This is a genomic window from Streptomyces sp. NPDC057287 (genome assembly GCF_042667905.1).
In the GTDB taxonomy this organism is placed as follows: domain Bacteria; phylum Actinomycetota; class Actinomycetes; order Streptomycetales; family Streptomycetaceae; genus Streptomyces.
The window spans coordinates 229,696-284,648 of sequence record NZ_JBHUYV010000009.1 but is presented as its reverse complement, the minus strand read 5'-3'; the positions used below and the strand labels follow the sequence as shown (position 1 = coordinate 284,648).

Below are 54,953 nucleotides of genomic sequence, written 5' to 3'. Positions count from 1 at the left end.
GCTGCTGCGCGAGCTGTTCGCCAAGGACCCGGAGCGTGCCGCCCGCCGGCTCGTGCACATCCCCCTCGGCCGGTTCGCCGAGGCGACGGAGATCGCGGCCGCCGTCGCCTTCCTGGCGAGCGACGACTCCTCGTTCGTCAACGCCACCGACTTCCTGGTCGACGGCGGGATCTCCGGGGCGTACGTGACACCGCTCGGCTGACGCTCCCTACAGTGGTGGCATGAGCAACGCGACGCCGCCCGGCTGGTACGCGGACGTGAACGCACCCGGCACCGAGCGGTGGTGGGACGGTGCTGCCTGGACCGGTCACGTCCGGTCGTCGGCCGCCACCGCGCCGTTGACCGTGGCGCGTGCGCAGCGGAGTCCCTCCCCGGCCGGCGGCGGCCGCACCGTCAGGGCCGTGGCCCTGACGGTCGCCGGGCTGGCGGTCGTCGCCGCCGCGGTGACCGGATTCCTGGTGATGGGCGCGGACTACGCCGGGACCCGGGCCGGGACCGCGGCCGGCGACAGCCCTCCGCCGCCCACCGCCACGGACGGTGCGAGCGTGTCCGCCCCGCCGCCCGACGCGGGTCCGCAGGACGACCCGGCGGTGCTGGTCGACCAGCTCAACGGGATCACCCTCACGGTTCCCGACGGCTGGGAGAAGCCGGAACACACCCTCGACGACAGCTCCACGATGCGTACCGCCGGCTCCTACACCTGCCCCGGCGACTCGGGAACCTTCTGCCACCACGGCACCGTTACGGTCCGGACGGCGAGCGGCACCGGTCTCACGGCCATGAAGGCACTGGCCGAGGAGGACATCGGGACGGCAGCCGACCGCGCCTACGGGAAGGACCTCGTCGGCGACTCCATCCACGGGGGCATCAGGTCCCAGAAGGAGCTGGCGTCCGGGCCCGTGACCGTGGCGGGACGCACCGGATACCTGGTGCGCCGTCAGGTCACCACGGGCAAGGGCCCCGGCGGCTACGTCCAGTCGCTGGCCTTCCCCTCCCCGCTCGGCAGCGAGACGCCGGTCATCCTGCGCTTCGCGTTCGACGCGGGCCGCCACGAGCTGCCGCTCTCCCTCATGGACACCATCACCCGGGGCGTCCGCCCGATCGGCGACGCCACCGGTGGCGGTGTGGGCAGCACCGTGGCCCCCTGACGCGGCCCGCCCCGATCCACAGCGGGCCCCGCACACCGCCCGCCGGAACGTGCCGCACGGCCCCGGCCCTGCCGTGGCGCCTACAGGAAGGTGCGGCCCTCGCCCCGGTACGTCGGGACGGTCGCCGTGATCCGCTCGCCCTCGATCAGCCGCAGCTCGTCGAAGCGCTCGCAGAGCTCACCGGCCTTGGCGTGCCGGAACCACACCTTGTCACCGATCAGCAGATCGTCCGCGGGGGCGCCCAGCAGCGGGGTCTGGACCTCGCCCGGTCCCTCCTGGGGGTCGTAGCGCAGCCCCTCGGGCAGATACGGCACCGGCAGCCGGTCCGGGCCCGCCGCGCCGGACGCCGGGTAGCCGCCGCCCAGCACCGTCACCACGCCCACGCCCGGCCGCCGCACCACGGGCTGGGCGAACAGGGCCGCCGGACGGCCCGTGAACGAGGTGTAGTTGTCGAACAGCCTCGGCACGAAGAGCCCGGACCCCGCCGCGATCTCCGTCACGGCGGACTCGGCGGCGGTGTGCTGCACGCTGCCCGTTCCGCCCCCGTTCACGAACTCCAGGCCGGGCGCCACCGCTCGGACCGCCCGCACGACCTCCGCGCGCCGGGCCGCCAGCTCCCTGCGGGCCGCCGCCTGCATCAGCCGGACCGCACGCGACCGCAGCGGCCGGCCGGCCACCGAGTCGCCCACACCGGCGACATGACCCTCGTAGGCCATGAGCCCCACCAGCCGGAAGCCGGGCCTGCGGTCCACCGAGCGGGCCATCTCCGCCAGCTGGGCGGGGGTGCGGAGGGGGGAGCGCAGCGCGCCGATCCTGACCCGGCCCCCGAGCAGCCGCAGCGAGGTGTCCAGCTCCAGGCAGACCCGGATCTCCTCCGTACCGCCGGCGCGCGCGGCGTCGATCAGCTCCAGCTGGGCGGGGTCGTCCACCATCACCGTCACGGCGGCGGCGAGCTTGGGATCGGCCGCCACCTCCGCGTACGCGGACCGGTCGGCCGACGGATAGGCCAGGAGCACGTCGTCGAATCCCGCACGGGCCAGCCACAGGGACTCCGCGAGCGTGAACGACATGAGCCCGGCGAAGCCCGGACGCGCGAGCACCCGCTCCAGCAGGGCGCGGCAGCGCACGGACTTGCTCGCCACCCGGATCGGCTTCCCGCCCGCCCGGCGCACCAGGTCGTCGGCGTTGGCGTCGAAGGCATCCAGGTCGACGACGGCCACCGGGGCGTCGAGATGGGCGGTGGCCCGGTTGTAACGGCTCCGGTCAGCGGCGCGGACAGTCATGTCGGCAGCTTGCCAGACGGCCGTACCACTGGGTAGGGGATGTTCGGTGCAGATCGTCCCGCACCCTCCGTCCCGTTCCCACCGGGTGCCCCCCACCCCGTAGAGTGACGGTCACACGATCGACCGGCGGGGCCCGTGTGCAGCGGCGGTCCGTCGGCCGTACGGGGACGTGGACCAGGGGGACGGATGAGTACCGAAGCGCAGCGCGCTCCCGTGCCACCCCGCCCGGCCACCCCGCCGTCCGTGCCGGGTGGTGCCCCGGCCCCGCACATTCCGCCTCCCGCGCCCCCCGCCCGGCCGGCGCCTCCCGTGACCGGCACCGCGCCCGCGCCGCAGGCCCCGGGCGCGCAGCCGGCGCCTCCCGCGCCCCGCGCCGAGCCGGTGCCCGAGACGACCACGCGGCTCCGCCCCGTACCGCCGGCGCCGCCCGCCCACCCCGGCCCGCCGCCCCCGCCCGCGGCCACCCGGCGCAGGCCCGTCGGCGCCGTGGACCTCACTCCGCGCCCGGGTGCCACCCCGGCTCCGCCCGGCGCCTACTACGCGTACGCCGAGACGCCCGCGGAGACCACCACCCGGCTGCGCCCCGTCAAGGCCCGCAAACCCGCCAGGACCGCGGCGGCCGCCGTCTGCGCGGTGCTCGGCCTCGGGCTCATCGGCGGGGCGGTCACCGGCAGTTGGCTCATCGGTGACTCCGCGGCCGATCCGGGCGACGACAGCGCGTACACCGTGACCCGCTCCGTCTGGCACAGCGTGCCCGTCGACACCCTCTTCCCGCGGACCCTCAAGGGCGAGGGCGCGGGCCCGGGAGCCACCGACCGGGCCTGGACCCGGGTCGCCGTCGCGAGCGACAGCGGCTGCGCGGCGGGCCTGGACCCCCTGCTGCTCAAGACGCTCCGCCCGGTCGGCTGCGAACGTCTGGTGCGCGCCACGTACACCGACGCCACCCGCAGCAGCGTCACCACCGTCGGCATGGTCTTCACCGAGGCGGACGCCGGGGCGATGGGCGCGCTCAGCACCCGGTTCACCACCCAGAACCTCGCCGGACGCTCCGACCTGATGCCCCGCACCTACCCGGCCGACGACACCGTGGCCGCCGGATTCGGCGCCCGGCAGCGCGCCAGCTGGACGGTCCACGTCCTGACCGAGGTGCCCGTGGTCGTGTTCGCCGTCTCCGGCTTCGCGGACGGCCGTGCCGTGACCGAGCCGCAGCCGGCCGCCGAGGCCATGGCGTCCGGAGCCACCACGACCGTCGCGCAGGCCGGGCTCGGCCATGAGGCGAAGGGTGTCGCGGACCGGGTGGAGCGCACCCTGCGCAGGACCGTCACCGATCTCGCGGAGAAGCCGGAATGACCCGCCCCCGCCGGCTCCGGGCGCTCGCCGCCGTGGCCACGGCCACCGCCTTCGCCCTGCTGCCCGCCGTCCCCGCCCGGGCGGACGCCATCCGTGACCAGCAGTGGGGCCTGGAGGCCCTTCACACCGGCGCGGCCTGGCAGACCACGAAGGGCAAGGGAATCACGGTCGCGGTGCTGGACACCGGGGTCGACGCCGAGCACCCCGACCTCGCCGGCCAGGTGCTCCCGGGCAAGGACCTCATCGGATTCGGTGCCGGACGCGGCGACAGCTCGTGGGCGCTGCACGGCACGGCGATGGCCGGGATCATCGCGGGCCGGGGCAGCGGACCCGGCCGGGGAGACGGCGTGCTCGGCGTCGCCCCGGAAGCCAGGATCCTTCCCGTCCGCGTGATCCTCGAGTCGGGCGACCCGGCGCGCAAGAAGGCCCGCGCCGCGCGCGGCACCGCGCTCGCCGACGGCATCCGCTGGGCGGCGGACCAGGGCGCCGACGTCATCAACCTCTCCCTCGGCGACGACAGCGAGTCGGCGCACCCGGAACCCGGCGAGGACGCCGCCGTGCAGTACGCCCTCGGCAAGGGCGTCGCCGTTGTCGCCTCCGCGGGCAACGGCGGGGAGAAGGGCGACCGGGTCTCCTACCCCGCCGCCTACCCCGGCGTGATCGCCGCCGCGGCGGTCGACAAGTACGGCACGCACGCCGCGTTCTCCACCCGCCGCTGGTACGCCACCGTCAGCGCGCCCGGCGTGGACATCGTCGTGGCCAACCCCGACGGGCACTACTACATCGAGTGGGGGACGTCCGCCGCGTCGGCGTTCGTCTCCGGGGCCGTGGCCCTGGTGCGTGCGGCGCACCCGGGCCTCTCGCCCGCGCAGATCAAGACCCTCCTCGCGGACACCGCTCGCAACGCCCCTTCGGGCGGCCGCGACGACGCCAGGGGCTACGGCCTGGTCGACCCCGCCGCCGCGATCGCGGCCGGGGCGAAGCTGCGCCCCGACGACCTGGCCGCGCGGGCCGCCGCGGCCGGCCACCACGAGGAGTACTTCGGCTCCGGCCCCACCCCGCAGGCGGACGACGGCGACCCCGCGGGCTGGCTGGCCCCGTCGGCGGGCGGTCTCGGCGCCGTACTCCTCGCCCTGGCCGTGGTGCTGTGGCGCGGAAGGAGCACCGCCGGCCGGAACGCGCGCGGCAGGAATCCCGCAGCGCCCGCGTACAGCCCGTTCCCCGGCGGCCCCCTCCGCTGAGCGGAGCGGTCCCTCGCAGGGCGGGACGGCTCTCCACGCAGCGGTACCGGCTGTCCGCCCGGCGGTGCCGGCTTTCCGTCCAGCGGGACCGGTCCCTCGCCGGGCGGGGCCCGGCTCTTCACGCAGCGGGCCGTCCTCAGTCCTGACCGGTCACCGCGCCCGTCACGCCGGCCGCCGCCCTGGCGACGGACTCCACGAGGGCGATCCCCGCCTCCTTGGTCGCGTGTCCGCGCGACAGCACCGCCACCAGCAGGGTGTGCCCGGCGCTCTCCACCGAGCCGATGCTGTTGATGTCCCACAGGCCCGTCGTGGTCCGGGGCATCCAGCCGTTCTTCAGCACCGCGCCGGTGCCCGCCGCCGACACCCCCCACCGCTGGTCGGCCTCGACCTGCCCCATCAGTTTCGTCAGATAGGCGCGGGAGCCGGCCGACAGCTCCGAATCAGTACCGGACACCGCCTCCAGCAGCCGCACCTGGTCGGCGGCCGTGGTCTGGGTCAGCCCCCACGCGTGGGCGGCCTTCGTGCCGGTCAGCCCCAGCCGCTCGTTGGCCGCGTCCAGCCCTTCCTCGCCGCCGACCGCCTTGAGCAGTTCGGTGGCCGAGGTGTTGTCGCTGCGCCGGATCATGGCTTCCGCGTACGCCTGCTCGGCGCCGTTCAGCTCCCGGTCCTCGTCCTGCGCGAGCAGCAGCAGCGCGGCCAGGATGTCCACCTTGACGATGCTGGCGGTGTCGTACGTCCCGTCGCCGTACGCGGCGCCCGCCCCGCTCTCCGTGTCCAGCACGGCCACCGACACATCGGCCCCGTCGGCCAGGGACGCCAGCGCGTCGGCCAGCTCCGCGTCGAGATCCACCTCGGGCTCCTCGCTCCGGCCCGTCGCGGCGGGCGGGCTCGGAGCGGACGATACGGCGGCCACGGCCGCGTGCGCGTCATCCGGCGACCGAACCACCAGATACGCACCTCCCGCGGCGGAACCGGCCAGCAGCACGGCGGCGGCGGTCACGAGGGCGGACAGCGCGGGCCTGCGCGTTCTGTGACGGGGCATGGGCCGGACGCTAGGCAGCCCACCTGGCAGCAGGCTGTGTCCGACCTGTCGCCCAGGTGAGAGGGACGACCCACTACGCTCGTCGTGTGGCGCTCAAGAACATCCCGGACTCCGGCTTCTCCGACGACGACGGCACTGCCTCGCCCGAACTGACGGCGGCCCTCGCGGCCTGGGCCGCCGACCGGACGGCGGTCGGCCCGGTCCTCGCGGCTCTCCGCGAAGCCCGGCTGCTCGTGCCGGTCGTCGCCGTCCTGGGCGAGGTGGAGGAGGGCGGCGAGGAGGGGCGCGAAGCTCCTGAGAAGGGTGGTGGCGGGCGACGGGGGGACGGGCTGCGCCGCGAGAAGACGAGCGACATGGCGGTCCCGACCCTCCAGGCCGGCGACCGGCGCGCGCTGCCCGCCTTCACCTCCACCGCCTCGCTGGCCCGCTGGGACCCCGAGGCGCGCCCGGTAGCCGTACCCCTGCACCAGGCCCTGCAGGCCGCCGCGCACGAGAAGGCGGACACGGTGGTGCTGGACCTGGCGGGGCCCGTCGCCTTCGAGCTGGCCGGCCCCGCCCTGCTGGCCCTGGCCGAGAACCGCGCGAGCGCGGATCCGCTCGAAGACCCGGCCGTCGTCGCCGCGGTGCGGGAGGCGGTGGCCGCCGAACCCGCCGTGCTGCGGGCCCACCTCGGCCCCGGCCGGGCCGACGGAACCCTCGCCCTCGTCCTCGCCCCGGACGCGGTGGTCGCGGAGACCGCCCGCCGGGTCGCCGACGCCCTCTCGGCCAGCGAGGTGCTGCGCGCCCGGCTCGTGCGCGGCATCGACCTGGCGCTCCTGCCGGCCGGTGCCGAGGCCCCGGGCGACCCGCTGTTCAGCCGCTGACGCACAGGAGCCCGCCGCCTGCGGACAGGCGGCGGGCTCCGAGAGCTGTGGGGTGATCAGCCGTAGACGGGGCCGGTGTACTTCTCGCCCGGGCCCTTGCCGGGCTCGTCCGGGACGAGCGAGGCCTCGCGGAAGGCCAGCTGGAGCGACTTCAGGCCGTCGCGCAGCGGCGAGGCGTGGAAGGTGCTGATCTCGGTGGCGCTCGCGTCGAGCAGCCCGGCCAGTGCCTGGACCAGCTTGCGGGCCTCGTCCAGGTCCTTGTGCTGCTCGCCCTCCTCGGTCAGGCCGAGCTTCACGGCGGCGGCGCTCATCAGGTTGACGGCCACGGTCACGATCACCTCGACCGCGGGAACCTCCGCGATGTCGCGGGCCATGTCGTCGAAGCCGGGGTTCTCGGTGCTGGGAGTGGTCGCGTCGCTCATGCCCCACACGATAAGGCCACGTCGGCGCGGTCCATCCTGCGGGAGCCGCCCGGACAGCGGGTTAGCCGTGGCCCCGGGGAGCTGCTAACCTTGTGTAACGACCGGCCGGACACCTATGTGACCGGCCCACAAGTGGAGGCTCCGATCTCCCACCTGACCGTCCTCAGGGACGGCGGGTCACCGGTCAGGTGGCAACCATCGTTCCGTACGGACGATGGGGCCGCCCGATAGCGCCCCGCGGTTGCACGCGGCGGTGTTCCGGTAGTTCCTGGAGCCCCGCCTGTGTCCCGTCCGGGGCATTTCTGCTTTCCCGGCTCGGTTGGTCTCAAAGAAGACGTTACGCGGCTGTCCGCCAGGCGGTCGCGTGGTGCTACCGAGGAGGATCCATCAGCGCCGAGCCCCGCATCAACGACCGGATTCGCGTTCCCGAGGTGCGACTTGTCGGTCCCAGCGGCGAGCAGGTCGGGATTGTTCCGCTTGCCAAGGCCCTGGAGCTCGCACAGGAGTACGACCTCGACCTGGTCGAGGTGGCGGCGACAGCCCGTCCCCCCGTGTGCAAGCTCATGGACTACGGGAAGTTCAAGTACGAGTCGGCCATGAAGGCCCGTGAGGCGCGCAAGAACCAGGCGCACACGGTCATCAAGGAAATGAAGCTCCGGCCGAAGATCGACCCGCACGACTACGACACCAAGAAGGGTCACGTCGTCCGGTTCCTCAAGCAGGGGGACAAGGTCAAGATCACGATCATGTTCCGTGGTCGTGAGCAGTCCCGCCCCGAGCTGGGCTTCCGACTGCTCCAGCGTCTGGCTTCGGACGTCGAGGACCTTGGGTTCATCGAGTCGAACCCGAAGCAGGACGGCCGGAACATGATCATGGTTCTGGGCCCGCACAAGAAGAAGACCGAAGCCATGGCCGAAGCCCGTGAGGCCCAGGCCGCCCGCAAGGCGGAGCGTCAGGGATTCGCCCCCGACGCCGAGTCCGAAGGTGACACCGCTGAGGCCCCGGCCGCGGCGGACACCGCTGAGGCTCCGGCCGCAGCGGCCGAGGCTCCGGCCGAGACACCTTCCGAGGCGTGACCTCCGGGGGCAGCCACCCAGGCGCCCCCGGGTCCCTCGGAAACCACCCAAAGATCTGACGCCCCTGCAGTCCGGTGCCCGCACCGAGAGGGGCGCCACTGACGAGGAGATAACGGCGCTATGCCGAAGAACAAGACGCACAGCGGTGCCAGCAAGCGCTTCAAGATCACCGGCTCCGGCAAGGTGCTGCGCGAGAAGGCGGGCAAGCGCCACCTGCTCGAGCACAAGTCGTCCAAGAAGACCCGCTCGCTGACCGGCACGGTCGTCGTGGCTCCGGCCGACGTCAAGAAGGTCAAGAAGCTTCTCGGCAAGTGAGGCGCCGTCTCCGGTGAACCCGGAGACGCCCTCGATCCGACCGGGACCAATTCGTTTCCGGGTCGGGTGAGTCTGATACTGCGACCACCCGCCCCCGCTGCAAGGAGTCAAAAGTGGCACGCGTCAAGCGGGCAGTAAACGCCCACAAGAAGCGCCGGGCGATCCTCGAGGCCGCCAGCGGTTACCGCGGTCAGCGTTCGCGCCTGTACCGCAAGGCCAAGGAGCAGGTCACCCACTCCCTGGTCTACAACTACAACGACCGCAAGAAGCGCAAGGGCGACTTCCGTCAGCTCTGGATCCAGCGCATCAACGCGGCTGCCCGCCAGAACGGCATGACGTACAACCGCCTCATCCAGGGTCTGAAGGCCGCCAACATCGAGGTGGACCGCAAGATCCTGGCCGAGCTCGCGGTCAACGACGCCAACGCGTTCGCCGCCCTCGTCGAGGTCGCCCAGAAGGCCCTCCCGAGCGACGTCAACGCCCCGAAGGCCGCCTGATCCAGGCAGGACTTCAGCGTCCCAGCATTCCGAGCCGGACCCGCAGGCGTGTGCCGTCTGCGGGTCCGGTGCGTTGCACGACGTGTCGCGTACGTAGTCAGCCGTACGCAGAGAAACGTACGCAGAGAAGCTGACTCACGCAGAGAGGCTCGCCGCCGACCATGGGCACCCCCGAACTGATCTCCGCCCGATCGCCGCGTATCGCCGCCGCACGCCGGCTGGCCAGGCGCAACTTCCGCGGCAAGGAGCGCAGGTTCATCGCCGAGGGGCCGCAGGCCGTGCGGGAGGCCGCCGCGCACCGCGGCGGCGACGGCGAGCCCACCCTGACCGAGCTCTTCGCCACCGTCGAGGCCGCCGACCGGTACGCCGACATCATCGACGCCGCCCGTGCCGCAGGGGCCCGCGTGCACCTCGCGGACGGCGAGGTGCTCGCCGAGGTCTCGCAGACCGTCACCCCCCAGGGGCTGATCGGCGTCTGCCGGTTCCTGGACTCGCCCTTCGAGGACATCCTCGCGGCGAAGCCCACCCTGGTCGCCGTGCTCGCCCACGTCCGCGACCCCGGCAACGCGGGGACGGTGCTGCGCTGCGCGGACGCCGCCGGCGCGGACGCGGTCGTGCTCACCGACGCCTCGGTGGACCTCTACAACCCCAAGTCGGTCCGGGCCTCCGTCGGCTCGCTCTTCCACCTGCCGGTGGCCGTCGGCGTGCCCGTCGAGCAGGCGGTGCGAGGGCTGCGGGACGCCGGTGTGCGCATCCTGGCGGCCGACGGCGCGGGCGAGGACGACCTCGACGACGAGCTCGACGCGGGCACCATGGGCGGTCCCACCGCATGGGTGTTCGGCAACGAGGCGTGGGGCCTGCCCGAGGAGACGCGCGCCCTGGCCGACGCAGTGGTCCGGGTCCCGATCCACGGGAGGGCCGAGAGCCTCAATCTCGCCACCGCCGCCGCCGTGTGCCTCTACGCCTCCGCGCGGGCCCAGCGCACGCGGCACCCCCGCTGATCCCCACCGATCGATACGGGCCACACCCGGCCGCTGCCCACCCGGAGGGTGTCGCCCGGCTGCTGACGCCTAGTAGGGTGGCGAACTCGGGGGCCCACTGCACCGGTTCGAGAGGTGGGGTACGGGAAGATGGCTGTCGGCATGAGCAGGCCGCGAGCGACACACACGGCCGCCGTGCGCGCCCTCTCCGACGGGGCCGGCACGAGCCCGGCCGTCGGGGACCCCGCGACGGGTATCGACCCGGACGACCTGCCCGACGGACTCGTCGTCGCCGACGAGAACGGCACGGTCGTCTGCTTCAACAGGGCCGCCTCCAGGATCACCGCCACACCCGTGGCCGACGCCCTCGGCCACCCCCTGGACCAGGCGCTGCCCCTCGAGGACCTCAAGGGGCGACGCTGGTGGGACCTGACCGACCCCTACGGCGGGCTCGCCACCCGGGTCGGCCAGCCCGAGCGGAATCTGCTGCTCCCCGGCGGCCGTGAGGTCCTGGTCTCCGCCCGTTACGTACGGGAGGCCCCGACCGGGCCGGTCCGGCGGCTCGTCGTCTCGTTGCGCGGTACGGAGGCACGCCGGCGCACCGAGCTCAGCCACGCGGAGCTGATCGCCACCGTCGCCCACGAGCTCCGCTCCCCCCTGACCTCGGTCAAGGGCTTCACCGCCACGCTCCTGGCCAAGTGGGAGCGGTTCACCGACGACCAGAAGCGGCTGATGCTCGAGACCGTCGACGCCGACGCCAACCGCGTCACCCGGCTCATCGCCGAGCTGCTCGACATCTCCCGCATCGACTCCGGCCGGCTCGAGCTGCGCCGCCAGCCCGTGGACATCTCCGCCGCCGTCGAACGCCACATCCAGGCACTGACCGCGAACGGCCAGGCACCCGACCGCTTCCTCGTGCACACCCGGCAGCCGCTGCCCGCGCTCTGGGCCGATCCGGACAAGGTCGACCAGGTCCTCGGCAACCTCCTCGAAAACGCGGTGCGCCACGGCGAGGGAACCGTCACTATTGAGATCGCCCCTGCGCCCGCACCGGCCAAGAACGACGAGAGTGGAACGGCAGTCACCGTGAGCGACGAAGGTCCCGGCATCCCCGAGGAGTCGATGGGCCGCGTCTTCACCCGCTTCTGGCGGGGGAGCAAGCGCGGCGGGACCGGCCTGGGCCTCTACATCGTCAAGGGCATCGTCGAGGCGCACGGCGGCACCATCACGGTCGACCGCGCACCCGGCGGCGGCGCCGAGTTCCGATTTATCCTGCCCGTGAGCGCGCCGGCCTATCTGGTCTGAGCGGCCCACGGGCTCCTTCGCCCTCCGGCGGCCCGTAGACTCGACTTTTGGCACCTTTGCGTCCTCAGTCGTCCAGCCAGGGTCGCCACCAGCCAATCGGAAGCACGGGAAGAGATGTCGGCACCGAACAAGTCGTACGACCCAGTCGAGGTCGAGGCACTGAAACCGGAAGAGATCGAGCGCATGCGGGACGAGGCGTTCGCCGCCTTCGCCGCCGCCGGCGACCTCGACGCGCTCGCCCAGGCGAAGACCGCGCACACCGGTGGTACCTCGCCCCTGTCGCTCGCCAACCGGGAGATCGGCGCGCTGCCGCCGCAGGCCAAGGCCGAGGCGGGCAAGCGCGTGGGCCAGGCCCGTGGCGCCGTCTCCAAGGCGCTGGCCGCCCGCCAGACCGAGCTGGAGGCCGAGCGCGACGCCCGGGTGCTGGTCGAGGAGGCCGTGGACGTCACGCTGCCCTACGACCGTGTCCCGGCCGGTGCGCGCCACCCCCTGACGACGATCATGGAGCGCGTCTCCGACGTCTTCGTCGCCATGGGCTACGAGATCGCCGAGGGCCCCGAGGTCGAGGCGGAGTGGTTCAACTTCGACGCCCTGAACTTCGTGCCCGACCACCCGGCGCGGCAGATGCAGGACACCTTCTTCGTCCAGGGCGCCGACGGTGCCAGGAGCGACGAGTCCGGAGTGGTGCTGCGCACGCACACCTCGCCCGTCCAGGCGCGTTCCCTGCTCAGCCGCAAGCCCCCCGTCTACGTGGTCTGCCCCGGCCGGGTCTACCGCACCGACGAGCTCGACGCCACGCACACCCCGGTCTTCCACCAGATCGAGCTGCTCGCCGTCGACGAGGGCCTCACCATGGCCGACCTCAAGGGCACCCTCGACCACATGGTCCAGGCGCTCTTCGGCCAGGACATGAAGACCCGGCTGCGGCCGAACTTCTTCCCGTTCACCGAGCCGTCCGCCGAGATGGACATGGTCTGCTACGTCTGCCGCGGCGAGTCCGTCGGCAACCCGGACCGCCCCTGCCGCACCTGCGGCAGCGAGGGATGGATCGAGCTGGGCGGCTGCGGCATGGTCAACCCCAAGGTGCTCGTCGCCTGCGGCGTGGACCCCGAGAAGTACAGCGGATTCGCCTTCGGATTCGGTATCGAGCGCATGCTGATGTTCCGCCACAACGTCGAGGACATGCGGGACATGGTCGAGGGCGACGTCCGGTTCACCCGGCCGTTCGGGATGGAGATCTGATGCGCGTCCCGCTTTCCTGGCTGCGTGAGTACGTCGACCTGCCGGCGACGGAGACCGGCCGCGACGTGCAGGCCGAGCTCGTCTCCGTCGGCCTGGAGGTCGAGACCGTCGAGCAGACCGGTGCGGGCCTCAAGGGCCCCCTGGTCGTCGGACAGGTCCTGACCATCGAGGAACTGGAGGGCTTCAAGAAGCCCATCCGCTTCTGCACCGTCGACGTCGGCACGGCCAACGGCACCGGTGAGCCGCAGGAGATCGTCTGCGGCGCCCGTAACTTCTCCGTCGGCGACAAGGTCGTCGTGGTCCTCCCGGGCGCGGTGCTGCCCGGCGACTTCGCGATCGCCGCGCGCAAGACGTACGGCAAGACCTCGCACGGCATGATCTGCTCCACCGACGAGCTCGGCATGGGCGACGACGGCACGCACGGCATCATCGTGCTGCCGCCCGAGTACGAGCCCGGCACCGACGCGATCGAGCTCCTGGAGCTCGTCGACGAGGTCCTCGACATCGCCGTCACGCCGGACCGCGGCTACTGCCTCTCGATGCGCGGGGTGGCCCGCGAGACCGCCATCGCGTACGGGCTGCCGCTGCGCGACCCGGCGCTCCTGGACGTGCCGCCGCCCAACGCCCACGGCTACCCGGTGAAGGTGTCCGACCCCATCGGGTGCAGCAACTTCACCGCGCGTACGGTCACCGGCCTGCGGCCCGAGGCGCGCTCCCCGATCTGGATGCAGCGCAGGCTGCAGAAGGCCGGGATGCGTACCGTCTCGCTCGCCGTCGACATCACCAACTACGTGATGCTCGAGCTCGGCCAGCCGCTGCACGCCTACGACCGGACCCGTGTCGAGGGCCCGATCGGGGTGCGCCGCGCCCAGCAGGGCGAGAAGCTCACCACGCTCGACGGTGCCGAGCGCGTGCTGGACGCCCAGGACCTGGTCATCACCGACGACCGCGGGCCGATCGGCCTCGCGGGTGTCATGGGCGGCGCCAACACCGAGATCGCCGACGTGGCCGAGGAGACGGCCACCACCGAGGTCGTCATCGAGGCCGCCCACTTCGACGCGATCGCCATCGCCCGCACCGCGCGCCGCCACAAGCTGAGCTCCGAGGCGTCCAAGCGCTTCGAGCGCGGCGTCGACCCGCAGGCCGCCGCCGCTGCCGCGCAGCGCACGGTCGACCTGCTGGTCCTCCTCGCGGGCGGCACCGCCGAGGCGGGCGTCACGGAGATCACCGCCCCGTCGGCACCCCGCACCATCGCGATGCCGGCGAACCACCCCGACCGGGTGGCCGGCGTCGCCTACGGCCGCGAGACCGTCGTGCGCCGCCTCCAGCAGGTCGGCTGCGACGTCTACGGGCAGGACGAGCTGATCGTCACCGTGCCGTCCTGGCGCCCCGACCTCACCGCGCCGAACGACCTGGCCGAAGAGGTCATCCGGCTGGAGGGATACGAGAACCTCCCGTCCACCCTGCCGACCCCGCCCTCCGGGCGTGGACTCACCGACCGCCAGCGGCTGCACCGCCGTGTCGGCCGGGCGCTCGCCGGCGCCGGTTACGTCGAGGCGCTCAGCTACCCGTTCATCGGTGACGCCGTCCTCGACCAGCTCGGCCTGGAGAAGGACGACGCCCGCCGCCGTACGGTCACCCTCGTCAACCCGATCTCCGACGAGGAGCCGGCGCTGCGCACCACGCTGCTGCCGGGCCTGCTCGGCGCACTGCGGCGCAACGACGGCCGTGGCAGCCACGACCTGGCGCTCTTCGAGACGGGCCTCGTCTTCCGGCCCACGGGCGAGGAGACCAAGGCCGTACGGCTGCCCGTCGACCGCCGTCCCACCGACGAGGAGATCGCCGGACTTGACGCGGCGCTCCCGCGGCAGCCGCGCCGCGCCGCCGTCGTCCTCGCGGGCGCCCGCGAGCAGGCCGGCTGGTGGGGCACGGCACGCACCGCCACCTGGGCGGACGCCGTCGAGGCGGCACGCGTGATCGCCGGTGAGGCGGGCGTCGAGCTGACGGTCCGCGCCGACCGGCACGCACCGTGGCACCCCGGCCGCTGCGCCGCGCTGTACGTCACGGTCGCCGGGGAGGAGACGCTCTTCGGCCACGCCGGCGAACTGCACCCGCGGGTCGTCAAGGAGCTCCACCTGCCCGAGCGGACCTGCGCCATGGAGGTCGAGCTCGACGTCCTGGAGCGGGCCGTCGACGGTGCGCTCCAGGCGCCCCGGATCTCCACCTTCCCGGTGGCGACCCAGGACGTCGCGCTCGTCGTGGCCTCCGACGTGCCCGCCGACGCGGTGGAGAAGGCGCTCCGCGAGGGCGCCGGAGGACTCCTGGAATCGCTGCGGCTGTTCGACGTCTTCACCGGCGAGCAGATCGGTGAGGGCAACAAGTCCCTGGCGTACGCGCTGCGGTTCCGCGCTCCGGACCGCACGCTGACCGTGGAGGAGGCCTCCGCGGCCCGCGACACCGCGGTCGCCCTGGCCGCCGAGCGCACCGGCGCGGTGCTGCGCGGCGCGTAAGCACCCGGCACATGAGAAGGGGCGTATCCGGCCACCGGATACGCCCCTTCTGTTCTCGCAGGACGGCGTGGGGACCGCACACGGACCCGGCTGTCATCGGGGCAGTGGGCCGTGCGATCCGGCGCCGACCGTCCTGCCACGGAGTGTCGGGCAGGCCGGCAGGGCGGACGGCGCGGGTGCGGGTCGTCGAACTGTACGAGGGGGAGCCGACGACCCGGCCGCCTCTTGCGAGGCACTCATTCAACCGAGCGGTGCCCCGGCGCGGCAGAGCGCACAGCAGGACGGTTCGGGCATTCCGTTCACACCCCGTGTGAATCGTGCTCCACTAGGCTCATCGCGACACGCACATGGGGGGGCAATGGAGCCCAACGTCCTGCTCGATTCCCTGATCGACGAGGCGGGTGTGTCCCGTGCGGGGCTCGCCGGCCACGTCAACCAGGCAGGCCGCGCCCGCGGGCTGTGCCTGCGTTACGAACACACGGCGGTCTCCCGCTGGCTCAAGGGCCAGCGCCCGCGGGGGCAGGTGCCCGACCTGATCTGCGAGGTCCTCGCGATCCGGCTGGGCCGGCCCGTCACGCTCGACGACGTCGGCATGGGGATCGCAGGACTCCACACGACGGCCCCCGGCGCCGGTCTCTCCGGGTTCGTCGAGCACGCGACGGCCCTGTGGCGCTCCGACGAACAGCAGCGTCCGCACCTCGCCACCGCGGCGGCCGTCACGGGCACGACAGCGGTGATGCCGGTCTGGGAGTGGGAGAACCCTCCCGAGGACGCGGATGTCTCCCGCCCCGGACCGTCCCGCGTGAGCATGGCGGACATAGCGATGCTCCGCGCCGCCCGCGCCCACTACGAGCAGATGTACCGGAAGGCGGGCGGCATCGCGACCAGATCCCGCATCGTCGGCTTCCTCAACGCCGAGACCGCGCCGCTGCTGCGAGGCGGGTACAGCGACGCCACGGGCCGTCAGCTCCACCGTGCGACCGCCGGCCTGGTGGCGGTCGCCGGCATCTGCGCCTACGACTCCGACGCCCACGGGCTCGCCCAGCGCTACTTCCACCAGGCCCTGCGCCTGGCCAAGGCCAGCGGGGACCGGGGGCTCGGCGGCTACGTGATCGCGCTGCTCGTGAACCAGTCGCTGTACCTGGCCGAATTCCGCCGGTCCGTCGCCTTCGCCGAGGCGGCCCTGAGGGCCGCGGGCCCGCACATCACACCGGCGCTGGCCACCGATCTGCACGCGATGCAGGCCAAGGCCTACGCCCAGCTCGGCGACGACCGCAGCGCCCTGGAGTGCATCCGCCGTGCGGAGACCGAGGCCGGACGCATCCGCAGCGGCAGTGAGCCGGACGAGACGGGATACGTCCAGCCCGGCCTCGTCAACGTCCAGGTGGCGGAGGCGCTGCTGAGCCTCGGGGACCTCGCCGGTGCCCGGGAGCACGCCACGGCGGCGGTACGCTCCCCGGCGCACGACCGGGGCACCGTGCACCGGCTCGCGCTGCTCACCCATCTCGAGCTGCTCCAGGGCGAGGCCGACAGGGCGGCCCGCACGGCGTCGGAGATGGCGGAACGCGCCCGGGGCATGGAGTCCCAGCGGCTCCGGGACAGGCTGCGCTCCGTGCGGGAACATCTGGCCGCGAGCGGCTGCGCCGACGCCGAAGCGGCGGCGGGCCTGATCGACGGAGCGCTCCGCGTGCCCCTGTGAGCCTCGTCCCGGAGCCCTGCACGCGTTCCCCTGCGGGGCGGACCCTGCTGCGATGTTGCCATCAACCAGTCGGAAGGTGGCAAAACTGTGCAGTGGACGAACTTAAGCGAACAGACCGTGTACGAGAATCGCTGGTTCCGGGTCAATCTGGCGGACGTCGTACTCCCTGACGGCCGGCACCTGGACCACTTCCTCATACGGCTCCGGGCCGTCGCCGCGGCGACCGTCGTCAACGAGGCCAACGAGGTCCTGCTCCTCTGGCGGCACCGCTTCATCACCGACAGCTGGGGCTGGGAGCTGGCCGCGGGCGTGGTCGAGGACGGTGAGGACATCGCCGCGGCCGCGGCACGGGAGATGGAGGAGGAGACCGGCTGGCGCCCCGGTGAGCTGCGCCCCCTGATGACCGTCGAACCGGCCAACGGCCTCGTCGACGCCCGGCACCACCTCTTCTGGTCCCGCGAGGCGACGTACACCGGACACCCGGCGGACGACTTCGAGTCCTCGCGGCGCGAGTGGGTGCCGCTCAAACTCGTGCCGGACATGGTCGCGCGCGGCGAGATCCCCGCGGCCAACATGGCGGCGGGGCTGCTGATGCTCCATCACATGCAACTGGGCTGACGTCACATGCCGGTGCGGCGGACCCCACCGGAGATTCAGGGGGTCCGCCGCACCGGCAGGACGGCTCAGTCGTACGGGTAGAAGCCCGACCCCGTCTTGCGGCCGAGCCGGCCCGCGTCCACCATGCGCTGGAGCAGCGGGGGAGCAGCGGGGGAGCAGCGGGGGAGCAGCGGGGGAGCGGCGTACAGGGGCTCCTTGTACTCACGTACAACTGGTCGGCGTTGCGATAGCCCTGTGACCTGTGCTTTCGTTGGTTGTTCGGTCGCTGCACGGTGCCGCCCGCGCCGGCGGCCGGGAGAGCCACCTCCCGGCCGCGTGTGATCACGGCAGCGGACTGGTGCTCGCTCAGATGGACGTCGGCGAGAAGACCAACGAGATCACCCGTTTCCAGACCCTCCTGGGCACCCTGCCCGACATGGTGGGAACGGCCGTGACCAGCGACGCGCTACATACCCAGCACGACCATGCCGCCAATCTCCTGGACCGGCGAGCCCACTACATCGTGATCGTGAAGGGTAAGCAGAAGAAGCTCCGCAAGCAGCTCAAGTCCCTTCCCTGAAACAGATTCCGCTCCAGGAGCGGACCCGCAGCACCGGCCATGGCCGCCACGAGATCCGCCGGCTCAAGGTCTATACCGTCGAGGCTCTGCACCACGTGAGGGACGTGACCTTTGCGGAAAATGCCTCCCAGCTGCGGGCGGGCAACGTGCCTCGGGCCATGGCGGCCTACCGGAACCTCGCTATCGGCGCCCTCCGTCCGGCCGGCATCAGCAACATCGCCTCCGGACTCCGCCGGACAGCCCGCTACCAGAACCGCCCCTCGCCCTTCTCGGTCTTAGCTGATCAGAAGGGACAAGATCGAACTACGCCGAAGCCTTGGACTCAGGAGAGCCCGCGTTGCTCCACGAGCCAATGGTCGAATTCGATCGAAGCACGGACCCAGTTGGCTAGGGATGACGCGAAGTGCTCACGGCTCACTCCGGTGCCGATCAGCATCTGGGTTTCTCCGACGAGGCGGACGAAGCCGTCGTCGGAATTGTGGCTGTACACCTTCGGCCACAGCGAGCGGCGGTTCCAATCGGCGATTGTCTCGAGAAGCTGGGGTCTTTCGGCGAGGTTGTACGGGCGGTCGTAGAACGTGCGCACAGAGAAGACCTGCTGGTCATCTTCGCCGCGGAACATGTAGTAGGTGCGGAAATCCTGCCATGGCGTTGTGAGGTCACCCTCGTCATCGACGGCGTAATGCATCTCCATCTCACCGAGGAACTGCTTGACCAGGTCCTGGGTGGGGACGATGGAGCCGGCCGGTGTTGCGGTCTGTGGTGCGGGCTGCTCTGCGAACTGCGGAGGAGGGGCCGGAACCGGAGTCGGGATGATGCTCCCCTTGCTCCTCGCTTGCTGGATCACGGGGCGCCGGATGCCGGGGGCAGTCAGAGTTGTTGCAGGCAGAGGCCTGTCCGGAGACGGCGGGGGTGGGGTGTGAGGGATGGCGGTAGGCGGGTGTGGCATGGCGGTGGAAGGTTGCGCGATGGCGGTGGCAGTGTGCGGCATGGCGGCGGAGGTGTGCTCCCGGACGAGTCGGGCAACCGGGGCGGGCATCCAGCCGGGCTCGGTGAGCAGCAGTGTGGAGGTGCCCGCATCTCCGCCTTCGCTGCCGGAGGCGGTTGTCAGCCTGTCGAGCAGAGCGGCCACGGTGGGGCGTTGCTCGGGCTGCTTGGCCAGGCAAGCGGCCACCACAGAGCGCAGTTCGGGCGGGAGGAGATCCAAGTTGGGCTGTTCGTAGACCGCGCGGAAATGGAGCGCGTGTGACGCGCCGGTGCCAAATGGGCCGACTCCGGTGGCGGTGTAGGCCAGTAGCGCGCCGAAGGCGAAGACGTCGCTGGCCGGTCCGACAGGGCTGTCGGTGAGCTGCTCGGGAGACATGAAGCCGGGGGTGCCGATCGCCATGCCGGTTCCGGTCAGGGCACTGGCTTCACCGGCCACCGAAATGCCGAAGTCGATTACTCTCGGTCCGTCGACGGCGAGGAGTACGTTGGAGGGTTTGAGGTCGCGGTGGACGACTCCGGCCGTGTGGATCGCCTCCAGGGCCTCCGCCAATCCGGCACCCAGGGCGAGTACCGATGGTGTCGGCCAGGGGCCGTGCCCTGTGACCGCCTCGCCCAGGGAGACGCCTGGCACGTAGACTGTGGCCAGCCAGGCTGGGGAGCCGCCCGGGTTGGCGTCGACCACGCCGGCGGTGAAGGCTCCGTTGACCCGGGCGGCCGCGGCCGCCTCGCGGGCGAAGCGGCGCCGGAACTCGCCGTCTCGGGCCAGATCCGGGCGCACCACTTTCACCGCTACCGGACGCCCGCCGGGCGATCGCGCCAAGTACACCCGCCCCATGCCGCCTGCACCCAGCCGGGACAGGATTTTGTAGCGTCCTACCTGCCGCGGGTCCTCCGGCTCCAAAGCCTCTAACATTCCCATGCCACGCCCCTGCTCCGCAGCCCGGCGAGGGCCGCTCGTTGAGATGCCCGCATCATTCCCGACAATGCCTTGCTTGGCTCAACTACGAGCGAAGAAAGGGGATATCGGCGTGCAGCGGGCCGCGATTCGGTGGGGGACCCATCCAACAGCAACTGCCGATTCGGCGCACCCGTGCGCTTACGGCGCATGCCCCGGCGGCGGCCCAGCAGACCCTCGCTCCGGCACAGGCATCCTGTGCCAGAGCGGGCTCGCATCGAGGATGACTGGCACTTCTTTGTCGAGCCCACTGCTACGGCGGCGAGGACGCCGCGGCGTCCGGCATCGCCGACCAGTACTCCAGTCGGCCTTCGGTATATGTCCTGGTCAACGGCTTGATTGAGGGGATTTTGGCGCCGTGGTGCCGAGTGCGGGGCGGGTTCGCCCGGCCTGTCCTGCGAACGGATGACCACGCCGTGTGTAGTGACAGCGGCGGGCCCTGGGCCTGCTGTCGGCGGCGCCAACTGGACCAGTTCATCACGTGGTTGCTCTGTCGAGTAGGACATGGGCGGGTAGTTGCCAGTAGACGGCGGATCTCGGCGGGGGTGAGGTCCACGAGGTCGGGTGTGTCGTGTTCGGATCTCCCTCTTGGCGCTTTTGGGCGGCGGTAAGGCGAGGAATGCGTGGGCGAGCACGGCGAGGGTGATGAGCCGGTGCCAGCCGACTTAGCGGCGGACTTCGTACCGGGCGAGGCCGCATTCGTTCTTCGCGCTCTGCGGCTGTCCGTGACGCCGCCACCGTATGACCCGCCCGGGTGTAAAGCGGCGGACACCGCCTGCGGTGTCCCTGTACCCCGCAACCATCCCCCCCACGGGAGCACCCATGAGCACCCCGAACACGACGCACGACCACACCGGCTGTCCGGCCTTCCCTGCACCGCGTGACTCGCGCTGCCCCCCGACCCGCCCTCGCAGTACACCGCCTGACGCCAGACCGAGAACCTGGAGCGGGCCCTGTGGCACGGCGAGCAGATCTGCGACCGGCACCGGACACCCTCATCGAACGGCTCACCACCGCCTGAGCATCACAGGGAGCCCGGGCCACGTGGCACAGTCCGGAGGCGCCACATCAAGAGGCGACCGGCCGCGTTCCGCCTGCGGCCGACAGCTCGATGGGCACGGGTTCCGGAGTTGAGCAGCCGTCAGAATCGATCTTGGTCCTGGGAGCGCGGGCGCCTGAATCGGTACGTCATCACGGGGTCCTGTCAGCGCATCAAGCCGGTCGTGAGAGAGGTCAGTCCCGATACCGCGGCCCTGGCCGCACCTGGCCGACCCACGTGCCCCGCGGGCCCGGCGGCGTGAGCGCCGGGCCCGCGGACGGGCGGTCAGTCGTACGGGTAGAAGCCCGACCCCGTCTTGCGGCCGAGCCGGCCCGCGTCCACCATGCGCTGGAGCAGCGGGGGAGCGGCGTACAGGGGCTCCTTGTACTCCGCGTACATCGAGTCGGCGACCGAGGCCACGGTGTCCAGGCCGATCAGGTCGGCGAGCTTCAACGGGCCCATCGGGTGGGCGCAGCCCATCTCCATGCCGTTGTCGATGTCCTCGCGGCTGGCGATGCCCGACTCGAACATCCGGATCGCCGAGAGAAGGTACGGGATCAGCAGCGCGTTGACGACGAAGCCCGAACGGTCCTGGGCGCGGATCGCGTGCTTGTCGAGCACGTCCTGCACGACGGCCTCGGCACGCTTTATCGTCTCGTCGGACGTCGTCAGCGCCGGGATCAGCTCGACGAGCCGCTGCACCGGTGCCGGGTTGAAGAAGTGGATGCCGATGACCTGGTCCGGCCGGGAGGTGGCCACGGCCAGCTTCACCAGCGGGATGGAGGAGGTGTTCGAGGCGAGGATGGCGTCCGGCCGGGTCACCACCTGGTCGAGCACCTGGAAGATCTCGGTCTTGACCTGCTCGTTCTCCACGACGGCCTCGATCACCAGGTCGCGGTCCGCGAACTCGCCGAGGTCGGTGGTGAAGCTCAGGCGGGCAAGGGTCTCGTCGCGCTCCTCCACGGTGATCTTGCCGCGTTCGGCGGCCTTGGAGAGGGAGTTGTGGAGCCGGGTACGCCCTATCTCCAGCGCCTCGCCGGTGGTCTCTGCCACCTTGACCTCGAGGCCGCTGCGGGCACACACCTCCGCGATGCCTGCGCCCATCTGGCCACAGCCGACCACTCCGACGCGTGCAATGTCGGCCATAGAGTCCGTCACCTCGTGCCTTTCGCTGATCTTCGTGCGGCAGTTCCCGTTCGGTTCCGGTGCCCGCCTCGACCCCATGACGTTAACCCGCGTTCAGGCTCCGGTGAGCCGCGGGTCGAACGGTCCGGCGGCGGGCATGATCTGCGTCACGCACCGCTGACATGGCATACGGGAACAAGCGATAAGAAAGGTACACAGATGCGTCGTATGGGCCGGAGGTCCTTGGTTCTGGGCGCGGCGAGCACGGTGGCCGCGCTGATGACTGCGGGTGACGCCGTCGCGGCGCGCCGGCCGGGCCCAGCCCGGCACCGGCACCGCAGGGCGGACCAGGGCGAGCTGCGCGGGGTGTGGATCGCCACCGTCGCCAACCTGGACTGGCCCTCGGCGCCGGGGCTGAGCGCCGCTGCCCAGCAGGCGGAGCTGATCGCGCATCTGGACCGTGCGGTCGACCTCCGGCTGAACGCCGTGGTCCTCCAGGTCCGGCCGAGCGCCGACGCCCTGTGGCCCTCGTCGTACGAGCCGTGGGCCCAGTGCCTCACCGGTGTCCAGGGCAAGGACCCCGGCTGGGACCCGCTGGGCACAGCCGTGCGGGAGGCGCACGCCCGCGGCCTGGAGCTGCACGCGTGGTTCAACCCCTACCGGGTCGCGAACCACACGGATCCCTCACGTCTCATCGCCTCGCACCCCGCCCGGCTGCACCCGGAGTGGGTCCTGCCGTACGGCGGGAAGCTCTACTACAACCCCGGGCTCCCCGAGGTCAGGGAGTTCGTCCAGGACGCGATGCTGGACGCGGTGAGCCGTTACGCCGTCGACGCGGTGCACTGGGACGACTACTTCTACCCCTACCCGGTGGCCGGCCAGGTCTTCGACGACGACGCCGCGTACGAGCTGTACGGGGACGACTTCGCGGACAAGGCGTCCTGGCGCCGGGACAACACCGACCGGCTGGTGAGCGAGACGGCCGCACGGATCAAGGAGGTCAGGAGCGGCGTCCGCTTCGGGATCAGTCCCTTCGCGGTGTGGCGCAACGCCTCGACCGATCCGCTGGGATCGGACACCGCGGCCGGCGTGCAGACCTACGACGACCTGCACGCCGACACCCGGAAGTGGGTGAAGGAGGGCTGGATCGACTACATCTGCCCGCAGATCTACTGGAACATCGGCTTCTCGGCCGCCGACTACGCGAAGCTGCTGCCGTGGTGGGCCGAGACGGTCCGGGGTACGGGGGTCGGGCTGTACATCGGGGAGGCGCTCTACAAGGCGGGCGACCCGGCGCAGCCCGCCGCCTGGCAGGACCCGGCCGAACTCTCCCGGCACCTCGACCTCGCGGCCGGTCATCCGGAGGTGGGCGGCCACGTCTACTTCTCCGCGAAGCAGGTGAAGGCCGACCCCATCGGTGCGATGGCCAGGGTGGTGGCCGACCACTACCAGGTCCGGGCCCGCGCCCCCCGCTGACCCCGGAGCCGCCGGGGCACGTGCCCTTCATCTCGGGGGCGCGTGCGCCGGGAGCCGCTCGTGCCCCCGGCGCACGCTCGCTCTACCCCTTCAGGTCCTCGGGGGTGGTGTGCTGGACGACGCTGTCGGGGCCCGGGGACCTGATCGACTCGTGCCCGTCCTCGAAGCGCAGCCGGTACGGGGGACTGCCCCCGTCGCCGAGCACCTCGATGATCTCTGCGACCCGGTCGTGCTGTCCCACGGTCCTGCCGTGCGTCAGCAGCCGGTCGCCCGTGTGTGCCTCCATCGGGAGTGACCTCCTCACGGGTGGCGGTCCATGTCGACAAGTCTATGACCGGACCGGCTGCGCGGCTTCCGCCCGGCACCCACCCCGGCTGCCCTCTTTCCGGCTCCCCGCGCGCTGGGTGACGGCGATGCACACCAGGACGGCCACCGCCGCCACCGGGGCGGCGGCGGACACCTCCTCGCCCAGGGCGAGGAACGACCAGACAAGGGTGAGCAGCGGCTGAGCCAGCTGGAGCTGGCTGGCCCGCGGCACTCCGATCTCCGCCATGCCCCGGTACCAGACGTACAGCCCGAGGAAGGTCGACACGACGGCGACCCAGACCAGGCCGACGACGCCGTGGGCCGTGAGGTGCACGGGTTCGGACGGCAGTGCCACCGCCGCGCCCGCCACCGAGACCGGCAGGCAGAGGACGAGGGCCCAGCCGATCACCTGCCAGCCCGGCATCACCCCGGCCAGCCTGCCCCCTTCGGTGTAGCCCGCGGCGCAGACCAGGAGCGCCCCGAACAGGTACAGATCGCCGCCGGACAGTGTCCCGCCGCTCTGCTGGACCGTGAAGGCGATCACCACGGCCGCCCCGGCCAACGCGGCGGCCCAGAAGGCGCGCGGAGGCCGCGAACCGGTGCGCAGGGCCGAGAGGAGCGCGGTCGTCAGGGGCAGCAGCCCCACCACGACGGCCGCGTGCGAGCTGGTGGAGGTCTGCAGGGCCAGCGAGGTCAGCAGGGGGAACCCCACCACCACGCCGCCCGCCACGACCGCGAGTCCGGCCCAGTGGCGGCGCTCGGGCACCGGGACGCGGGCCGCCAGCAGGGCGCATCCGGCGACCAGGGCGGCGAGCACGCTGCGCAGCGCGACCAGGGACCAGGGGCCGAAGCTCTCCAGCCCCCACACCGTGGAGGGGAAGGTCAGCGAGAAGGCCAGGACGCCGAGACCGGCGAGGAGGACCCCGCTCCCGGGACCGCGGCGCGCGGTGGGGAGGCCGACCTCGACCGCTATCGCCCGTGGTGCAGTAGCGCTATTCTTTGCTGTCATGCATGAGCGTAGCAGCGTGGCCGAACTGGTGCTCTCCTTGAAGGATGAGCTCAACCGCTACTCGCCGGGTGGGAAGCTGCCGTCGAGCCGTGCACTCGTCGAGCGCTTCAGGGTCAGCCCGGTGACCGTCTCCCGGGCCGTGGCGCAGCTCGCCGCGGAGGGCCTGGTCGTCACCCGGCCCGGCTCCGGAGCCTTCCTGGCCGAGCCACGCACCGCCGCTCCCGCCCCGGGCGACACCTCCTGGCAGGAGGTATCGCTCAGTGGCGGGGGCGGGCCCGAGGTCGTGCCGCGCACCGTCGACGCGTCGGGAGTCCTCGTCACCCTCGCCGCACCGCCGCCGGGAGTGATCGAATTCAACGGCGGCTACCTCCACCCCGGTCTCCAGCCCGAGCGGGCCCTGGCCGCCGCGCTGGCCCGGGCCGGACGCCGGCCGGGGGCGTGGGGCAGGCCGCCCACCGACGGCCTGGCCGAGCTGCGCTCCTGGTTCGCCCGGGAGATCGGCCCCTCCCTCACCGCGGCCGACGTCCTGATCACCGCCGGAGGGCAGAGCGCTCTGGCCACCGCGCTGCGGGCGCTCGCCCCGCCCGGCGCCCCCGTCCTCGTCGAATCGCCCACCTATCCCGGCATGCTGGCCGCCGCCCGCGCCACCGGCCTGCGGCCCGTACCCGTCCCGGTGGACACCGACGGGGTGCGGCCCGACCTGCTGGAAGCGGCGTTCCGGGCAACCGGGGCCAGGGTCTTCGTCTGCCAGCCGCTCTTCCAGAACCCGACGGGCGTGATCCTCGCCCCCGAACGGCGCGAGCGGATCGTGCGGGCCGCGAGGGATGCGGGCGCCTTCGTCGTCGAGGACGACTTCGCCCGCCATCTCGTCCACGCGGACACCGGCACCCTGCCCGAGCCCCTGGCCGCGCACGACCCCGACGGTGTCGTCGTCCACGTGCGCTCCCTCACCAAGATCACGTCGCCCAGTCTCCGCGTCGGCGCGCTGGCCGCCCGTGGCCCCGTCCTCGAACGGCTGCGCGCCATCCAGGTCGTCGACAGCTTCTTCGTGCCCCGCCCGATCCAGGAGGCGGCGCTCGAACTCGTCGGCTCGCCGTCCTGGGAGCGCCATCTCCGGGCCGTGGCCGCCGAACTCGCCGCCCGCCGCACAGCGATGACCGCGGCGGTGCGCGGCGGGCTGCCCGAACTCACCCTGCCGCACGTGCCGTCGGGCGGCGGGAGCATCTGGCTCCGGCTGCCCGGCCCGGTGGCCGGCGAGCCCGCCCTGGTCTCCGCCGCCCTGCGGGCCGGCGTCGCCGTGGCGCCCGGCCGGCCGTACCACTGCGCCGAGCCCCCCGCCGGGCACGTCAGGCTCAGCTTCGCGGCCCTCTCGGGCCCCGCGGAGATCGCCGAGGGGGTGCGCAGGCTGCGAAAAGCGCTCGACGAGCTGCGGGTGCCGGGCGATAGCCTCCCCGGATGAACGCCAACGACAGCGCCGGACGGGCCTACGAGATCTCCGACGACCCCACCCGGCTCGACCCGGCCCGCGTCCACCACTGGCTGTCCACGGACGCCTACTGGGCGCTCGGCCGCACCCGGGAACAGCAGGACCGGGCGATAGCGGGTTCGCTCAACTTCGGCGCCTACGACCTCGCTTCGGGCGAGCAGCAGGCCTATGCCCGCGTGGTGACCGACAGCGCCTCCTTCGCGTGGATCTGCGACGTGTACGTCGACCGCGCTGCGCGCGGCCACGGTCTCGGAACCCGGCTCGTCACCACCGTCCGCGACGGGCTGTCCCCGCTGGGAGTGCGACGGTTCCTGCTCGCCACCAAGGACGCCCACGGGGTATACGCGAAGCTCGGCTTCACCCCGCTCGCCGAGCCGGACATGTGGATGGCCCTCCAGGTGGGCTGAGGCAGGGCCGCGTGCGGCCGGGGCGCCCTCTTGACCGGCGCGACGCCGGGCCCCACGATCGCGCCCATGAGTGTTCGGGTGTCCCTGGTCGCCGCAGCGCGCAGCTCCGCCCTCCTCGCCGAGCGTTTCGACGACGACCGGCCGCTCGACCACGCCGGCTGGCGTGAGGTCCAGCTCGCCGCCCACACCCTGGTGCGGCTCGGCGCCGCCGAGCTGCGCTACTGCTCGCCCACCCCGCGCAGCCGTGCCACGGGCGACGCCCTCGGCTTCGCGCCACTCGTCCAGCTCGCGCTGCGCGACTGCGACATGGGCCGCTGGAGAGGGCTGACCCTGGCTGAGGTCGCCGCCCACGAACCGGCCGCCGTGGGCGCCTGGCTCGCCGATCCCCGCTCCGCCCCGCACGGCGGTGAATCCCTGCTCGACTTCATATCGCGGGTGGGTAGCTGGCTCGACACCCGCCCGGTCCAGGAGGGCGCCCTCGTCGCCGTCGCCGAACCGGCCGTCGTCCGCGCGGCTCTCGTGTACGCCCTCAAGGCCCCGCCGTCGACGTACTGGAACGTCGACGTCCGGCCGCTCTCCGCCGTGACGATCACCGGACTCCCGGGCCGCTGGAGCGTGAGCTTCGAAGCGCTCCCGCGCTGACCGGATCACCCGGTCGGAGGAACAGGCCGCACAGCGCCTTCCTGTCAGTCCGACCAGTCGGTATGGTGCGTGGCACCGAGACGAGGAGAGATCCGTGCCGCAGATCCATGGCCACTGTGACGACCGGTTCGCCGCGGTGCGCGAGGCGTTCGAGGCGAACTTCGCCGAGCGCGACGAGCTGGGCGCGGCCGTGACCGTCCTGCTCGACGGTGCCCCCGTGGTCGACCTCTGGGGCGGCTGGGCCGACGGGGGCCGGACCCGCCCCTGGGAGCGGGACACCGTGGTCAACGTCTGGTCGACCACGAAGGGCCCCACCGCGCTCTGCGCCCATGTCCTCGTCGACCGCGGCCTCCTGGACCTGGACGCCCCGGTGGCGGCGTACTGGCCCGAATTCGCCGCCGCGGGCAAGGAATCCGTGCGCGTGCGCCACCTGCTCTCGCACCGCTCCGGCGTCGCCGGCCTGCGCGATCCGCACACCCTGGCCGAGCTCTACGACTGGGAGCTGACCACGGCCCGCCTCGCGGCCACCGAGCCCTGGTGGGAGCCGGGCACCCGCTCCGGGTACCACGCGATCTCGTACGGCTTCCTCGTCGGCGAGGTGGTCCGCAGGATCACCGGTCTGCTGCCGGGGGAGTTCCTGCGGCAGGAGATCACCGGACCGCTCTCCATCGACTTCACCGTGGGCCTCCCGGAGGAGGACGCCGGACGGGTCGCCGAGCTGGTCCAGCCGAAGAGCGTCTCCCGTGAACAGGCCGCCCTGTTCGCGGCGATGGAACCGGTGGCCATCGCCTCGCTGCTCAACCCCGGTACGGGCACCGCCGCCGCGAACACCCCCGGGTGGCGGGCCGCCGAGATCCCGGCGGCCAACGGCCACGGCACCGCCCGCGCGGTCGCCTCCCTCTACGGAATCCTCGCCGGACGCGGCGCCCTCGACGGCCGGCGGATCCTGTCCGAGGAGGCGGCCGAGCGAGTCCGGGAGGGGCAGGGCAGCTGCCGGGACCTGGTGCTGGGGGCGGGCTTCGCCCACGAGACCGAACTCGGCCTCGGCCTCTGGCTGAGCGGCCCGAACGGCTCGTACGGCCCCAACCCGCGCGCCGTCGGCCACGACGGGGCAGGCGGCTCCTGCGGTCTCGCCGATCCCGAGGCCGGGATCGCTCTCGGTTACGTCATGAACCGCATGGGCCCGAACATCGCCGACGACCCGCGCAAGATGGCACTGGTCGACGCCGTGTACGGCGCCCTGCCCACGGCTCAGTAACCGGCGGGGCGCACCAGCCCCGACTCGTACGCGAACACCGCCGCCTGGGTGCGGTCGCGCAGGCCGAGCTTCACCAGGATCCGGCTCACATGCGTCTTCACGGTCTGCTCCGCCACCACCAGGCGCACAGCGATCTCCGCGTTCGACAGGCCCTGCGCGATCAGCGACAGCACCTCCGTCTCCCGTTCCGTCAGGTCGGCGACGCGCTCCCTGCTCGGCGCGCGCGGCCCGGCGCTCACCCGGGAGAACTCGGCGATCAGCCGCTTGGTGATGTTCGGTGCGAGCAGCGCGTCCCCCGCCGCCACCACCCTTACCGCCTGCGCCAGTTCGGCGGCCGACGCGTCCTTCAGCAGGAAGCCCGAGGCGCCCGAGCGCAGTGCCTCGTACACGTACTCGTCGAGGTCGAAGGTGGTCAGGACGAGGACCCTGACGGCCGACCCCGGCACCTCGGTCAGGCGGCGCGTGGCGTCGATGCCGCCGAGGCGCGGCATCCGTATGTCCATCAGGACGACGTCGGGGGCCAGTTCCGCGGCCTTCTCGAGCGCGTCCAGCCCGTCCACGGCCTGACCGACGACCTCGATGCCCGGCTCGGCGTTCAGCAGCACCGTGAAGCCCTGGCGGACCATCATCTGGTCGTCGGCTATCAGCACGCGGATGGTCATGAGGGGTCCTCCAGGGGGAGTGTCGCCACTACTTCGTAACCCCCGCCGGGGGTGGGGCCGTCGGTGAGCTCGCCGCCCAGCATGGCGGTGCGTTCGCGCATCCCGAGCAGTCCGTGCCCCACACCCTCCACTGGTGCGACCGGCGCGCCCGTCGCGGTGTTGGTGACCCGGACCGTGACGGCGGTGGAGTGGTAGCCGACCTCGACCCGGGCACGCGCGCCCGGGGCGTGGCGCAGCACATTGCTCAGGGCCTCCTGCACGATCCGGTAGGCCGACAGCTCCACCCCGGGCGGCAGCGGCCGGCGCCTGCCCGTCGTCTCCGTCGTGACGTCGAGACCCGTGCCCCGTACCTTGCCGATCAGCTCGTCCAGCCGGTCCAGGGTGGGCTGCGGCGCGTGCCGCAGGCCGTCCGCCGCCGCGTCCTCCGCGCGCAGCACACCGAGCACCCGGCGCAGCTCGGCGAGTGCCTCCACGGCGCTCTCGCGTATGCCCGCGAGGTTCTCCTTGAGCTCGTCCGACGGATTCTCGACCAGGTGCGGGGCCACCTGCGCCTGGATGGAGATCACCGACATGTGGTGGGCGACCACGTCGTGCAGCTCGCGCGCGATCCGGTTGCGCTCCTCCAGCAGGGTGCGGCGGGACCGTTCCTCCGCCGTCAGGCCCGACTGCACGACGAGCTGTGTGCGGGCCACCCGCAGGGCGCGCAGCGCCATGCCGATCGCCACAGCCGTGAGGAGGACCGGTGCGGCGATGCCGAGTGAGTAGTGGTGGGGCCTGGCGGTGAAGCCGGCCGTCAGGCCCGCCAGCAGGCTCAGCGCGAGCGCGAGACCCGCCCGGCGTGGACGCACGCGGAGCGTCAGCAGGAACAGGGCCGTTGACTGCAACGCGATCTCGGCGCCGGTCCACGGGAACAGCTCACCGGGCGCCATCACGGACGCCGCGATCCGCACACTGACGACCATCAGGGCCAGCGAGGCCCACCATGCGTACAGCGGCTGCCACATCCCGATGAGCAGTGCCATCGCCTGGCTCACGACCAGGAGCACCGCGTACTCGGGCACGGCGGCGCCGTGCGGGACCAGGTCGGCGACGTGCCAGACGGCGACGGTCGCCACCCCGAGTGTCAGCAGCATCCCGAACGCGGGCCGCCAGACCGGCGATCCGGGCGCACCCGTGGGCGGCACCGGATCGACCGGAGCGGTCCACAGGTCCTCGCGCAGCACGCGGGGCAGCGCCCGCGCCGCCACCACGATCCGGCCCCAGGCCCCCGCCCCCGTCATACCGCTCAGCTTAGACACGGCGCGACTCCGGTGTCCGGGTGGGGGAGCCCGCCCGTACGACGGTCGAACTGCCGCCGCCCCGCTGCTCGTACGCCCCGAACGCGGACCGGCACACCAGCAGCACGAGGGCGAACACCGGCAGCCACGCGAGCCGGGCGAGCACCCAGCCGGGGCCGTCGGGAACCGTGTGGAGGCCGGGCACCGGGCCGCTCAGGAACAGGACGGCCGACGTGACGACGATCATCGCGGTCTGGTGCCACAGGAACACCGTCATCGCGGAGAGGTTCAGCAGGGCGACCGCCGCCCACGCGGCGGGCCGCGCGAGGGCCCGCCGCAGCGGTCCGAGCAGCAGCAGGGCCGCGCCGCACTGGGCGAGGCCGAAGGTGACGGCGGCGAGCGACGGCGGGTCGAGGTTGGAGAGCGCCCCGCCCGGCACCCCGACCATGGAGGCGGGATACCCGGCGAACAGCACCAGCCCCGCCGTCGCCCCCGCACCCCCGAGCAGCAGGACCCACCCGGTCCTGCGGTCGCTCAGCCCGCCCCGTGCCCAGGCCGCCCCCAGGCAGTAGGGGACCAGCCAGCCCGCCACCACGTTCATCCAGCCGAGCGCGGCCGGGCCGTCGAGCCCCAGCCTGAACAGGTCGACGTACAGGACGACGGCGAGCGGCCACAGCGGGTGCAGCCGCGCCACCAGCGGGGTCGCCGCCGTCAGAGCGGCGAACACCAGCAGGAACCACAGGGGCGACCACACCAGCTTGCCCAGGGCGCGTACCGTCCCCTCTTCCACCCCCGAGACCAGCATCACGGCGCCCGCCACGGCCCAGACGGCGGTGACCACGGCGACCGGCCGGAACAGCCGGCCCATCCGGGCCCCCAGCCAGTGCCCGTAGGACTCACCCCTCGCACGCGCCGAGAGGTACCCCTTCGCGCCCACCTGGCCACCCACCAGGAAGAAGACGGAGAGCGTCTGGAACACCCAGGAGACCGGCGTGAGTCCGGGCATGTGCCGGAGCGGACTCGCGCCGTGCACCGTGCCGCTGTCGGCGACCAGCGCGGTCACCAGCCAGTGGCCGCACACCACGCCCAGGATGGCGAGGGCGCGCAGGGCGTCGACCGCGCGGTCGCGGTCCGGGGGAGTGGCCGCGTCGATCCGCCGGACGAGGGGGCGCATGTCCACGCGCCGCACGAGGTCACGCACGACCGGCCCCTGCCGTCCCCGCGACGATCGCGGCGATGCCGCGCAGCGCGACGCTCCCCGGTCTCAGGTAGTCGCTGTGCCCGGCGTCGCCCGCGTCGAAGACCTCCGCGCCGAACTCCGGCGACACCGGGTCCGTCCCGAACCCCACGGCGCCGGACGGCAGCGGGAGAGAGACGTGCGGGACCCCGCCGATCCAGTCGTCGCCGCCCAGCCCCGCCCACACCGTGGCCCGGGTGCGCAGGGCGGCGGAGTCGTCAACGCCGGTGCCGGGGCTGCCGTACAGCACGATGTCCGCCACATCGAGCCCGGAAGCGGCCCGGGCGCAGACCACGGAACCGTAGGAGTGGCAGAGGAGGGAGACCCGGGCGGTGGGCCCGGCACTGCGCACCTCCCGTACGAAGGCCCGCAGGCGGGGAGCGGCCTCATCCGCCCGCCCCACCGTCAGGGAAGAGGGGCTCAGCATGGCGGGTGTCCGGTAGCCGAGCCACGTGATGACGGCGGACCCGGGGCCCAGCTCGTCCAGGAGCGCGTCGGCGTCACGCCGTGAACGCCAGTAATGATCGAGGTCGACGCCGGCTCCCGGCACCAGCACGGCGATCCGTCCGGCCCGCGAAAGGTCCCCGTGGACCTCCGCGACGCGGCCGCCGTCGCGCCCGTCGAACATCAGGAAGGTGCGCCCCGGAGCCGCCATGGCCGTGAGGGCGGCGGCCCGTCGCCGGTCGCCGTGGCGGGCGGCCATGTCCCGCGCCGCCCGGATCTCCTGCCGGCCTGCCGCGTACCTGGCGTCCAGCACCGGGGGCGCCGTGTCCAGCGGGGCGAGGGGGGCGGGGGCGGGTGCGGGAACCGCGGCGGGGCGCGCCGCTCCCGAGACCGGCAGCGCCACGGACGCGGTGACGAGGGCGGCGAGGAGGGCACGCCGCGCGCGGCTGCTCGATGGGCGGGACGCCATGGGAAGTCCTTCCGTACCGGATGGTCTCGTTGAATCCGGTACCGAAGGTATGGACCGACCCGTGTGGTCGGCGTCCCGCCCAGGAGTGCACCTGGCGCGTAGCTCGGAAGTACTACGGGTAGGGGGCGCCCCGCCCGCTACGGCTTGCGGCGGGGCTTCCCGCGCTTGGTGCCGCCCTTGGCGCTCCTGGTCCCTCCGGAGCCGCCCGCGCCGCCGCGGGTCGTCCTGCCCGCAGCCGGCTTGCGGGCGGCGCCGCCCTTCTTGGCGGCGCGCTCCGCCTTGGGCTGCGGCGGTGTCGGGGGGCGTCCCCTGGTGCTGTTGACGGTCCGGCCCCGGACGATCCCGATGAACTCCTCCACCAGGTCGGTCGTCTTCTCCTCCGGCCACGACAGGGCGATCCGCGACTCGGGGACACCGGTCAGCGGGCGGTAGGTGAGGTCCTTGCGGTGGTACAGACGCGCCAGGGACTGCGGAACGACGAGCAGCCCGACCCCTGCGGCCACCAGCTCCACGGCGTCCTCGGTCGTGGCGGGCCGCTCGAACGCGGGCCGGCCCGGGGGCCGCTCCCAGCCGAGGGTGTCGTCGAGGGGGTGCAGCACGATCTCCTCGGCGAGATCCTCCGCCGACATCTCCTCGACGGCCGTCCCCTCATGATCCTTGGGGATGACGACCACGGTCGTCTCGGTGTAGAGGGGGATCGCGCTCAGGTCCGTACGGTCGACGGGCAGCCGCACGAAGCCGGCGTCGGCGCCGCCGTCCCGCAGCAGACCGGCGGCATCGGCGGCGGGCACGCCGACGAGAGTCAGAGGGGTGCCGGGCAGCCGCTCGTTCCAGATCCGCACCCACTTGGTCGGGGTCACGCCCGGGACGTAGGCGAGCCGGAACGCGAGGGGTACTTCCGAGCCTGTCACCCCGCCAGGTTACCGGCCGTGGTCGGAGGCGCCGCACATGCTCGATACCCTGGACACCATGACGTCGCACCAGACCACCCAGACAATGAAGCCCGCCACCGCGGCGAAGAAGCTGGGTGTGTACCTCGAAGCCACCCCCGCCGAGTTCCAGGAGGGGGTCGTCTCGCGCGCCGAGCTGAACGCGCTGCAGTCCGACCCGCCCCAGTGGCTGCAGGACCTGCGCCGCAACGGCCCGCACCCCCGGCCGGTGGTCGCCTCGAAGCTGGGCGTCTCCATCGCCGGTCTCGCGCGAGGCGGTGTCACGGAGCCCCTCACCACCGAGCAGATCGACGCCCTGAAGCAGGACGGCCCCGAGTGGCTGGAGAAGGAGCGCGCCACCCAGGCCGAGGTCCGCAAGGAGACGGTCCGCATCAAGGAGCGCGACGCCGCCCGGGCCGAGCAGGCCGAGCGCGACTGACGTGACCGGGGCCGGCCCGCGGAGGCCCTGCGTGAACGCGCGGCGGCCGTGCGTGAAGCGGAACCGGACGCGGTGAAGCGTCGGGAACGGCCCTGCGCGCGGCGCCCGTGACGGCCGCCTACTCCCCTGTGTAGAAGGCCACCGTGGCAACCGTCGTCGCGGTCACGGTCTCCGGATCCGCACCGGAGGCGGCGAACGCGCGGCCCCATTCCTCGCCCGAGCGTGCCACGAAGGCCTTCGCCTCGGGTGAGGTCTGCCACTCCACGGCGTCCTCTGGGCTCAGCCCGCCGCCCGTCAGGTGCCACCCGAGCCCCAGCAGGGCCAGGTCCCAGCCGATCCCGACGGCGCCCGGCCCGTACTGGCTCCGGAACTCCTCCGGAACCACGGACACGTGCTCCAGTTCGAGCACCGTCCGGTCGTCGCCGTCCGGCGCGAGACGCACCTCGACCTCACTGAAGCCGGGATCGGGGCCGAGCAGCCAGGAGACCCGCAGCCGCTCCGGGGCCACGCACTCGATGATCTCGCCGCTGGCGTTCCCCTCCAGCTGGTACCTCCCGCCGGTCCGGAGATCCCCGGTGACCGGGAGGAACCACCGGGCGATCCGTTCCGGTGAGGTCACCGCGCCCCAGACATCGGCGGCACCGGCGTCGAAGGTCCGCCGCAGCAGGACGCTGCCGGCCTCGTCCCGGCCCACCCGGCGCGTGCCGACCTCCCGGTGCACCCGGCTGATCTCGTCGACGATCTCACTCATGGCCGCTCACTCCGTTCCGCTCGCCCCCACCGGTGCCCCCGTCGGCCATGTAACCGAAGTTCCGCCCCGTCCGCCTCACCACACGCGGGCCGTCCCCCACCCCGCCCGACCGTTCGCAGGACCGGCGGAGAGAATGCGTCCATGCACCTTCCCGCGGGCGTCGTGGACGTCACCGCACTGATCGAGGTCGTGAGGATCTCGGCCCTCCCGGTCGGGCAGGGCGCGCCGTATCCCGGAGCGGTGGTCGCCCACTGGGCCGGGAGCGAGGCCACCGACGCCCTCGCCTCGATCGAGAGCCTGCCCGGCAGCGAGCAGCACCGCTGCGGCTTCTCACCGGGCTGGGGCCTCCGGGCGTACGACGACTCGCTCGGCCTCGCGCTGTTCGAGGCGGCGTTCTGCTTCCGCTGCCATGAGATCCGCATGCACGGTCCTGCCGTGCCACCCGCGTCGGCCACACAGTTCTTCGACGCGGACGCGCCACAGGCCCAGGCACTCCTGCGGCTCTTCCGCGCCTCGGCCGCGCGCGGGTGACGCCACCGCGCCCCGGCGAGTGCGGCCACTGCGGGTCTCCGGGCGGGGTCAGCCGCCCACCCCGGCTTCCCACTTGCGCCGCCGCAGCACGTGGTCACTGAACAGGTGGCGGCTCCGGTCGAGCAGTTCCCCCACGTCCACGTCGCCGTACCGCTCGCCCGGCGACGGATGCCAGCCCTGGACGGACTGCCCTGCCCAGGTGCGCAGCTTCACATCCGGGTCTTCCAGCAAGGTCACCGCCGCCCGCAGTGCCACGACTCCGTCGCGCGCGACGAGCAGCCGGAACGCAGCGAGCCGGACGTGCCGCGGCTGCTCCGGGCCGATGCGCTCCATCAGCCAGTCGGCGGGCAGTTCCTTCGCCGAAGGCAACAGGGCGACGGCAGTCTCGCGCACGACACCGGCGGCGGAATCGTCGAGAAGAGGCCGCAGGGCCTCGGCGTCGGTGCAATCGAGTGCCCGCAGCCCGGCTACCGCCCGAGCGCGTACCCCGGCCACCGGGTGCGCGAGCAACGGCCTCAGCAGTCCGGCGTCCGCGCGGTCCCCGCACTCGGCCAACCCGATGACCGCACCGGGCGGAACCCCGAAGTCGTACGGCGTCGCACACCGCTCCCGGTACCAGGCCACCGGGTCTCCTCCGTGCCGGCGTACGACGTACCGGGCGCAGGCGCGCACCAGCGCGGACCGGTCGCCGAGGAAAGATTCCGCCTGCTCCGGCCGCCCCGCCCGCCGAAGCGCGGTCACGCCGGCCGAACGGGTACGCGGGTTGCGCGCGGTCAGCAGGGGCTGCATCACATCCTCGTACGCCCCCTCGTCGTGCAGGGCCGCGAGCGCCGCTGTGGCACACAGGTCCTGGATCAGGCTGTCCTCGTCCTGAACGGCCGCGCGGGCCAGCTCGGCGGGGCGAAGCAGCCGGCTGTCGACGGCCAGCCGGTAGGTGAACCGCCGCACCACGCGGTCGGGGGAGGAGAGGAGGGCCGCGAGTCGCTCGCGGGACGCCCGCAGCAGTGCCTCCCTGAGCACCTCGACGCCGAACGCCCCTCTGCTCCGGCGACCGACACGCAGGATCAACGGTGCCAGGGCGACGGCGGCATCCACGTCCAGGACCTCCGACAGCAACTCCCGGGCGCACTCGCGCACCTGGCCGGCCCAATCGGTGCAGCGGATCACGATCAACGGCAGCAGCGCCGGGTGCCGGGCCGACCTGCGCACCGCCTCGTGGCGGATCCGTCCGTCGTGGTGGCAGAGGGCAAAGGCGAGCCGGGATTCGCCGAGCCGCGTCAGGTCGCGGGCCGACTGCTGCCACTCCGGCACGAACCGCGAGCGGTACCGCGCCGCCCCGCGCACCGCCGCGTCCAGAGAGAGCCAGTCCTCCGGGTCGGTGGCATCGAGCGTGCTGGAGAGCGGCGCGCCCTCCGCGAGCCGCACCGCCGCAACTGTCCCGTCCACGCCGCCCACACCCGTCTCCGACCTTCTCCGGCAATACCCGAGTGATCGTAGGCCGCGGGGTGCGCGCGAGGCGCGCGATATACGGGCTCCTGAGCCGCCGGGGGCTACTGGCCGGCACGGTCGAGCAAAGCGGCCTTCTCCGCGAGGAGTTGGCGTACGGCCACCCCGCCGAGCGGCCGGTCCCGCACGTCGGGCCGTGAGGTGATCGCGGGGGTCGGGGCGGATGCCTGCTCGGAGTACCATCCCTGCGACGATTCCGGCCGACGCTCCGCAACGTGGCCTTCCGCGCACGCGCTTCGGGATCACGGCGCCCGTGCTCACCGCTTCGACTCCGTGGCGGAGATGCTGACGAGGGTCTCCGATGGAAGCCATCCGGTCTGTGAGGCCGCCGAAGGGCGACTCGTCCGGTCGTGAAACAGGAGATCCCGCGTCGGCCCCCACCGGATGACCGCCGCCCCACCGGAGGCCGCGCACTCTTTGCATAACACTGCATGGTTGCGTATAGTCATGCCATCGATGAGGAGGAATTTCCGATGGTGGTACGTGCGGCAGTGGCAGGGGCGAGCGGTTACGCCGGCGGGGAACTGCTCCGTCTGCTTCTCACCCATCCCCAGATCGAGATCGGGGCACTCACCGCCCACTCCAACGCCGGAGAGCGGCTCGGCGCGCTGCAGCCGCACCTGAGGCCGCTGGCCGACCGTGTGCTCCAGCCGACCACCGCCGAGGTGCTCGGCGGGCACGACGTCGTCTTCCTCGCCCTCCCGCACGGGCAGTCCGCCGCCGTGGCCGAACAGCTCGGCGACGAGGTGCTCGTCGTCGACATGGGCGCCGACTTCAGGCTCGCGGACCCAGCAGACTGGGAGCGGTTCTACGGCTCGCCGCACGCCGGGACCTGGCCCTACGGCCTGCCCGAGCTGCCCGGAGCCCGCGCCGCGCTGGAGGGGACCAAGCGCATCGCCGTCCCCGGCTGCTACCCGACGGCCGTCTCCCTCGCACTCTTCCCGGCGTACGCGGCCGGCCTCGCCGAACCCGAGGCCGTCGTCGTCGCCGCGTCCGGCACCTCCGGGGCGGGCAAGGCGGCCAAGCCGCACCTGCTCGGCTCCGAGGTCATGGGCAACATGACTCCGTACGGCGTCGGCGGGGTCCACCGGCACACCCCCGAGATGATCCAGAACCTCGGGGCGGCGGCCGGTGAGCCCGTCTCGGTGTCCTTCACGCCGACCCTCGCGCCCATGCCCCGCGGCATCCTCGCCACGTGCAGCGCGAAGGCGAAGCCCGGGGTGAGCGCCGAGTCGCTCCGTGCCGTCTACGAGAAGGCCTTCGCCGACGAGCCGTTCGTCGACCTGCTCCCCGAGGGGCAGTGGCCCGCCACCGCGGCCGTGTACGGATCGAACGCCGTGCAGATCCAGGTCGCCCACGACGAGGCGGCCGGCCGGATCATCGTGATCAGCGCCATCGACAACCTCGCCAAGGGCACCGCCGGAGGCGCCCTGCAGAGCACGAACATCGCCCTCGGGCTCCCCGAGGACACAGGTCTTTCCACGATCGGAGTCGCACCGTGAGCGTCACGGCAGCACAGGGATTCACGGCGGCGGGTATCGCCGCCGGGATCAAGGAGAGCGGCAGCCCCGACCTGGCCCTCGTGGTCAACAACGGGCCCCGCCGCGCCGCCGCGGGCGTCTTCACCTCCAACCGCGTCAAGGCCGCACCCGTCCTCTGGTCGGAACAGGTGCTCAGGGGCGGCGAGGTGACCGCGGTCGTCCTCAACTCCGGCGGCGCCAACGCCTGTACGGGCCCCCAGGGCTTCCAGGACACCCACGCCACCGCCGAGAAGGCCGCCGAGGTCCTCCCCGGGCACAGCGCGGGAGAGATCGCGGTCGCCTCGACAGGGCTGATCGGTCTGCTCCTCCCCATGGACAAGCTCCTGCCCGGCCTGGAGAAGGCCGCCGGGGCGCTGAGCGAACACGGCGGCGAGAAGGCCGCCATCGCGATCAAGACCACCGACACCGTCCACAAGACGAGCGTGGCCGGCCAGGACGGCTGGACCGTCGGCGGCATGGCCAAGGGCGCGGGCATGCTCGCCCCCGGCCTCGCCACCATGCTGGTCGTCCTCACCACCGACGCCGACGTCGAGGCACCCGCGCTCGATGGCGCGCTGCGCGCCGCCACCCGCGCCACCTTCGACCGGGTCGACTCCGACGGCTGCATGTCGACCAACGACACCGTGCTGCTCCTCGCCTCCGGGGCGAGCGGGATCACCCCCGCGCAGGCCGAGTTCGACCAGGCCGTGCAGAGCGTCTGCGCCGATCTCGCCCGCCAGCTGATCGGCGACGCCGAGGGCGCCTCGAAGGACATCCGGATCGAGGTGATCAACGCGGCGACCGAGGACGACGCCGTCGAGGTCGGCCGGAGCATCGCCCGCAACAACCTCCTCAAGTGCGCCATCCACGGCGAGGACCCCAACTGGGGCCGCGTCCTCTCCGCGATCGGCACCACGAAGGCCGCCTTCGAGCCCGACCGGCTGAACGTCGCCATCAACGACGTCTGGGTGTGCAAGAACGGCTGCGTCGGCGAGGACCGCGACCTGGTCGACATGCGCTACCGGGAGGTCAGGATCACCGCGGACCTCTCCGCGGGGGACGAGTCGGCCGTCATCTGGGCCAACGACCTGACCGCCGAGTACGTCCACGAGAACAGCGCGTACAGCTCATGAGCGCCGCGAGGAAGCACACCGCGCTGCCCAAGGCGCAGATCCTCATCGAGGCGCTGCCCTGGCTCACCCGGCACAACGGCAGGACCGTCGTCATCAAGTTCGGCGGCAACGCCATGATCGACGAAGGGCTGAAGGCCGCCTTCGCCCAGGACGTCGTCTTCCTGCGGCACGCCGGCCTCAAGCCCGTCGTCGTGCACGGCGGAGGCCCGCAGATCAGCGCCCAGCTCGACAAGCAGGGCCTGGTCAGCGAGTTCAAGGCCGGACTGCGCGTCACCACGCCCGAGGCCATGGACGTCGTACGCATGGTGCTCGCCGGACAGGTCCAGCGCGAGCTCGTCGGGCTGCTCAACGAGCACGGCCCGCTCGCCGTCGGCATGACCGGCGAGGACGCCCACACCATCACCGCGGTCCAGCACCGGCCCGTGATCGACGGTGAGGCCGTCGACATCGGCCGGGTCGGCGAGATCACCGCCATAGACACCGGGGCGATCCAGGCGCTGCTGGACGACGGCCGGATCCCGGTCATCTCCTCGATCGCCCGCTCCGCCGAGGACAACCACGTCTACAACGTCAACGCCGACACCGCCGCCGCCGCGCTCGCCGCGGCGCTGGGCGCCGAGACGCTGATGGTCCTCACCGACGTCGAGGGCCTCTACGAGGACTGGCCGAACAGCGACGACGTCATCAGCCGCCTCACCGCCACCGAGCTGGAGAAGCTGCTGCCCGACCTGTCCAGCGGCATGGTGCCCAAGATGCAGGGCTGCCTCCACGCCGTGCGCAACGGGGTCGAGACCGCCCGTGTCATCGACGGCCGGGTCCAGCACTCGATCCTGCTGGAGATCTTCACCGACGAGGGAATCGGCACCATGGTCGTGCCGGACGCGATCTCCGGCCCGACGGCCGGAGCGAAGGGGGAGTCATGAGCAACGAGGAGTACGCGCAGCGCTGGCAGGGTGCGCTGATGGACAACTACGGCACCCCGCAGCTGCCTCTGGTGCGCGGCGCGGGCGCCCGGGTGTGGGACGCGGAGGGTACCGAGTACCTCGACTTCGTCGGCGGTATCGCGGTCAACGCGCTCGGCCACGCCCACCCCGCCGTGGTCGAGGCGGTCTCCGCACAGATCGCCTCCCTCGGCCATGTCTCCAACCTCTACACCGCCGAGCCCCCCATCGCGCTCGCCGAGCGGCTGCTCCAGCTCTTCGGGCGCACCGGCAGGGTCTTCTTCTGCAACTCCGGGGCCGAGGCCAACGAGGCGGCCTTCAAGATCGGCCGCCTGACCGGGCGCACGCACATGGTCGCCACCGACGGCGGCTTCCACGGCCGGACCATGGGCAGCCTCGCCCTGACCGGCCAGCAGGCCAAGCGCACCCCGTTCCTGCCGCTGCCCGGCGACGTCACGCACGTGCCGTACGGCGATGTCGAGGCGCTCCGGGCCGCGGTGACGACCGACACGGCACTGCTGATCATCGAGCCCGTGCAGGGCGAGATCGGCGTCGTCGTCCCGCCCAAGGGCTATCTGGAGGCGGCCAGGGAGATCACCCGGGCCACCGGCACGCTGCTCGTCCTGGACGAGGTGCAGACCGGGATCGGCCGCTGCGGCCAGTGGTTCGAGCACCAGGCCCACCAAGGCGTCGAGCCCGATGTGGTCACGCTCGCCAAGGGGCTCGGCGGCGGACTGCCGATCGGCGCCACCGTCGCGTTCGGCGAGGCCGCCGACCTGCTGAAGCCCGGTCAGCACGGCACGACGTTCGGCGGCAACCCCGTCGCCTGCGCCGCCGGTCTCGCCGTGCTGGACACGCTCGCCGCCGACGGCACCCTGGACACCGTGAAGCGGCTCGGCGAGCGGATCCGGGACGGCGTCGAGGGCCTCGGGCACCCGTTGGTCTCCCACGTCCGCGGCTCCGGACTGCTGCTGGGTATCGTGCTCACCGGGCCCCTCGCACCGAAGGTGCAGCAGGCGGCTCAGGGAGCAGGGCTCCTGGTGAACGCGCCCGCCCCCGACGTCGTACGGCTGATGCCACCGCTGATCATCGGTGACGCCGAGGTGGACGCGTTCCTGCGGATTCTGCCGGGGGCTCTCGACGCGGCTTACGGGGACGGACGATCCGGGGAGTGATGATCCGGAGAATGAGGCGACGACGATGACCGAGGCGCAGGAAACCGACCACGGCGGGCCGTCGGTGCCACAGACCCGCACGGCACGCCACCGCAGGATCGTGGACATCCTGAACCGCCAGCCGGTGCGTTCGCAGAGCCAGTTGGCGAGACTCCTGTCCGACGACGGGCTGAGCGTCACCCAGGCGACGCTCTCCCGCGACCTGGACGAGCTCGGTGCGGTGAAGATCCGCAACACCGGGGGCGAGCTGATCTACGCGGTGCCGAGCGAGGGCGGTTTCCGCACCCCGCAGGCGCCGCTCGGCGGGTCGGCCAAGGAGGAGCGGATGCGCAGGCTCTCCGCGGAGCTGCTCATCTCCGCGGAGGCTTCGGCCAACCTCGTGGTGCTGCGTACGCCGCCGGGCGCGGCGCAGTTCCTCGCCTCGGCGATCGACCAGGCCGAACTCCGGGCGATCCTCGGCACGATCGCGGGTGACGACACGCTGATGCTGATCAGCCGTGACCCCAACGGCGGTCAGGCCCTGGCCGACCACCTGCTGCGGCTGGCCCAGAACGACCGCGCGCCTCAGTAACGGGTGATCGCGGTCGGGCCGGACGCCGTCCCGACCGCGATGTGCGGACGGCGGTCCGGATCGGCCCAGACCAGGATCCGGTCCATGGCGGCCGCCGGCACGGACACACAGCCGGCGGTCGCGCCCCTCCCGTCGACGTGGAGGAAGATCCCGGCTCCTCTGCCCCGCACCGGCCGGTCGTAGTTGAAGCCGATGACGAGCGCCCGGGCGTACTGGGCCGCGTAGCCGACGAGGTGCTCGGACTCCTCCGCGCGGCAGTCGGCGGGCCTCGGTTCCACCCAGCGGTTGTAGGCCGTGGACGCGTTGTCCTGGCACCACCACGAGTCCTCGCCGATCGGCCGGTACGGGTAACGGGTCCCGGGCGGGGCGGCCCCGGTTCCGAAGGCGTAGGGCAGGCCGTACAGCCCGGTGGGCGTGGTGTTCGTGCCCTGGGTCCGGGAGGAACCCTCGGCCAGACCGTTCGCCCCGAAGCGGGCGGGCGCCGAACCCGCCGCCACCCAGCCGTCCCCCGACCGGTCCCACCAGGTGAGCGTGCCCGTGGTGGAGTCCGTGCCGGAGGCCTCGGCGGTGATCAGCTGTGTACCGCCGCCGGTGTCGGCCAGCCGCTCCGGAAGAGGCGGCGGCCCCGCCGGCCGCGCGGCGAGTGAACCGGCCAGAGCCAGCAGGACCGAGGCGGTCACCAGGAGTCTGCGCATGCTCCGGACCGTACGGGGCGCGGCGGACCGCCCCCACCGCTCCTGCTCCGTACGGCCCAGCGCCTCACCCCGCCGGGGGCGAGGGCATCGCGGGCAGCGGCAGCGGGAGCCCCGGCAGCCCGTCGATGCTGGTCGCGATGTCGGACTTCTTCTCGAAGTACCTGCTCAGGCTCTCGTCGTCCTCGCGACGGAACCGGTCGGCGTGCAGGGAGCGGTCCTCGTCGTAGGACATGAACGGCACCGCGTAACCGCAGGAATCCCGGATCAGTTCAGCCGTCACGACGATGATCGCGCGCAGCCCGTGGGGGGTCGGGTCGATGCCGGGGAAATGGCCGAGCAGCCCGGGGAAGCGCGGATCGTCACGGAAGACGGGCTCGCCGCGGCCGTGCACGCGGACGATGTTCGGCGGGCCCTGGAACGCGCACCACATGAGGGTGATGCGGCCGTTCTCCCGGAGATGGGCGATGGTCTCCGCGGTGCTGCCGGCGAAGTCGAGGTAGGCCACGGTCCGTCCGTCGACGACGGCGAACGACCCGCTCATGCCCTTGGGCGAGAGGTTGACCGTGCCGTCGCCGTCCAGGGGTGCGGTAGCGGTGAAGAAGAGCGGCTGCTCCTCGATGAACGTCCGGAGTCTGCCTTCGATGCGTTCGTGTGTCTTTCCCATGAGGCCATTGTCGGGCGGACCGGCTCGCCGGGCGGGGGCATTTCACAGGTCGGACGGCCTTCGCGCGGCCGTCCGGACGACCGCGGCAGGCACATGTGACGCGTGTGCCGATCGCCGGCCGCGAGGGCGCCACCGCCTCGGAGACAGCCATGTGCACCGTCCTGACCAGCAACTTTGACAAAGCATGCAGACCATCGCATAGTTATGCCATTCGTGATCGCGCCGTGAGGCGGACGCACACCCCTTGCACTCCCGAGGAGCACGCAGTGAGCAACGGCACCGGAAACAGCGACGTACGCCTCTGGGGCGGCCGTTTCGCCGACGGTCCGGCCGAGGCGCTGGCCAGGCTGTCCGCGTCCGTCCACTTCGACTGGCGGCTCGCGCCGTACGACATCGCGGGCTCCCGCGCCCACGCACGCGTGCTCAACAAGGCAGGGCTGCTCACCGCCGACGAGCTGGCCCGGATGATCGAGGGGCTGGACGCGCTCGAAGCCGCGGTGGCCGACGGTTCGTTCACCGGGACCATCGCCGACGAGGACGTCCACACCGCCCTGGAGCGGGGCCTCCTGGAGCGCCTCGGCCCCGACCTCGGCGGCAAGCTGAGGGCCGGCCGGTCGCGCAACGACCAGGTCGCCACGCTCTTCCGGATGTACCTGCGCGACCACGCCCGCGTCATCGGCGGTCTGATCGCCGAACTCCAGGACGCACTGGTGGGGCTGGCGGAGGCGCACCCGGACGTGGCCATGCCCGGCCGTACGCACCTCCAGCACGCCCAGCCCGTCCTCTTCGCCCACCACGTCCTGGCCCATGTGCAGCCCCTGTCCCGGGACGCCGAGCGGCTGCGGCAGTGGGACGAGCGGACCGCCGTGTCGCCGTACGGCTCCGGCGCACTGGCGGGGTCGTCCCTCGGGCTCGACCCGGAGGCGGTCGCTGCCGACCTCGGCTTCGAGCGCGGGTCCGTCGCCAACTCCATCGACGGCACCGCGTCCCGCGACTTCGTCGCGGAGTTCGCCTTCATCACCGCGATGATCGGCGTCAACCTCTCCCGCATCGCCGAGGAGATCATCATCTGGAACACGAAGGAGTTCTCCTTCGTCACGCTCCACGACGCCTTCTCCACCGGTTCCTCGATCATGCCGCAGAAGAAGAACCCGGACATCGCAGAGCTGGCCCGCGGCAAGTCCGGCCGCCTCGTCGGGAACCTCACCGGGCTGATGGCGACCCTCAAGGCCCTCCCCCTCGCGTACAACCGCGACCTCCAGGAGGACAAGGAGCCGGTCTTCGACTCCTGCGACCAGCTGGAGGTCCTGCTGCCCGCGTTCACCGGGATGATGGCCACGCTCACCGTCAACCGGGAGCGCATGGAGGAGCTGGCCCCGGCGGGCTTCTCGCTCGCCACGGACATCGCCGAGTGGCTGGTCAAGCAGGGCGTCCCCTTCCGGGTGGCGCACGAGGTCGCGGGCGAGTGCGTGAAGGTCTGCGAGCAGCAGGGCATCGAGCTCGACGAGCTGACGGACGAGCAGTTCGCGAAGATCTCCGAGCACCTCACCCCGGAGGTGCGCACGGTGCTCGACGTGCCCGGCGCGCTCGCCTCCCGCGACGGCCGCGGCGGGACCGCCCCCTCCGCCGTCGCCGTCCAGCTGGCCGAGGTGAAGGCCGACCTGGTGACGCAGCACGCCTGGGCGACCGCGCGCGGATGATTCGCAGGCATCGCGGGCTACGTTGACGGGAAGGCGTTCGGAACGACCGACCCAGAGGAGCCCGCGATGCCCTTCGCCCGCCTGAACCGAGCGACCACCCCGACCTCCCACATCGGGCTCGGCCTGGCCGCCGTCGGCAGGCCCGGCTACATCACTCCGCACCGTGACCGCGATCTTCCCGGCGATCGCGGTGCGGACGCCCTGCGCGCCCGCACCCACGAACTCCTGGACGCGGCCTACGCCCAGGGAGTGCGCTACTTCGACGCGGCCCGCTCCTACGGCCGCGCCGAGGAGTTCCTCGCGGAGTGGCTGACGGCCCGCCCCGAGGTGACGGACGTGGTCGTCGGCAGCAAGTGGGGCTACACCTACACCGCCGACTGGCGCGTCGACGCCGAGACGCACGAGGTGAAGGACCACGGCCTCGGCACCTTCGAGCGCCAGCACGCGGAGACGGCCGGACTGCTCGGCGCCCGGCTCGATCTCTACCAGATCCACTCGGTGACCGCGGACAGCCCGGCGCTGACCGACAAGGCCCTGCACGCGCGTCTCGCCGAGCTCGCCGCCGGGGGCACCACGGTCGGCTTCTCCACGAGCGGTCCGGCCCAGGCCGACGCAGTCCGGGCGGCCCTGGCCGTGACCGTGGACGGCGAGCCCCTCTTCCGTACGGTCCAGGCCACCTACAACGCCCTGGAGACCTCCGCCGGACCGGCGCTCGCCGAGGCGCACGACGCGGGACTCACCGTCATCGTCAAGGAGGCTTTGGCCAACGGCCGGCTCGCCGGCACCGAAGCGCCCGCCGTGGTCCGGGAGATCGGTGCCGAGGCCGGGCTGGACGCCGACGCCGTGGCCCTGGCGCTCGGCCTGCACCAGCCGTGGGCCGGAGTCGTCCTGTCCGGCGCGGCCACCGTCACCCAGCTGGCGGCCAACCTGCACGCGCCGCTGCTCGACCTGGACCCGGACCGGCTGGACCGGCTGGCCGCCCTGGTGGAGGAGCCCGAGGCGTACTGGCGCCACCGGGCCTCACTGCCCTGGAGCTGAACCGGATCCCACCCAGTCGGCGAGCGCGTCGAAGTCCGTCCTCACCAGCCCCACCCGGGGGTCGATCTGCCGCAGCAGCGCCCGCCCGGGGTGGTGCGCGGCGACCCACGCCGTGTCCAGGTCCGTGACCTCGTCGTCGATCCAGGCGAACGGCCTCCCGTCCGCGTACGCGACGACGTGGTGCGTCTTCCAGTACGTCCCGTCACCGGTGACGCCGTGCATGTCCGGCCAGTCGATGTAGGGCAGCGGCGGCAGGCCCAGATGCGGGGCGATCCACTCGTTCGCCTCGTTCTTCCAGGTGGTGGCCCAGACGAGTTCGTACCGGTCGGTGAGGGTCAGCAGCTCGTCGCCGTGGTCCGGGTTCAGCAGCACGGGCAGGGGCGGCCCCGAATCCCACCCGGTCGGTCGCATCCGGTGCCGCTCGTATCCCTGGGGGGTCCTGCGGCGGGACAGAGCCGCGTAGGGGTTGAGCGGACCGTCGATGTCGATCAGCAGCAGCGGCTTCATGGCGTCATGGTGCCCGTACCGGGCCGGAGAGTCGACGCCATTACGTAACGAGGCAGTGAGACATGCATGTCTCAAATGGTTTACCCTCGTCTCATGACTCTTGATCGTGAGCAGGTGCTGCGGAGCGCCGCCGCTCTGCTGACCCGCAAATCGACGGCGACCATGGACGAGGTCGCCAGGGCCGCGGGGATCGGCCGCGCCACCCTGCACCGGCACTTCGCCGGGCGGGACGCCCTCGTGGGTGCGCTGGAGAACCTCGGGATCCAGGAGTTCGAAGCCGCCCTCGACGCCGCCGGGCTCGACGAGGGGAGCGCGGAGGACGGCCTGCGGCGGCTCGTCGCGGCCGTCGAGCCGAGTGCGGGACTGCTGTCCTTCCTCGTCACGGAGAACCAGCTCTTCGAGGGCGACGACGTCAACGAGGGCTGGAGCCGCCTCGACGCGCGGGTCTCCGCCTTCTTCCGGCGCGGCCAGGAGCGCGGCGAATTCCGGATCGACCTCACCCCGGCCTGGCTGACCGAGGCACTGTACGGCCTGATCGGGAGCTGCGCGTGGTCCGTGCAGACGGGCCGCGTCGCCGCGCAGGACTTCCCCTACATGATCGTCGAGTTGCTCCTGGGCGGAGCACGCCGGAGCGTGGAGAAATGAGCAGCACCAATCAGCGGGCGGGCGTCACGGGCGACCCGCACCACCCGGGCCGGTGGGTCGCCCTCGCCGTCCTCGTCCTCGCCGTGCTGCTGGTCGCCGTCGACGCGACCGTCCTCGGACTGGCGACCCCGTTCCTCAGCGAGGACCTCGAACCGACCGGCACCCAGCTGCTCTGGATCGGAGACGTCTACTCCTTCGTGATCGCCGGGCTGCTCGTCTCCATGGGCAGCCTCGGTGACCGCATCGGCCGGAAGAAGCTGCTGCTGACCGGCGCGACCGCCTTCGGGGCGGTGTCCGTGCTCAACGCCTACGCCTCCAGCCCCGAGATGATGATCGTGGCCAGGGCGCTGCTCGGTGTCGCGGGCGCCACCCTGATGCCCTCCACACTCGCCCTGATCCGCAACCTCTTCCACGACCCGCGCGAGCGCAGTCTCGCCGTCGGCATCTGGGGCGCCATGGCGTCGGCGGGCGCCGCCGTCGGCCCCGTCGTGGGCGGGCTGCTGCTGGAGCACTTCTGGTGGGGCTCGGTCTTCCTGATCAACCTGCCCGTGATGGCGGTCCTCGTCGCCGTCGGCATCAAGATGATCCCCGAGTCCAAGAACCCGGCGCCTGGCCCGTGGGACCTGCTCAGCGTGGGGCTCTCCCTGGTCGGCATGATCGGCGTCGTGTACGCCATCAAAGAGGCTGCCGCACACGGTGTGAGCTGGGAGAACGTCGCGGCTGCCGTGGGCGGGGTGCTGGCGCTCACCTGGTTCGTGCGCCGTCAGCTGAAGCTCCCCGCGCCACTGCTGGACATGCGGCTCTTCCACCACCGGGGTTTCTCCGGGGCGGTCCTCGCCGACCTTCTGACGATCCTCGGCCTGTCCGGGATCGTCTTCTTCCTCTCCCAGTTCCTCCAGCTGGTCCAGGGACGGGGCCCGCTGGAGGCCGGGCTCGCCGAACTGCCCGCGGCGGTCGGCGCGGTGACCGCGGGTCTCCTGGCGGGGAGGGTCGCACGCCGCTACTCCGTGCGCTCCGTGGTCGCCGGCGGGCTCGGCGCCATCGGTGTGTCGCTCGCCGTGGTCACGGTGATCCACAAGGAGACCGGCTACCCCCTGATCGGGGTCCTGCTGCTGGTGGTGGGCGTCGGCGCGGGCTTCGCCTTCACCGTCACCTCCGACGTCATCCTCTCCAGCGTCCCGAAGGAGCAGGCGGGCTCGGCGTCAGCGGTCTCCGAGACGGCGTACGAGCTCGGCGCCGCCCTCGGCATCGCGCTGCTCGGGTCCATCGTCACCGGCGTCTACAAGGGCTTCGGAACCCCCGAGGGCACCCCCGCCGCCGCCGCGGCGGCGGCCCACGAGTCGCTGGGCGGAGCCGTGGAGACGGCCGAGCGACTCCCCGGGCCCGTGGGGAACGAACTCGTCGTCGCGGCCCAGGAGGCCTTCGTCAACGGGCTGCGGGTCTCGGCCGCGGTCGGCGCCGTCGTACTGCTCGCGACCGCGGTCTCCGCGTGGTACCTGCTGCGCGACCAGAAGCTGGAGGAGGGAATCATCCCGGACGAGTGAGTGGCCCGGCGCGTCCGCGCCGGGCCACTCGAAGTGCACTCGTCCGGCTCAGGCGGCCTTGGCCTTCGTGGCGTACATGTCGACGTACTCCTGACCGGACAGCCGCATCACCTCGGCCATCACGGAGTCCGTGACCGCCCGCAGGACGTAGCGGTCGCGGTCCATGCCCTCGTAGCGCGAGAACTCCATCGGCTCACCGAAGCGGACCGTGACCTTGCCCGGGCGGGGCAGACCGGAGCCGCCCGGCTGCAGCTTGTCCGTGCCGATCATCGCGAACGGCACGACCGGCGCGCCGGTCATCAGGGTCAGGCGCGCGATGCCCGTACGGCCCCGGTAGAGCCTGCCGTCGGGGGAGCGGGTGCCCTCGGGGTAGATGGCGAAGGCGTTGCCCTCCTCCAGCACCCGGCGGCCCGTCATCAGCGCGGCGACACCGCCGCGCCCGCCGTCCCGGTCCACCGGGATCATTCCGCAGCCCGTGAAGAACCACGCCATCAGCCGGCCCTTGAGGCCCTTGCCGGTGACGTACTCGTCCTTGCCGATGTAGAACACGGGCCGGTCGCAGCAGATCGGCATGATCATCGAGTCGATGAACGTCAGGTGGTTGCCCGCGAGGATCACCGGACCGGTCCCGGGGATGTTCTCGACACCCTCCACCTGTGGCCGGAAGAGCAGGCGCAGGATGGGTCCGAGCACTGCCTTGATGACCGTGAGTCGGGACAACGCTTCCTCCGGTGTCGTGGCCGGGCGGCCGGGGCGGGAATTCGCGAGGGTCTGTGCAGGTGAGGACGATACTCGCGGGTCCCGCCTCTCCGCACATCGGGTTCACCGGGCCGATACGCAGTGTTGACGTGTGTTTCCGCCATGTTCGTCCACGGGCCGCCCCACCGATGGCGTAGCTGCCTACGATCAAGCCTCCCCCGATGGTGCCGGACATCACACGCGAGGAGCATTCATGACAGAGCGCGCGCAGACTGCACCCGGTCGGCGGACCCTCCTGGGGGCCGCCGTCCTCGGTACGGCGGCCCTGGGAATCACCGGTACGGCGCACGCCGCCGGGCGTGGCGCGCCCGACGGACGGAGCGGCGGTCACGGCTCCTACCGGGACCTGCCCGTGCCCACCGTCATCGGCCACCGCGGCGCCAGCGGCTACCGCCCCGAGCACACGCTCGGCTCCTACCAGCTGGCGCTGGACATGGGCGCGCACATCGTCGAGCAGGACCTCGTGCCGACCAGGGACGGGCACCTGGTCTGCCGCCACGAGAACGACATCACCGGCACCACGGACGTCGCCGAGCACCCCGAATTCGCGAGCCGCAAGGCCACCAAACAGGTCGACGGCATCTCGCTCACCGGCTGGTTCACCGAGGACTTCACCCTCGCCGAGCTGAAGACCCTCCGGGCGAAGGAGCGCATTCCCGGCACCCGCCAGGAGAACACCCTGTACGACGGCCGCTGGGAGATCCCCACCTTCGAGGAGGTCCTGCGCTGGGCGGACAAGGAGGGGCGCAGGCGCGGCAGGCCCGTCTGGCTCTACGTCGAGACCAAGCACCCCTCCTACTTCAGGGGCCTGGGACTCTCCCTGGAGGAGCCGCTCGCGAAACTGCTGCGCCGCTACGGCCGGCACCGGGCGAACTCCGCGCTGATCCTCCAGTCCTTCGAACCGGGCTCGGTGCGGCGGCTGTCGGAGCTCGTCGCCACTCCTCGTGTCGTGCTCCTGTCCGGGCCGAAGGAGCGGCCCTGGGACTTCGTCGAGGCCGGCGACCCCCGAACCGTCGCCGATCTGGTGACGCCCGCCGGCCTGAAGTGGATCGCCTCGTTCGCACAGGGCATCGGCCCCACCCTGGACCTGGTCGTCCCCAGGGATGCCGCCGGACGGCTGACCACCCCCACCACCCTGGTCGCGGACGCGCACGCGCGGGGCCTGGTCCTGCACCCCTACACCCTGCGCAACGAGAACACCTTCCTGCCCGCGGAGTTCCGGCGCGGCACGGACCCGAACGCGTACGGCGACGCGTTCGGCGCGCTCAAGGTGTACTTCGAGGCGGGCATCGACGGGATCTTCGCCGACAACCCGGACACCGCCCTGCTCGCGGCAGCCGACTTCGCCCGGGACTGAGCCCGCGCGGCCGGCCGGGCGTCAGCCGTCCGGCCGGCGTGCCCCGGTCGGGTGGAGCTCCCCGTGTCCGGCAACCGGCCACCCGCGGGGAGCGTTGACGGGGCATGCATCTTCTTGATCATGACCCCGTGACGCAGGCCGGGGCGGCGGGAGACCGCGTGCGGGCCGTCGTCCATGCGCTGCAGGCGCTCGTGCGGGCGGAGGCGGGAGCCGAGGCCCCGGCCGCCGGGACCGAGGCCGCGGACCTGGAACAGGCGGTGTGGCTGCGGCTGCTGGAGCGCGGCGCCGCGTCGGCGGTGCCCGCCGACCCCGCCCGCTGGGTCCGCGCCGCCGTGCGGGCGGAGGCGCGCACAGCCCGCCGCCGGACCCGGCGCGAGCGCTCCTACGCCGCGGACGGGCCCCCGGGCGACTGGTCCGGCTGTCCCGAACGGATCGCGGTGGGAGCCGACGAACGCAGGGCGCTGCGCGCCGCGGTGGGCCGGCTGCCCGGGAGATGCCCGCGCATACTTGAGGCGATGCTGGCTCCTCACGATCCGACGTACCGGGAAATCGCAGGGGAGTTGGGTATGTCACAGGGCAGTTTGGGTCCTATGCGTTCCCGATGCCTTGGATGTCTGCGCAGAATGCTCGCGGCGGAGGTTGTAGCTCCTGAACTGCGGGGAAAGGAGCGGTAGACAACCGGCGGATCAGGTGAGCGGGAGGCATGCACACATGGGCATGAGTGTGACCATCTCGGCGGCGGCGGCACAGGACGTCGAGCAGATCTTCAGACTCCAGTACCTCTGTTTCCAGAGCGAGGCGGAGCTCTACGGCAACTACCGGATCGACCCACTCGTCCAGACCCTCGACTCCGTCCGGGACGAAGTCGCCACGGACCTGGTGTTCGTGGCCCGGCTCGGCGACGAAGTCGTCGGCTCGGTACGCGGCTTCACCGACAAGGACGGCACCGGCCGGATCGGCAAGCTCTGCGTCCACCCCCGGCTCCGCAACCACGGTCTCGGCACCCGGCTCCTGCGTGCCGCGGAATCCGGCCTGGCCGACGGGCGTTCGGCCACCCGCTTCCGCCTGCACACGGGGGAGCGCAGCGAGGGCAACCTCCGGCTCTACCGCAAGGCGGGCTACGCCCGGGTGGGGAACGAGACCGGAGGGGACGGCGTCAAGCTGGTCCTGCTGGAGAAGGACGCCACGGCGTCGGCCTATGCGGCCAGCGCCTGAACGACTCCCGTGACGCCCGCTCTCAGGCGTTGCGCGCGCGGCGCAGCCAGATCATCCCGGTGACCGGAAGGATCACCGGGATGAGCAGGTAGCCCATGCCGAATCCCGACCACACGGTTGAGTCGGGGAAGGCGGACGGCTCCACCAGCGTCCACGTACCGACGATCAGCACGCCCGCGAGCTCGGCGGCGCAGCACATCAGCGCCGCCCTGCGCGCCTTCTCGCCGCCCCGCACCAGCGAGTACGTGATGAAGCCGTACACGACCGCGGCGACGGCCGAGAGGGTGTACGCGAGCGGAGCCTTCCCGAAGTCCAGGATCATCTCGACGATCGAGCGGGACGCGGCGGCCACCGTGAACACCCCGTAGAACCAGACCAGTACCCGGCCCGGCCCGGTGCCGAGCTCGAACTGCTGCTTCTGCCGCGGGGCGGGGGAGGCGGGCGTCCCCGTGCGGTCGGTGTCGCTCATGGTCAGTTTCCCCAGATGTCGTAGAGCCGCACTTCGAGGACGGCGAGCACGACCGCACCGGCCGCCACCGTCACCGAACCCCAGCGGGTCCGCTCCGACAGCGACAGGAATCCCGCCGCCGGCACGGCCGCGAAGGCGCCGATCAGATAGGCGATGAAGATCGTCATGCCCTGTTCGGGCCGCTCGCCGCGTGCCAGCTGCACGATTCCCACGACCAGCTGCGCCAGTGCCAGCACGGAGACGACCGCCATGCCGATGAAGTGCCAGTCCTTCGTGGGCTGGTCCCGGTAGGCGGCGAATCCGCACCAGGCGGCGAGGGCGATCGCGGTCACGGCGACCGCGACCGTCAGGGCGTCAAGCATGAGGTGAGGGTATTACGGGCGGCCGCGGCCGCCGCGTGCGGCCCCGGCCGCGGGTGGGCCCGGGCCGTGTCCAGGAATCGTGGCCTTTGCCACAGGCTCCCCAGGGCATGATCGATCCGCTGTCGGAGAGACCGTCGGGCGGAGCGGGCGTCATCGCAGGTCAAAGAGGTGTGCCGGACGAAAGGTGCGCCCCGTACGCGCTGTCCGCGGACGTCCGGTATGCGGACACCCTGGGTTGGCGGAACGTTACGTCTGTTTTACTTGGGGCATGACCACGACGAGCTACCGCAGCCCTGCGACCGAGGCGATCCCGACGCCCGGTGCTCGTTGTATGTGTCGAATGCGCGCCTTCTGAGGGCCCCTGCCCGAGCCTCGCGCCCCGAAGCGAGGCCGAGCCCGTGCCGTCCGCACCCAGCGGATCCCTCCGGCCCGGGCATGTCCCGCGCCCGGCGTCCCGCCGGGTCCGGACCCTGCCGAGACTCCCACCGGTCGACCACTGAGAAAAGTCTCATCAGACGAATGCCCCGTGCCCGGCGGACACCGCGCCGTGCACTCGACAGTGACGGAAACCCTGTGATCACCACTTCGGGCCTCACGAAGGTCTACCAGTCACGCGGCCGCGAGGTCACCGCCCTGGACGGCGTGGACCTGCACGTCCGCGAAGGCGAGGTCTACGGCGTCATCGGACAGAGCGGCGCCGGCAAGTCCTCCCTGATCCGCTGCGTCAACCTCCTCGAACGCCCCACCTTGGGCACCGTGACGGTCGCAGGACAGGACCTCACCGCCCTCGCGGGCCGAGGCCGCCGCGCCGGCAAGGAGCTCCGCCAGGCGCGCAGCCGCATCGGCATGGTCTTCCAGCACTTCAACCTGCTGGACTCGCGCACCGTGCGGGACAACGTCGAGCTGCCCCTGGAGATCCTCGGATTCTCCGGGCAGGCACGCACGGCCAAGGCGCTCGCCCTCCTCGACCTTGTCGGGCTCGCGGACAAGGCGAAGGCCTACCCCGCCCAGCTGTCCGGCGGCCAGAAGCAGCGCGTCGGCATCGCCCGCGCCCTGGCGGGCGACCCGAAGGTACTCCTCTCCGACGAGGCGACCTCCGCGCTGGACCCCGAGACCACCCGCTCCATCCTCCAGCTGCTGCGCGACCTCAACCAGGAGCTCGGCCTCACCGTCCTGCTCATCACGCACGAGATGGACGTCGTCAAGACCGTCTGCGACTCCGCCGCGCTGATGAGGAAGGGCCGCATCGTCGAGTCGGGAACCGTCGGCTCCCTGCTGGCCACCCCCGGCTCCGAGCTGGCCCACGAGCTGTTCCCCGTCGGAGGCACCGCCTCGGGTCCCGGCTCCACCGTCGTCGACGTCACCTTCCACGGGGAGGCCGCGGCCCAGCCGGTGATCTCGCAGCTGTCCCGTACGTACAACATCGACATCTCGATCCTCGGCGCCGCCATGGACACCGTCGGCGGCAAGCAGATCGGCCGCATGCGCATCGAGCTCCCCGGCCGCTTCGAGGAGAACGTCGTACCGATCGGCTTCCTCCGCGAGCAGGGCCTCCAGGCCGAGATCGTGAACG

General features: G+C 72.3%; 55 protein-coding genes and 1 pseudogene (2 of these 56 only partly in view). 35 read left to right on the top strand and 21 right to left on the bottom strand.

What is annotated here, in order from left to right; translation table 11 throughout:
• Positions 1-202, top strand: the final stretch of a protein-coding gene (locus ACFUNE_RS19995; protein WP_383569344.1) for a 3-oxoacyl-ACP reductase. It extends 590 nt beyond the left edge of the window; only the last 202 of its 792 coding nucleotides appear in the window; its start codon lies off the left edge, out of view; it ends in the stop codon at positions 200-202.
• Between the two features lie 19 nt (positions 203-221).
• Positions 222-1,148, top strand: coding sequence for a DUF2510 domain-containing protein (locus ACFUNE_RS19990; RefSeq protein WP_383569341.1), 927 nt, complete (start codon positions 222-224; stop codon positions 1,146-1,148).
• A gap of 80 nt (positions 1,149-1,228) precedes the next feature.
• Here the strand turns inward: ACFUNE_RS19990 and ACFUNE_RS19985 are convergent, their stop codons facing one another.
• Positions 1,229-2,431 carry an amino acid deaminase/aldolase gene (locus tag ACFUNE_RS19985; protein ID WP_383569338.1) on the bottom strand — a complete coding sequence of 401 codons (1,203 nt, stop codon included), beginning with the start codon at positions 2,429-2,431 and terminating at the stop codon, positions 1,229-1,231.
• Positions 2,432-2,917: 486 nt separating this feature from the next.
• Here ACFUNE_RS19985 and ACFUNE_RS19980 point away from each other — a divergent pair, with 486 nt between their 5' ends.
• Both ACFUNE_RS19980 and mycP read left to right on the top strand, forming a co-directional pair.
• Positions 2,918-3,781, top strand: coding sequence for a hypothetical protein (locus ACFUNE_RS19980; RefSeq protein WP_383569510.1), 864 nt, complete (start codon positions 2,918-2,920; stop codon positions 3,779-3,781).
• On the top strand, positions 3,778-5,022 hold the full coding sequence (gene mycP / locus ACFUNE_RS19975; protein ID WP_383569335.1) for a type VII secretion-associated serine protease mycosin: 1,245 nt from the start codon (positions 3,778-3,780) through the stop codon (positions 5,020-5,022). Before ACFUNE_RS19980 ends, mycP begins: the two co-directional genes overlap by 4 nt.
• A gap of 136 nt (positions 5,023-5,158) precedes the next feature.
• Here mycP and ACFUNE_RS19970 read toward each other — a convergent pair whose 3' ends face one another.
• The gene (locus ACFUNE_RS19970; protein WP_383569332.1) at positions 5,159-6,064 is read right to left on the bottom strand and encodes a serine hydrolase; all 906 of its coding nucleotides are present in this window, start codon (positions 6,062-6,064) and stop codon (positions 5,159-5,161) included.
• 86 nt (positions 6,065-6,150) lie between these two features.
• Between ACFUNE_RS19970 and ACFUNE_RS19965 the strand changes: the two genes are divergently transcribed.
• The gene (locus ACFUNE_RS19965) at positions 6,151-6,927 is read left to right on the top strand and encodes an SseB family protein (RefSeq protein WP_383569329.1); all 777 of its coding nucleotides are present in this window, start codon (positions 6,151-6,153) and stop codon (positions 6,925-6,927) included.
• Between the two features lie 56 nt (positions 6,928-6,983).
• On the opposite strand, the gene ACFUNE_RS19960 is transcribed toward ACFUNE_RS19965, so the two are convergent.
• Complete coding sequence (locus tag ACFUNE_RS19960) at positions 6,984-7,349, bottom strand: DUF1844 domain-containing protein (RefSeq protein ID WP_362889221.1); 366 nt, start codon at positions 7,347-7,349, stop codon at positions 6,984-6,986.
• Between the two features lie 386 nt (positions 7,350-7,735).
• Here ACFUNE_RS19960 and infC point away from each other — a divergent pair, with 386 nt between their 5' ends.
• From infC to ACFUNE_RS19915, 9 genes are all read left to right on the top strand, one after another.
• A complete protein-coding gene (gene infC / locus ACFUNE_RS19955; RefSeq protein ID WP_383569507.1) occupies positions 7,736-8,425 on the top strand; it encodes a translation initiation factor IF-3 in 690 nt (229 codons plus the stop codon).
• Positions 8,426-8,545: 120 nt separating this feature from the next.
• Complete coding sequence (gene rpmI / locus ACFUNE_RS19950) at positions 8,546-8,740, top strand: 50S ribosomal protein L35 (protein WP_031097481.1); 195 nt, start codon at positions 8,546-8,548, stop codon at positions 8,738-8,740.
• Positions 8,741-8,853: 113 nt separating this feature from the next.
• Positions 8,854-9,237, top strand: a complete 384-nt coding sequence (rplT, locus tag ACFUNE_RS19945; protein WP_003970214.1) for a 50S ribosomal protein L20 — start codon at positions 8,854-8,856, stop codon at positions 9,235-9,237.
• Between the two features lie 161 nt (positions 9,238-9,398).
• Complete coding sequence (locus ACFUNE_RS19940; RefSeq protein WP_383569325.1) at positions 9,399-10,238, top strand: TrmH family RNA methyltransferase; 840 nt, start codon at positions 9,399-9,401, stop codon at positions 10,236-10,238.
• A gap of 129 nt (positions 10,239-10,367) precedes the next feature.
• Positions 10,368-11,522 carry an ATP-binding protein gene (locus ACFUNE_RS19935; RefSeq protein WP_383569322.1) on the top strand — a complete coding sequence of 385 codons (1,155 nt, stop codon included), beginning with the start codon at positions 10,368-10,370 and terminating at the stop codon, positions 11,520-11,522.
• Positions 11,523-11,636: 114 nt separating this feature from the next.
• On the top strand, positions 11,637-12,764 hold the full coding sequence (gene pheS / locus ACFUNE_RS19930) for a phenylalanine--tRNA ligase subunit alpha (protein ID WP_383569319.1): 1,128 nt from the start codon (positions 11,637-11,639) through the stop codon (positions 12,762-12,764).
• Positions 12,764-15,274, top strand: coding sequence for a phenylalanine--tRNA ligase subunit beta (pheT, locus tag ACFUNE_RS19925; RefSeq protein WP_383569315.1), 2,511 nt, complete (start codon positions 12,764-12,766; stop codon positions 15,272-15,274). The genes pheS and pheT overlap by 1 nt, the downstream gene beginning before the upstream one ends.
• Positions 15,275-15,632: 358 nt before the next feature.
• The gene (locus tag ACFUNE_RS19920) at positions 15,633-16,973 is read left to right on the top strand and encodes a transcriptional regulator (RefSeq protein ID WP_383569313.1); all 1,341 of its coding nucleotides are present in this window, start codon (positions 15,633-15,635) and stop codon (positions 16,971-16,973) included.
• An 87-nt stretch (positions 16,974-17,060) separates the two neighbouring features.
• Positions 17,061-17,591 (top strand): NUDIX domain-containing protein, encoded by a 531-nt coding sequence (locus ACFUNE_RS19915; protein ID WP_383569310.1) that lies wholly within the window; start codon positions 17,061-17,063, stop codon positions 17,589-17,591.
• A gap of 65 nt (positions 17,592-17,656) precedes the next feature.
• On the opposite strand, the pseudogene ACFUNE_RS19910 reads toward ACFUNE_RS19915, so the two are convergent.
• Positions 17,657-17,794 (bottom strand): annotated as a pseudogene (locus ACFUNE_RS19910) (3-hydroxyacyl-CoA dehydrogenase family protein); the annotation flags it as partial.
• 134 nt (positions 17,795-17,928) lie between these two features.
• On the opposite strand from ACFUNE_RS19910, the gene ACFUNE_RS19905 reads away from it, so the two are divergent.
• Positions 17,929-18,150, top strand: coding sequence for a transposase (locus tag ACFUNE_RS19905; protein ID WP_383569307.1), 222 nt, complete (start codon positions 17,929-17,931; stop codon positions 18,148-18,150).
• A gap of 322 nt (positions 18,151-18,472) precedes the next feature.
• Here ACFUNE_RS19905 and ACFUNE_RS19900 read toward each other — a convergent pair whose 3' ends face one another.
• A complete protein-coding gene (locus ACFUNE_RS19900; RefSeq protein WP_383569304.1) occupies positions 18,473-20,056 on the bottom strand; it encodes a protein kinase in 1,584 nt (527 codons plus the stop codon).
• A 1,360-nt stretch (positions 20,057-21,416) separates the two neighbouring features.
• Entirely contained in the window at positions 21,417-22,277 is an 861-nt protein-coding gene (locus ACFUNE_RS19895; RefSeq protein ID WP_329226885.1) for a 3-hydroxybutyryl-CoA dehydrogenase, read from the bottom strand.
• Positions 22,278-22,475: 198 nt separating this feature from the next.
• Between ACFUNE_RS19895 and ACFUNE_RS19890 the strand changes: the two genes are divergently transcribed.
• Positions 22,476-23,732, top strand: a complete 1,257-nt coding sequence (locus ACFUNE_RS19890) for a glycoside hydrolase family 10 protein (RefSeq protein ID WP_383569301.1) — start codon at positions 22,476-22,478, stop codon at positions 23,730-23,732.
• A gap of 82 nt (positions 23,733-23,814) precedes the next feature.
• Here the strand turns inward: ACFUNE_RS19890 and ACFUNE_RS19885 are convergent, their stop codons facing one another.
• Positions 23,815-24,018, bottom strand: a complete 204-nt coding sequence (locus tag ACFUNE_RS19885) for a DUF1918 domain-containing protein (RefSeq protein WP_383569298.1) — start codon at positions 24,016-24,018, stop codon at positions 23,815-23,817.
• A gap of 42 nt (positions 24,019-24,060) precedes the next feature.
• Positions 24,061-25,047 (bottom strand): DMT family transporter, encoded by a 987-nt coding sequence (locus ACFUNE_RS19880; RefSeq protein ID WP_383569295.1) that lies wholly within the window; start codon positions 25,045-25,047, stop codon positions 24,061-24,063.
• Here ACFUNE_RS19880 and ACFUNE_RS19875 point away from each other — a divergent pair.
• From ACFUNE_RS19875 to ACFUNE_RS19860, 4 genes are all read left to right on the top strand, one after another.
• Positions 25,046-26,506, top strand: a complete 1,461-nt coding sequence (locus ACFUNE_RS19875) for a PLP-dependent aminotransferase family protein (RefSeq protein WP_383569292.1) — start codon at positions 25,046-25,048, stop codon at positions 26,504-26,506. The genes ACFUNE_RS19880 and ACFUNE_RS19875 overlap by 2 nt on opposite strands.
• The gene (locus ACFUNE_RS19870) at positions 26,503-26,940 is read left to right on the top strand and encodes a GNAT family N-acetyltransferase (RefSeq protein WP_383569289.1); all 438 of its coding nucleotides are present in this window, start codon (positions 26,503-26,505) and stop codon (positions 26,938-26,940) included. The genes ACFUNE_RS19875 and ACFUNE_RS19870 overlap by 4 nt, the downstream gene beginning before the upstream one ends.
• Positions 26,941-27,006: 66 nt before the next feature.
• Positions 27,007-27,582, top strand: coding sequence for a histidine phosphatase family protein (locus tag ACFUNE_RS19865; RefSeq protein WP_383569286.1), 576 nt, complete (start codon positions 27,007-27,009; stop codon positions 27,580-27,582).
• A 94-nt stretch (positions 27,583-27,676) separates the two neighbouring features.
• Complete coding sequence (locus tag ACFUNE_RS19860; RefSeq protein WP_383569283.1) at positions 27,677-28,840, top strand: serine hydrolase domain-containing protein; 1,164 nt, start codon at positions 27,677-27,679, stop codon at positions 28,838-28,840.
• Here the strand turns inward: ACFUNE_RS19860 and ACFUNE_RS19855 are convergent.
• The 5 genes from ACFUNE_RS19855 to ACFUNE_RS19835 all read right to left on the bottom strand — a co-directional run bounded on the left by ACFUNE_RS19855 (position 28,834) and on the right by ACFUNE_RS19835 (position 33,840).
• Entirely contained in the window at positions 28,834-29,502 is a 669-nt protein-coding gene (locus tag ACFUNE_RS19855; protein ID WP_383569280.1) for a response regulator, read from the bottom strand. The two genes, ACFUNE_RS19860 and ACFUNE_RS19855, sit on opposite strands and share 7 nt — an antisense overlap.
• Positions 29,499-30,800 (bottom strand): sensor histidine kinase, encoded by a 1,302-nt coding sequence (locus tag ACFUNE_RS19850; RefSeq protein WP_383569277.1) that lies wholly within the window; start codon positions 30,798-30,800, stop codon positions 29,499-29,501. The genes ACFUNE_RS19855 and ACFUNE_RS19850 overlap by 4 nt, the downstream gene beginning before the upstream one ends.
• Positions 30,793-31,953 carry an acyltransferase gene (locus tag ACFUNE_RS19845; RefSeq protein WP_383569504.1) on the bottom strand — a complete coding sequence of 387 codons (1,161 nt, stop codon included), beginning with the start codon at positions 31,951-31,953 and terminating at the stop codon, positions 30,793-30,795. The genes ACFUNE_RS19850 and ACFUNE_RS19845 overlap by 8 nt, the downstream gene beginning before the upstream one ends.
• A gap of 19 nt (positions 31,954-31,972) precedes the next feature.
• Positions 31,973-32,929: an alpha/beta hydrolase gene (locus tag ACFUNE_RS19840; RefSeq protein WP_383569274.1), complete on the bottom strand. Its 957-nt coding sequence runs from the start codon at positions 32,927-32,929 to the stop codon at positions 31,973-31,975.
• Positions 32,930-33,066: 137 nt separating this feature from the next.
• A complete protein-coding gene (locus ACFUNE_RS19835; RefSeq protein ID WP_383569270.1) occupies positions 33,067-33,840 on the bottom strand; it encodes a LysR family substrate-binding domain-containing protein in 774 nt (257 codons plus the stop codon).
• A gap of 37 nt (positions 33,841-33,877) precedes the next feature.
• Between ACFUNE_RS19835 and ACFUNE_RS19830 the strand changes: the two genes are divergently transcribed.
• The gene (locus tag ACFUNE_RS19830) at positions 33,878-34,297 is read left to right on the top strand and encodes a DUF5997 family protein (RefSeq protein ID WP_383569267.1); all 420 of its coding nucleotides are present in this window, start codon (positions 33,878-33,880) and stop codon (positions 34,295-34,297) included.
• Between the two features lie 118 nt (positions 34,298-34,415).
• Here ACFUNE_RS19830 and ACFUNE_RS19825 read toward each other — a convergent pair whose 3' ends face one another.
• Positions 34,416-35,048 carry an SRPBCC family protein gene (locus ACFUNE_RS19825; protein ID WP_383569263.1) on the bottom strand — a complete coding sequence of 211 codons (633 nt, stop codon included), beginning with the start codon at positions 35,046-35,048 and terminating at the stop codon, positions 34,416-34,418.
• Between the two features lie 141 nt (positions 35,049-35,189).
• Here ACFUNE_RS19825 and ACFUNE_RS19820 point away from each other — a divergent pair, with 141 nt between their 5' ends.
• Positions 35,190-35,579, top strand: a complete 390-nt coding sequence (locus ACFUNE_RS19820; RefSeq protein WP_383569260.1) for a hypothetical protein — start codon at positions 35,190-35,192, stop codon at positions 35,577-35,579.
• Positions 35,580-35,627: 48 nt separating this feature from the next.
• On the opposite strand, the gene ACFUNE_RS19815 is transcribed toward ACFUNE_RS19820, so the two are convergent.
• Positions 35,628-37,025: a HEAT repeat domain-containing protein gene (locus ACFUNE_RS19815; RefSeq protein WP_383569257.1), complete on the bottom strand. Its 1,398-nt coding sequence runs from the start codon at positions 37,023-37,025 to the stop codon at positions 35,628-35,630.
• A gap of 533 nt (positions 37,026-37,558) precedes the next feature.
• Here ACFUNE_RS19815 and argC point away from each other — a divergent pair.
• From argC to ACFUNE_RS19790, 5 genes are read left to right on the top strand one after another with little or no spacing between them, the layout of a single operon-like run.
• On the top strand, positions 37,559-38,587 hold the full coding sequence (gene argC / locus ACFUNE_RS19810) for an N-acetyl-gamma-glutamyl-phosphate reductase (RefSeq protein WP_383569254.1): 1,029 nt from the start codon (positions 37,559-37,561) through the stop codon (positions 38,585-38,587).
• Complete coding sequence (gene argJ / locus ACFUNE_RS19805) at positions 38,584-39,738, top strand: bifunctional glutamate N-acetyltransferase/amino-acid acetyltransferase ArgJ (RefSeq protein ID WP_383569251.1); 1,155 nt, start codon at positions 38,584-38,586, stop codon at positions 39,736-39,738. Before argC ends, argJ begins: the two co-directional genes overlap by 4 nt.
• The gene (gene argB / locus ACFUNE_RS19800; RefSeq protein ID WP_383569248.1) at positions 39,735-40,661 is read left to right on the top strand and encodes an acetylglutamate kinase; all 927 of its coding nucleotides are present in this window, start codon (positions 39,735-39,737) and stop codon (positions 40,659-40,661) included. Before argJ ends, argB begins: the two co-directional genes overlap by 4 nt.
• A complete protein-coding gene (locus ACFUNE_RS19795; RefSeq protein ID WP_383569245.1) occupies positions 40,658-41,854 on the top strand; it encodes an acetylornithine transaminase in 1,197 nt (398 codons plus the stop codon). Before argB ends, ACFUNE_RS19795 begins: the two co-directional genes overlap by 4 nt.
• A 25-nt stretch (positions 41,855-41,879) precedes the next feature.
• Positions 41,880-42,425 (top strand): arginine repressor, encoded by a 546-nt coding sequence (locus ACFUNE_RS19790; RefSeq protein ID WP_383569242.1) that lies wholly within the window; start codon positions 41,880-41,882, stop codon positions 42,423-42,425.
• On the opposite strand, the gene ACFUNE_RS19785 is transcribed toward ACFUNE_RS19790, so the two are convergent.
• Positions 42,419-43,120: a L,D-transpeptidase gene (locus ACFUNE_RS19785; RefSeq protein WP_383569240.1), complete on the bottom strand. Its 702-nt coding sequence runs from the start codon at positions 43,118-43,120 to the stop codon at positions 42,419-42,421. The two genes, ACFUNE_RS19790 and ACFUNE_RS19785, sit on opposite strands and share 7 nt — an antisense overlap.
• 64 nt (positions 43,121-43,184) lie before the next feature.
• A complete protein-coding gene (locus tag ACFUNE_RS19780) occupies positions 43,185-43,784 on the bottom strand; it encodes a pyridoxamine 5'-phosphate oxidase family protein (protein WP_383569237.1) in 600 nt (199 codons plus the stop codon).
• 266 nt (positions 43,785-44,050) lie between these two features.
• Here ACFUNE_RS19780 and argH point away from each other — a divergent pair, with 266 nt between their 5' ends.
• Both argH and ACFUNE_RS19770 read left to right on the top strand, forming a co-directional pair.
• Positions 44,051-45,484, top strand: a complete 1,434-nt coding sequence (gene argH, locus ACFUNE_RS19775; RefSeq protein WP_383569234.1) for an argininosuccinate lyase — start codon at positions 44,051-44,053, stop codon at positions 45,482-45,484.
• A 66-nt stretch (positions 45,485-45,550) separates the two neighbouring features.
• A complete protein-coding gene (locus ACFUNE_RS19770) occupies positions 45,551-46,522 on the top strand; it encodes an aldo/keto reductase (protein ID WP_383569231.1) in 972 nt (323 codons plus the stop codon).
• On the opposite strand, the gene ACFUNE_RS19765 is transcribed toward ACFUNE_RS19770, so the two are convergent.
• On the bottom strand, positions 46,505-47,029 hold the full coding sequence (locus tag ACFUNE_RS19765) for an HAD domain-containing protein (protein ID WP_383569228.1): 525 nt from the start codon (positions 47,027-47,029) through the stop codon (positions 46,505-46,507). The two genes, ACFUNE_RS19770 and ACFUNE_RS19765, sit on opposite strands and share 18 nt — an antisense overlap.
• Before the next feature lie 93 nt (positions 47,030-47,122).
• Here ACFUNE_RS19765 and ACFUNE_RS19760 point away from each other — a divergent pair, with 93 nt between their 5' ends.
• Both ACFUNE_RS19760 and ACFUNE_RS19755 read left to right on the top strand, forming a co-directional pair.
• Positions 47,123-47,674 carry a TetR/AcrR family transcriptional regulator gene (locus tag ACFUNE_RS19760; RefSeq protein WP_383569225.1) on the top strand — a complete coding sequence of 184 codons (552 nt, stop codon included), beginning with the start codon at positions 47,123-47,125 and terminating at the stop codon, positions 47,672-47,674.
• Positions 47,671-49,218 (top strand): MFS transporter, encoded by a 1,548-nt coding sequence (locus ACFUNE_RS19755; RefSeq protein ID WP_383569222.1) that lies wholly within the window; start codon positions 47,671-47,673, stop codon positions 49,216-49,218. The genes ACFUNE_RS19760 and ACFUNE_RS19755 overlap by 4 nt, the downstream gene beginning before the upstream one ends.
• 48 nt (positions 49,219-49,266) lie before the next feature.
• Here ACFUNE_RS19755 and ACFUNE_RS19750 read toward each other — a convergent pair whose 3' ends face one another.
• Positions 49,267-49,938: a lysophospholipid acyltransferase family protein gene (locus ACFUNE_RS19750; RefSeq protein ID WP_383569219.1), complete on the bottom strand. Its 672-nt coding sequence runs from the start codon at positions 49,936-49,938 to the stop codon at positions 49,267-49,269.
• A gap of 232 nt (positions 49,939-50,170) precedes the next feature.
• On the opposite strand from ACFUNE_RS19750, the gene ACFUNE_RS19745 reads away from it, so the two are divergent.
• From ACFUNE_RS19745 to ACFUNE_RS19735, 3 genes are all read left to right on the top strand, one after another.
• Positions 50,171-51,334, top strand: coding sequence for a glycerophosphodiester phosphodiesterase (locus ACFUNE_RS19745; protein ID WP_383569216.1), 1,164 nt, complete (start codon positions 50,171-50,173; stop codon positions 51,332-51,334).
• Between the two features lie 104 nt (positions 51,335-51,438).
• Positions 51,439-52,008 carry a sigma-70 family RNA polymerase sigma factor gene (locus tag ACFUNE_RS19740; RefSeq protein ID WP_383569213.1) on the top strand — a complete coding sequence of 190 codons (570 nt, stop codon included), beginning with the start codon at positions 51,439-51,441 and terminating at the stop codon, positions 52,006-52,008.
• 37 nt (positions 52,009-52,045) lie between these two features.
• Entirely contained in the window at positions 52,046-52,549 is a 504-nt protein-coding gene (locus tag ACFUNE_RS19735; protein WP_383569210.1) for a GNAT family N-acetyltransferase, read from the top strand.
• Positions 52,550-52,571: 22 nt separating this feature from the next.
• Here ACFUNE_RS19735 and ACFUNE_RS19730 read toward each other — a convergent pair whose 3' ends face one another.
• Both ACFUNE_RS19730 and ACFUNE_RS19725 read right to left on the bottom strand, forming a co-directional pair.
• Positions 52,572-53,018 carry a hypothetical protein gene (locus tag ACFUNE_RS19730; RefSeq protein ID WP_383569207.1) on the bottom strand — a complete coding sequence of 149 codons (447 nt, stop codon included), beginning with the start codon at positions 53,016-53,018 and terminating at the stop codon, positions 52,572-52,574.
• Positions 53,019-53,020: 2 nt separating this feature from the next.
• Positions 53,021-53,380 carry a hypothetical protein gene (locus ACFUNE_RS19725; protein ID WP_383569204.1) on the bottom strand — a complete coding sequence of 120 codons (360 nt, stop codon included), beginning with the start codon at positions 53,378-53,380 and terminating at the stop codon, positions 53,021-53,023.
• A 573-nt stretch (positions 53,381-53,953) separates the two neighbouring features.
• Here ACFUNE_RS19725 and ACFUNE_RS19720 point away from each other — a divergent pair.
• A protein-coding gene (locus ACFUNE_RS19720) for a methionine ABC transporter ATP-binding protein (protein ID WP_383569201.1) crosses the window boundary here: on the top strand, positions 53,954-54,953 show its 5' portion. It continues 77 nt past the right edge of the window; only the first 1,000 of its 1,077 coding nucleotides appear in the window; its start codon is at positions 53,954-53,956; its stop codon lies beyond the right edge, outside the window.

What these genes read in the sequence shown, in the direction of transcription:
- ACFUNE_RS19830 (WP_383569267.1), top strand. Translation starts at nt 33,878, where the DNA reads ATGCTCGATACCCTGGACACCATGACGTCGCACCAGACCACCCAGACA.
- ACFUNE_RS19795 (WP_383569245.1), top strand. Translation starts at nt 40,658, where the DNA reads ATGAGCAACGAGGAGTACGCGCAGCGCTGGCAGGGTGCGCTGATGGAC.
- ACFUNE_RS19970 (WP_383569332.1), bottom strand. Translation starts at nt 6,064, where the DNA reads ATGCCCCGTCACAGAACGCGCAGGCCCGCGCTGTCCGCCCTCGTGACC.
- ACFUNE_RS19770 (WP_383569231.1), top strand. Translation starts at nt 45,551, where the DNA reads ATGCCCTTCGCCCGCCTGAACCGAGCGACCACCCCGACCTCCCACATC.
- ACFUNE_RS19935 (WP_383569322.1), top strand. Translation starts at nt 10,368, where the DNA reads ATGGCTGTCGGCATGAGCAGGCCGCGAGCGACACACACGGCCGCCGTG.
- ACFUNE_RS19785 (WP_383569240.1), bottom strand. Translation starts at nt 43,120, where the DNA reads ATGCGCAGACTCCTGGTGACCGCCTCGGTCCTGCTGGCTCTGGCCGGT.
- argB (WP_383569248.1), top strand. Translation starts at nt 39,735, where the DNA reads ATGAGCGCCGCGAGGAAGCACACCGCGCTGCCCAAGGCGCAGATCCTC.
- rpmI (WP_031097481.1), top strand. Translation starts at nt 8,546, where the DNA reads ATGCCGAAGAACAAGACGCACAGCGGTGCCAGCAAGCGCTTCAAGATC.
- ACFUNE_RS19745 (WP_383569216.1), top strand. Translation starts at nt 50,171, where the DNA reads ATGACAGAGCGCGCGCAGACTGCACCCGGTCGGCGGACCCTCCTGGGG.
- mycP (WP_383569335.1), top strand. Translation starts at nt 3,778, where the DNA reads ATGACCCGCCCCCGCCGGCTCCGGGCGCTCGCCGCCGTGGCCACGGCC.
- ACFUNE_RS19895 (WP_329226885.1), bottom strand. Translation starts at nt 22,277, where the DNA reads ATGGCCGACATTGCACGCGTCGGAGTGGTCGGCTGTGGCCAGATGGGC.
- ACFUNE_RS19920 (WP_383569313.1), top strand. Translation starts at nt 15,633, where the DNA reads ATGGAGCCCAACGTCCTGCTCGATTCCCTGATCGACGAGGCGGGTGTG.
- ACFUNE_RS19740 (WP_383569213.1), top strand. Translation starts at nt 51,439, where the DNA reads ATGCATCTTCTTGATCATGACCCCGTGACGCAGGCCGGGGCGGCGGGA.
- ACFUNE_RS19940 (WP_383569325.1), top strand. Translation starts at nt 9,399, where the DNA reads ATGGGCACCCCCGAACTGATCTCCGCCCGATCGCCGCGTATCGCCGCC.
- ACFUNE_RS19825 (WP_383569263.1), bottom strand. Translation starts at nt 35,048, where the DNA reads ATGAGTGAGATCGTCGACGAGATCAGCCGGGTGCACCGGGAGGTCGGC.
- ACFUNE_RS19760 (WP_383569225.1), top strand. Translation starts at nt 47,123, where the DNA reads ATGACTCTTGATCGTGAGCAGGTGCTGCGGAGCGCCGCCGCTCTGCTG.
- ACFUNE_RS19730 (WP_383569207.1), bottom strand. Translation starts at nt 53,018, where the DNA reads ATGAGCGACACCGACCGCACGGGGACGCCCGCCTCCCCCGCCCCGCGG.
- ACFUNE_RS19820 (WP_383569260.1), top strand. Translation starts at nt 35,190, where the DNA reads ATGCACCTTCCCGCGGGCGTCGTGGACGTCACCGCACTGATCGAGGTC.
- pheS (WP_383569319.1), top strand. Translation starts at nt 11,637, where the DNA reads ATGTCGGCACCGAACAAGTCGTACGACCCAGTCGAGGTCGAGGCACTG.
- ACFUNE_RS19875 (WP_383569292.1), top strand. Translation starts at nt 25,046, where the DNA reads ATGCATGAGCGTAGCAGCGTGGCCGAACTGGTGCTCTCCTTGAAGGAT.
- ACFUNE_RS19865 (WP_383569286.1), top strand. Translation starts at nt 27,007, where the DNA reads ATGAGTGTTCGGGTGTCCCTGGTCGCCGCAGCGCGCAGCTCCGCCCTC.
- ACFUNE_RS19870 (WP_383569289.1), top strand. Translation starts at nt 26,503, where the DNA reads ATGAACGCCAACGACAGCGCCGGACGGGCCTACGAGATCTCCGACGAC.
- ACFUNE_RS19735 (WP_383569210.1), top strand. Translation starts at nt 52,046, where the DNA reads ATGGGCATGAGTGTGACCATCTCGGCGGCGGCGGCACAGGACGTCGAG.
- ACFUNE_RS19960 (WP_362889221.1), bottom strand. Translation starts at nt 7,349, where the DNA reads ATGAGCGACGCGACCACTCCCAGCACCGAGAACCCCGGCTTCGACGAC.
- ACFUNE_RS19885 (WP_383569298.1), bottom strand. Translation starts at nt 24,018, where the DNA reads ATGGAGGCACACACGGGCGACCGGCTGCTGACGCACGGCAGGACCGTG.
- ACFUNE_RS19880 (WP_383569295.1), bottom strand. Translation starts at nt 25,047, where the DNA reads ATGACAGCAAAGAATAGCGCTACTGCACCACGGGCGATAGCGGTCGAG.
- argC (WP_383569254.1), top strand. Translation starts at nt 37,559, where the DNA reads ATGGTGGTACGTGCGGCAGTGGCAGGGGCGAGCGGTTACGCCGGCGGG.
- ACFUNE_RS19990 (WP_383569341.1), top strand. Translation starts at nt 222, where the DNA reads ATGAGCAACGCGACGCCGCCCGGCTGGTACGCGGACGTGAACGCACCC.
- ACFUNE_RS19985 (WP_383569338.1), bottom strand. Translation starts at nt 2,431, where the DNA reads ATGACTGTCCGCGCCGCTGACCGGAGCCGTTACAACCGGGCCACCGCC.
- ACFUNE_RS19900 (WP_383569304.1), bottom strand. Translation starts at nt 20,056, where the DNA reads ATGGGAATGTTAGAGGCTTTGGAGCCGGAGGACCCGCGGCAGGTAGGA.
- ACFUNE_RS19890 (WP_383569301.1), top strand. Translation starts at nt 22,476, where the DNA reads ATGCGTCGTATGGGCCGGAGGTCCTTGGTTCTGGGCGCGGCGAGCACG.
- ACFUNE_RS19765 (WP_383569228.1), bottom strand. Translation starts at nt 47,029, where the DNA reads ATGAAGCCGCTGCTGCTGATCGACATCGACGGTCCGCTCAACCCCTAC.
- ACFUNE_RS19845 (WP_383569504.1), bottom strand. Translation starts at nt 31,953, where the DNA reads ATGCGCCCCCTCGTCCGGCGGATCGACGCGGCCACTCCCCCGGACCGC.
- ACFUNE_RS19840 (WP_383569274.1), bottom strand. Translation starts at nt 32,929, where the DNA reads ATGGCGTCCCGCCCATCGAGCAGCCGCGCGCGGCGTGCCCTCCTCGCC.
- ACFUNE_RS19755 (WP_383569222.1), top strand. Translation starts at nt 47,671, where the DNA reads ATGAGCAGCACCAATCAGCGGGCGGGCGTCACGGGCGACCCGCACCAC.
- ACFUNE_RS19790 (WP_383569242.1), top strand. Translation starts at nt 41,880, where the DNA reads ATGACCGAGGCGCAGGAAACCGACCACGGCGGGCCGTCGGTGCCACAG.
- ACFUNE_RS19780 (WP_383569237.1), bottom strand. Translation starts at nt 43,784, where the DNA reads ATGGGAAAGACACACGAACGCATCGAAGGCAGACTCCGGACGTTCATC.
- ACFUNE_RS19855 (WP_383569280.1), bottom strand. Translation starts at nt 29,502, where the DNA reads ATGACCATCCGCGTGCTGATAGCCGACGACCAGATGATGGTCCGCCAG.
- pheT (WP_383569315.1), top strand. Translation starts at nt 12,764, where the DNA reads ATGCGCGTCCCGCTTTCCTGGCTGCGTGAGTACGTCGACCTGCCGGCG.
- ACFUNE_RS19725 (WP_383569204.1), bottom strand. Translation starts at nt 53,380, where the DNA reads ATGCTTGACGCCCTGACGGTCGCGGTCGCCGTGACCGCGATCGCCCTC.